This is a genomic window from Burkholderia sp. LK4 (assembly GCF_001043615.1).
Classification (GTDB): domain Bacteria; phylum Pseudomonadota; class Gammaproteobacteria; order Burkholderiales; family Burkholderiaceae; genus Burkholderia; species Burkholderia cepacia.
In genome coordinates this window covers 1-55068 of sequence record NZ_LDUL01000058.1, presented here as the reverse complement: position 1 = coordinate 55068, position 55068 = coordinate 1, and the positions used below count along the sequence as shown (strand labels likewise).

At 65.1% G+C, this 55068-nt stretch carries 60 protein-coding genes and 2 pseudogenes (1 of these 62 only partly in view); 29 read left to right on the top strand and 33 right to left on the bottom strand.

Annotated elements, in window-relative coordinates:
- The 5 genes and pseudogenes from VK92_RS27200 to VK92_RS27185 all read right to left on the bottom strand — a co-directional run.
- Positions 1-686, bottom strand: partial view of a maltotransferase domain-containing protein gene (locus VK92_RS27200; RefSeq protein ID WP_048028964.1) — the 5' portion only. Its footprint begins 2704 nt before the window's first position; 686 of the gene's 3390 nt are visible here — the first part of the coding sequence; the start codon lies at positions 684-686; its stop codon lies beyond the left edge, outside the window.
- 154 nt (positions 687-840) lie between these two features.
- Positions 841-1329: a phage protein NinX family protein gene (locus VK92_RS27195; protein WP_048028962.1), complete on the bottom strand. Its 489-nt coding sequence runs from the start codon at positions 1327-1329 to the stop codon at positions 841-843.
- A 28-nt stretch (positions 1330-1357) separates the two neighbouring features.
- Positions 1358-1546, bottom strand: a pseudogene (locus VK92_RS40715) (endonuclease/exonuclease/phosphatase family protein); the annotation flags it as partial.
- A gap of 37 nt (positions 1547-1583) precedes the next feature.
- Positions 1584-1922: a hypothetical protein gene (locus VK92_RS27190; protein WP_021161539.1), complete on the bottom strand. Its 339-nt coding sequence runs from the start codon at positions 1920-1922 to the stop codon at positions 1584-1586.
- Positions 1919-2614, bottom strand: a complete 696-nt coding sequence (locus tag VK92_RS27185; RefSeq protein WP_048028961.1) for an MgtC/SapB family protein — start codon at positions 2612-2614, stop codon at positions 1919-1921. The genes VK92_RS27190 and VK92_RS27185 overlap by 4 nt, the downstream gene beginning before the upstream one ends.
- A gap of 182 nt (positions 2615-2796) precedes the next feature.
- Between VK92_RS27185 and VK92_RS27180 the strand changes: the two genes are divergently transcribed.
- Entirely contained in the window at positions 2797-3039 is a 243-nt protein-coding gene (locus tag VK92_RS27180) for a DUF6566 family protein (RefSeq protein ID WP_048028959.1), read from the top strand.
- Between the two features lie 106 nt (positions 3040-3145).
- Here VK92_RS27180 and VK92_RS27175 read toward each other — a convergent pair whose 3' ends face one another.
- Positions 3146-3820 carry an HAD family hydrolase gene (locus VK92_RS27175; protein WP_021161534.1) on the bottom strand — a complete coding sequence of 225 codons (675 nt, stop codon included), beginning with the start codon at positions 3818-3820 and terminating at the stop codon, positions 3146-3148.
- A 213-nt stretch (positions 3821-4033) separates the two neighbouring features.
- Here VK92_RS27175 and VK92_RS27170 point away from each other — a divergent pair, with 213 nt between their 5' ends.
- Positions 4034-5230 (top strand): sugar transporter, encoded by a 1197-nt coding sequence (locus VK92_RS27170; protein ID WP_048028957.1) that lies wholly within the window; start codon positions 4034-4036, stop codon positions 5228-5230.
- Between the two features lie 28 nt (positions 5231-5258).
- Here VK92_RS27170 and VK92_RS27165 read toward each other — a convergent pair whose 3' ends face one another.
- Positions 5259-6035 carry an SDR family NAD(P)-dependent oxidoreductase gene (locus VK92_RS27165; protein ID WP_048028956.1) on the bottom strand — a complete coding sequence of 259 codons (777 nt, stop codon included), beginning with the start codon at positions 6033-6035 and terminating at the stop codon, positions 5259-5261.
- Between the two features lie 158 nt (positions 6036-6193).
- On the opposite strand from VK92_RS27165, the gene VK92_RS27160 reads away from it, so the two are divergent.
- From VK92_RS27160 to iaaH, 5 genes are all read left to right on the top strand, one after another.
- Positions 6194-7096, top strand: coding sequence for a LysR family transcriptional regulator (locus VK92_RS27160; protein ID WP_048028954.1), 903 nt, complete (start codon positions 6194-6196; stop codon positions 7094-7096).
- 339 nt (positions 7097-7435) lie between these two features.
- Positions 7436-9595, top strand: coding sequence for an alpha-galactosidase D (locus VK92_RS27155; protein WP_231616483.1), 2160 nt, complete (start codon positions 7436-7438; stop codon positions 9593-9595).
- 138 nt (positions 9596-9733) lie between these two features.
- A complete protein-coding gene (locus tag VK92_RS27150; protein ID WP_048028952.1) occupies positions 9734-10168 on the top strand; it encodes a hypothetical protein in 435 nt (144 codons plus the stop codon).
- The gene (locus VK92_RS27145) at positions 10165-10878 is read left to right on the top strand and encodes a helix-turn-helix transcriptional regulator (protein WP_048028984.1); all 714 of its coding nucleotides are present in this window, start codon (positions 10165-10167) and stop codon (positions 10876-10878) included. The genes VK92_RS27150 and VK92_RS27145 overlap by 4 nt, the downstream gene beginning before the upstream one ends.
- Positions 10879-10980: 102 nt before the next feature.
- Positions 10981-12438, top strand: a complete 1458-nt coding sequence (gene iaaH / locus VK92_RS27140; protein WP_048028950.1) for an indoleacetamide hydrolase — start codon at positions 10981-10983, stop codon at positions 12436-12438.
- A 264-nt stretch (positions 12439-12702) separates the two neighbouring features.
- On the opposite strand, the gene VK92_RS27135 is transcribed toward iaaH, so the two are convergent.
- The 3 genes from VK92_RS27135 to VK92_RS27125 all read right to left on the bottom strand — a co-directional run bounded on the left by VK92_RS27135 (position 12703) and on the right by VK92_RS27125 (position 16662).
- A complete protein-coding gene (locus tag VK92_RS27135) occupies positions 12703-13872 on the bottom strand; it encodes a helix-turn-helix domain-containing protein (RefSeq protein ID WP_230945681.1) in 1170 nt (389 codons plus the stop codon).
- 175 nt (positions 13873-14047) lie between these two features.
- Positions 14048-15175: an NAD(P)-dependent alcohol dehydrogenase gene (locus tag VK92_RS27130; RefSeq protein WP_048028946.1), complete on the bottom strand. Its 1128-nt coding sequence runs from the start codon at positions 15173-15175 to the stop codon at positions 14048-14050.
- Between the two features lie 14 nt (positions 15176-15189).
- Complete coding sequence (locus tag VK92_RS27125; protein WP_048028944.1) at positions 15190-16662, bottom strand: benzaldehyde dehydrogenase; 1473 nt, start codon at positions 16660-16662, stop codon at positions 15190-15192.
- Positions 16663-17636: 974 nt separating this feature from the next.
- Here VK92_RS27125 and VK92_RS27120 point away from each other — a divergent pair.
- The 3 genes from VK92_RS27120 (at position 17637) to VK92_RS40705 (ending at position 20729) form a co-directional block, all read left to right on the top strand.
- Positions 17637-17870, top strand: a complete 234-nt coding sequence (locus tag VK92_RS27120) for a hypothetical protein (RefSeq protein WP_009691834.1) — start codon at positions 17637-17639, stop codon at positions 17868-17870.
- 271 nt (positions 17871-18141) lie between these two features.
- Entirely contained in the window at positions 18142-19794 is a 1653-nt protein-coding gene (locus VK92_RS40710; RefSeq protein WP_082163821.1) for an AAA family ATPase, read from the top strand.
- Between the two features lie 2 nt (positions 19795-19796).
- A complete protein-coding gene (locus VK92_RS40705) occupies positions 19797-20729 on the top strand; it encodes a DUF4435 domain-containing protein (protein ID WP_082163820.1) in 933 nt (310 codons plus the stop codon).
- 225 nt (positions 20730-20954) lie between these two features.
- Here VK92_RS40705 and VK92_RS40700 read toward each other — a convergent pair whose 3' ends face one another.
- Complete coding sequence (locus VK92_RS40700) at positions 20955-21329, bottom strand: immunity 22 family protein (protein ID WP_165589151.1); 375 nt, start codon at positions 21327-21329, stop codon at positions 20955-20957.
- 982 nt (positions 21330-22311) lie between these two features.
- Between VK92_RS40700 and VK92_RS27115 the strand changes: the two genes are divergently transcribed.
- From VK92_RS27115 to VK92_RS27075, 9 genes are all read left to right on the top strand, one after another.
- On the top strand, positions 22312-23448 hold the full coding sequence (locus VK92_RS27115; protein WP_048028943.1) for a muconate/chloromuconate family cycloisomerase: 1137 nt from the start codon (positions 22312-22314) through the stop codon (positions 23446-23448).
- 51 nt (positions 23449-23499) lie between these two features.
- Positions 23500-24444: a catechol 1,2-dioxygenase gene (gene catA, locus VK92_RS27110; protein WP_048028942.1), complete on the top strand. Its 945-nt coding sequence runs from the start codon at positions 23500-23502 to the stop codon at positions 24442-24444.
- Between the two features lie 117 nt (positions 24445-24561).
- A complete protein-coding gene (locus VK92_RS27105) occupies positions 24562-25920 on the top strand; it encodes a Rieske 2Fe-2S domain-containing protein (protein ID WP_048028940.1) in 1359 nt (452 codons plus the stop codon).
- Entirely contained in the window at positions 25917-26405 is a 489-nt protein-coding gene (gene benB / locus VK92_RS27100; RefSeq protein WP_048028938.1) for a benzoate 1,2-dioxygenase small subunit, read from the top strand. Before VK92_RS27105 ends, benB begins: the two co-directional genes overlap by 4 nt.
- A gap of 39 nt (positions 26406-26444) precedes the next feature.
- Entirely contained in the window at positions 26445-27467 is a 1023-nt protein-coding gene (benC, locus tag VK92_RS27095) for a benzoate 1,2-dioxygenase electron transfer component BenC (protein ID WP_021159133.1), read from the top strand.
- The gene (gene benD, locus VK92_RS27090) at positions 27464-28240 is read left to right on the top strand and encodes a benzoate diol dehydrogenase BenD (protein WP_021159134.1); all 777 of its coding nucleotides are present in this window, start codon (positions 27464-27466) and stop codon (positions 28238-28240) included. The genes benC and benD overlap by 4 nt, the downstream gene beginning before the upstream one ends.
- Positions 28241-28350: 110 nt before the next feature.
- Complete coding sequence (locus VK92_RS27085) at positions 28351-28749, top strand: RidA family protein (RefSeq protein ID WP_048028936.1); 399 nt, start codon at positions 28351-28353, stop codon at positions 28747-28749.
- A 236-nt stretch (positions 28750-28985) separates the two neighbouring features.
- Complete coding sequence (locus tag VK92_RS27080; RefSeq protein ID WP_048028934.1) at positions 28986-29798, top strand: creatininase family protein; 813 nt, start codon at positions 28986-28988, stop codon at positions 29796-29798.
- A 61-nt stretch (positions 29799-29859) separates the two neighbouring features.
- The gene (locus VK92_RS27075; RefSeq protein ID WP_048028932.1) at positions 29860-31038 is read left to right on the top strand and encodes a YncE family protein; all 1179 of its coding nucleotides are present in this window, start codon (positions 29860-29862) and stop codon (positions 31036-31038) included.
- 69 nt (positions 31039-31107) lie between these two features.
- Here VK92_RS27075 and VK92_RS27070 read toward each other — a convergent pair whose 3' ends face one another.
- On the bottom strand, positions 31108-31818 hold the full coding sequence (locus VK92_RS27070; protein WP_048028930.1) for a response regulator: 711 nt from the start codon (positions 31816-31818) through the stop codon (positions 31108-31110).
- A 673-nt stretch (positions 31819-32491) separates the two neighbouring features.
- Here VK92_RS27070 and VK92_RS27065 point away from each other — a divergent pair.
- The 3 genes from VK92_RS27065 (at position 32492) to VK92_RS27050 (ending at position 34094) form a co-directional block, all read left to right on the top strand.
- On the top strand, positions 32492-32998 hold the full coding sequence (locus VK92_RS27065; RefSeq protein WP_048028928.1) for a low affinity iron permease family protein: 507 nt from the start codon (positions 32492-32494) through the stop codon (positions 32996-32998).
- Between the two features lie 469 nt (positions 32999-33467).
- A complete protein-coding gene (locus VK92_RS27055) occupies positions 33468-33836 on the top strand; it encodes a hypothetical protein (RefSeq protein WP_048028924.1) in 369 nt (122 codons plus the stop codon).
- A gap of 36 nt (positions 33837-33872) precedes the next feature.
- Positions 33873-34094 carry a hypothetical protein gene (locus tag VK92_RS27050; RefSeq protein ID WP_048028922.1) on the top strand — a complete coding sequence of 74 codons (222 nt, stop codon included), beginning with the start codon at positions 33873-33875 and terminating at the stop codon, positions 34092-34094.
- 23 nt (positions 34095-34117) lie between these two features.
- Here VK92_RS27050 and VK92_RS27045 read toward each other — a convergent pair whose 3' ends face one another.
- Positions 34118-34657, bottom strand: a complete 540-nt coding sequence (locus tag VK92_RS27045; protein ID WP_048028920.1) for a GNAT family N-acetyltransferase — start codon at positions 34655-34657, stop codon at positions 34118-34120.
- A 380-nt stretch (positions 34658-35037) separates the two neighbouring features.
- Here VK92_RS27045 and VK92_RS27040 point away from each other — a divergent pair, with 380 nt between their 5' ends.
- Positions 35038-36039: an AraC family transcriptional regulator gene (locus VK92_RS27040; RefSeq protein ID WP_048028918.1), complete on the top strand. Its 1002-nt coding sequence runs from the start codon at positions 35038-35040 to the stop codon at positions 36037-36039.
- Positions 36040-36314: 275 nt separating this feature from the next.
- On the opposite strand, the gene VK92_RS27035 is transcribed toward VK92_RS27040, so the two are convergent.
- The 3 genes from VK92_RS27035 to VK92_RS27025 all read right to left on the bottom strand — a co-directional run bounded on the left by VK92_RS27035 (position 36315) and on the right by VK92_RS27025 (position 37545).
- The gene (locus tag VK92_RS27035; protein ID WP_048028917.1) at positions 36315-36857 is read right to left on the bottom strand and encodes a carboxymuconolactone decarboxylase family protein; all 543 of its coding nucleotides are present in this window, start codon (positions 36855-36857) and stop codon (positions 36315-36317) included.
- A 139-nt stretch (positions 36858-36996) separates the two neighbouring features.
- Positions 36997-37218 carry a hypothetical protein gene (locus tag VK92_RS27030; RefSeq protein ID WP_021158205.1) on the bottom strand — a complete coding sequence of 74 codons (222 nt, stop codon included), beginning with the start codon at positions 37216-37218 and terminating at the stop codon, positions 36997-36999.
- A gap of 63 nt (positions 37219-37281) precedes the next feature.
- Positions 37282-37545: an HPr family phosphocarrier protein gene (locus VK92_RS27025; RefSeq protein WP_048028592.1), complete on the bottom strand. Its 264-nt coding sequence runs from the start codon at positions 37543-37545 to the stop codon at positions 37282-37284.
- 357 nt (positions 37546-37902) lie between these two features.
- Here VK92_RS27025 and VK92_RS27020 point away from each other — a divergent pair, with 357 nt between their 5' ends.
- Positions 37903-38247, top strand: coding sequence for a zinc ribbon domain-containing protein YjdM (locus VK92_RS27020; RefSeq protein WP_021158207.1), 345 nt, complete (start codon positions 37903-37905; stop codon positions 38245-38247).
- 40 nt (positions 38248-38287) lie between these two features.
- Positions 38288-39124 (top strand): spermidine synthase-like protein, encoded by an 837-nt coding sequence (locus VK92_RS27015; protein WP_021158208.1) that lies wholly within the window; start codon positions 38288-38290, stop codon positions 39122-39124.
- A gap of 56 nt (positions 39125-39180) precedes the next feature.
- Here the strand turns inward: VK92_RS27015 and VK92_RS27010 are convergent, their stop codons facing one another.
- Both VK92_RS27010 and VK92_RS27005 read right to left on the bottom strand, forming a co-directional pair.
- The gene (locus VK92_RS27010; protein WP_021158209.1) at positions 39181-39366 is read right to left on the bottom strand and encodes a ribbon-helix-helix protein, CopG family; all 186 of its coding nucleotides are present in this window, start codon (positions 39364-39366) and stop codon (positions 39181-39183) included.
- A gap of 105 nt (positions 39367-39471) precedes the next feature.
- Positions 39472-40230, bottom strand: coding sequence for a YoaK family protein (locus tag VK92_RS27005; RefSeq protein ID WP_021158210.1), 759 nt, complete (start codon positions 40228-40230; stop codon positions 39472-39474).
- Between the two features lie 251 nt (positions 40231-40481).
- Here VK92_RS27005 and VK92_RS27000 point away from each other — a divergent pair, with 251 nt between their 5' ends.
- Positions 40482-40832 (top strand): hypothetical protein, encoded by a 351-nt coding sequence (locus VK92_RS27000; RefSeq protein ID WP_027792574.1) that lies wholly within the window; start codon positions 40482-40484, stop codon positions 40830-40832.
- Complete coding sequence (locus VK92_RS26995) at positions 40829-41041, top strand: twin transmembrane helix small protein (RefSeq protein WP_006489184.1); 213 nt, start codon at positions 40829-40831, stop codon at positions 41039-41041. The genes VK92_RS27000 and VK92_RS26995 overlap by 4 nt, the downstream gene beginning before the upstream one ends.
- A 179-nt stretch (positions 41042-41220) precedes the next feature.
- Here the strand turns inward: VK92_RS26995 and VK92_RS26990 are convergent, their stop codons facing one another.
- From VK92_RS26990 to VK92_RS26965, 6 genes are all read right to left on the bottom strand, one after another.
- Positions 41221-41538, bottom strand: a complete 318-nt coding sequence (locus VK92_RS26990; protein ID WP_048028590.1) for a hypothetical protein — start codon at positions 41536-41538, stop codon at positions 41221-41223.
- Positions 41539-41612: 74 nt separating this feature from the next.
- On the bottom strand, positions 41613-41849 hold the full coding sequence (locus VK92_RS26985) for a hypothetical protein (protein ID WP_048028589.1): 237 nt from the start codon (positions 41847-41849) through the stop codon (positions 41613-41615).
- 256 nt (positions 41850-42105) lie between these two features.
- A complete protein-coding gene (rpsU, locus tag VK92_RS26980; RefSeq protein ID WP_021158214.1) occupies positions 42106-42318 on the bottom strand; it encodes a 30S ribosomal protein S21 in 213 nt (70 codons plus the stop codon).
- A 33-nt stretch (positions 42319-42351) separates the two neighbouring features.
- Positions 42352-42561, bottom strand: coding sequence for a hypothetical protein (locus tag VK92_RS26975; protein ID WP_042973949.1), 210 nt, complete (start codon positions 42559-42561; stop codon positions 42352-42354).
- A 47-nt stretch (positions 42562-42608) separates the two neighbouring features.
- Positions 42609-42893: a hypothetical protein gene (locus VK92_RS26970; protein ID WP_027792578.1), complete on the bottom strand. Its 285-nt coding sequence runs from the start codon at positions 42891-42893 to the stop codon at positions 42609-42611.
- 894 nt (positions 42894-43787) lie between these two features.
- Positions 43788-44708 (bottom strand): AraC family transcriptional regulator, encoded by a 921-nt coding sequence (locus VK92_RS26965; protein WP_021158217.1) that lies wholly within the window; start codon positions 44706-44708, stop codon positions 43788-43790.
- Between the two features lie 139 nt (positions 44709-44847).
- On the opposite strand from VK92_RS26965, the gene VK92_RS26960 reads away from it, so the two are divergent.
- Positions 44848-45813 carry an SDR family NAD(P)-dependent oxidoreductase gene (locus VK92_RS26960; protein ID WP_048028586.1) on the top strand — a complete coding sequence of 322 codons (966 nt, stop codon included), beginning with the start codon at positions 44848-44850 and terminating at the stop codon, positions 45811-45813.
- A gap of 551 nt (positions 45814-46364) precedes the next feature.
- On the opposite strand, the gene VK92_RS26955 is transcribed toward VK92_RS26960, so the two are convergent.
- The 7 genes and pseudogenes from VK92_RS26955 to VK92_RS26925 all read right to left on the bottom strand — a co-directional run bounded on the left by VK92_RS26955 (position 46365) and on the right by VK92_RS26925 (position 52134).
- Positions 46365-46769: a cupin domain-containing protein gene (locus tag VK92_RS26955; RefSeq protein ID WP_021158219.1), complete on the bottom strand. Its 405-nt coding sequence runs from the start codon at positions 46767-46769 to the stop codon at positions 46365-46367.
- 4 nt (positions 46770-46773) lie between these two features.
- A complete protein-coding gene (locus VK92_RS26950) occupies positions 46774-47253 on the bottom strand; it encodes a carboxymuconolactone decarboxylase family protein (protein WP_021158220.1) in 480 nt (159 codons plus the stop codon).
- A gap of 155 nt (positions 47254-47408) precedes the next feature.
- Positions 47409-47909, bottom strand: coding sequence for an Ohr family peroxiredoxin (locus VK92_RS26945; RefSeq protein WP_048028584.1), 501 nt, complete (start codon positions 47907-47909; stop codon positions 47409-47411).
- A gap of 295 nt (positions 47910-48204) precedes the next feature.
- On the bottom strand, positions 48205-48663 hold the full coding sequence (locus VK92_RS26940) for an MEKHLA domain-containing protein (RefSeq protein ID WP_048028598.1): 459 nt from the start codon (positions 48661-48663) through the stop codon (positions 48205-48207).
- An 86-nt stretch (positions 48664-48749) separates the two neighbouring features.
- Entirely contained in the window at positions 48750-49553 is an 804-nt protein-coding gene (locus tag VK92_RS26935) for a lipid II flippase Amj family protein (protein WP_021158223.1), read from the bottom strand.
- A 222-nt stretch (positions 49554-49775) separates the two neighbouring features.
- Complete coding sequence (locus VK92_RS26930; protein ID WP_053077891.1) at positions 49776-50780, bottom strand: DedA family protein/thiosulfate sulfurtransferase GlpE; 1005 nt, start codon at positions 50778-50780, stop codon at positions 49776-49778.
- A gap of 352 nt (positions 50781-51132) precedes the next feature.
- Positions 51133-52134: pseudogene (locus tag VK92_RS26925) on the bottom strand (bestrophin family protein).
- 225 nt (positions 52135-52359) lie between these two features.
- On the opposite strand from VK92_RS26925, the gene VK92_RS26920 reads away from it, so the two are divergent.
- Positions 52360-53568: an NAD(P)/FAD-dependent oxidoreductase gene (locus VK92_RS26920; RefSeq protein ID WP_048028594.1), complete on the top strand. Its 1209-nt coding sequence runs from the start codon at positions 52360-52362 to the stop codon at positions 53566-53568.
- Between the two features lie 108 nt (positions 53569-53676).
- On the opposite strand, the gene VK92_RS26915 is transcribed toward VK92_RS26920, so the two are convergent.
- Together VK92_RS26915 and VK92_RS26910 are read right to left on the bottom strand one after the other, a co-directional pair.
- A complete protein-coding gene (locus tag VK92_RS26915) occupies positions 53677-54177 on the bottom strand; it encodes an Ohr family peroxiredoxin (RefSeq protein WP_048028582.1) in 501 nt (166 codons plus the stop codon).
- A gap of 292 nt (positions 54178-54469) precedes the next feature.
- Positions 54470-55068 (bottom strand): aminotransferase class I/II-fold pyridoxal phosphate-dependent enzyme (locus VK92_RS26910; protein WP_048028580.1); only part of this gene is annotated, 599 nt, incomplete at its 5' end.

Sequence of the window (55068 nt, the reverse complement as noted above, 5' to 3'; positions counted from 1 at the left end):
AGGTCCCACCAGCGTACCGACGAAAACACCGCGTCGAACCCGGTGCCTTCGAGCTGCGCGAGCGCGTCCCGCGCATGGCCGGGCACGCCCGCGAGCACCGCGACGTCCGGGCGCGCCCGGCGCAGCGCCGCGCGCCAGCCGGGCCACCAGTCGGCCGGCAGATGATGCGGCGCGTCGACCAGGAAGCCGGCGGCACCCGCATCGGCGAATGCGCCGAGGTGCGCGCACCACCAGGCTGCCAGCGCGTCGCGCACCGCGTCGCTCCCGAGGTTCGCGTGGGCGAGGTCCAGCGCGTGCGCGGTGCCGCGCGGATCGATCAGCGCGTCGTCGTGCGTGCGCTCGACGTACCAGTCCTGATGTTCGGCGCGCAGCGGGTTGTCGCGCGCGATGCGGTCGGGCACGACTTCGAGCAGCAGGCGCAGCCCGTGACCCTGGGCGAGCTGGGCGAGCCGCGAGAAGGTTTCGAGTGCGCTCGCACGTGTCGCGAACGATTGGGCCGGACGCCGGAAATCGGCCACGTGACGCGGAAAGCCGGCGACGCTCGCGGCCCAGAAGCCGCCGACCAGCACGTGATCGATGCCCATGCCCGCGATGTGCGCGAATGTCTGCGGCCATGCGTCGAGCGGCCCGACGAGGCGGGCGTCGCAGAAATAGAGGTGCGGGGCGAAGGTCGGCGTGGAGTCCATGGCGTGGCGCGGAGCGGATGGCGGCAGTCGATAACGCCGGTGTGCCGCAACGCGCGTGCCCGCCGGGCGGTGTCCCGCCGGGCAAGGCGTGTGCAGGAAGCCGGCCGGTGCCGGGACTGTCGTTTTTACATGAACGCCGGGTACATGCATGCACTTACATGCGCGGTATCGAGCGGATATCCGTGCTGTCGCCGGTGCCGCGATCGTCGTCCGCGTCGGGCAGCGGCACGCCGGGGTCGTAGCGCACTACGGCGCCGTGTTCGATCCGGTGCGCGAACGGCGGCGGCGGGTCGATCTCGTCGCCGAAGCGCGCACGCACGAACGCGCGCAGTAGCGCCACGCGTGCATCGCGGGCGTGCGCGCCGCAGGTCGACGGGCCGTCGGCGAAGGTGGCGTCGCATTCGACGTCGTCGCCGTGGCGGGTGATCCGCAGATCGTCGACGCAGTCGAGCACCGCGCCGGCATCGGCCCACGATGTCGATGGCGTGAACGGGGCATCCAGGTGCCGGAACGCGTCGCAGGCGGCCGTCACGACGACGGTCGGCGTCACGGCGGTGAAGCGCAGCGTGTCTTCGTCGTCCGCGCACAGCGCGCGGGCGCACCAGTAGTCGAGTGCCTGTCCGTCGAGGGCGTCGGTTCGCATGGGTGAGCTCCGTCCGGTCGAAACCGGCTCACCGCGCAAGCGACGTGCCCGTCGCGGGCGTCGCGCGTATGCGGGCGATCAGTGGATAGATAGTGGTCGAATGCGTGCCGCGACGCACGGCCGCGTCGACCAGCAGCTCGCCCGGATGGATCCGGATCCGGGGCAGCGAGAACACCGGGCACAGGGTCGGGAACGTGCGGGGCGCTGTCGGCCGTCGGCCGCCGCGTCGGCGCGTGTCGCGTGATCCCGAACGATCATCGCGCGTCGACGTCCCGGTCGCCGTCGATATGCTGCAGCAACGCGTCGCAGCGTGCGCGCAGCGCCTGCAGTTCCGGCGAATCCGCGTCGAGCCGCACGCGTTCGCCGCTGGCCGGATCGCCGTGCGCGACCGCGATGTCGTAGATGCCTTGCGCGATCGTCGTCGATGCGTCCGCGATCTTGATCCGCTCGAGCCATCCGCATTCGGCGCGATGGCTCGCGAGCCATGCGCGCTGCGCGCCCACGAGCTGGCGGGTCGGGAGCCATGCGCCTGACCGCATGCGCGCGGCGAGCTGGCACGACACGAGATGGGAGAGCAGGTCGGTGCGGGTCACGCGAAGCTCCTTGACGCGGAATCGGGTTGACAGGTCCGTACGCAGGCGATGCTTTGCAGCGTTTCGCAGATGGCGGCAAATTCCGGTCCGCTGGTGCGCGAGAACGAAACCGAAATGTCGTCGGTGCCGGGATCGTCGTCCGACTGCTGGACGATGAACCGCTTCACGCGCACCTGGCCGGGGCCGAGCGCTTCGTGCAGCGTGCCGAGCGTCAGGCCGCCGCGTTCGGCCACGAGCCGCAGCGTGCGTTGCTGGCGCTGCGCGATGAAGCGGCGCTCGAGCGGTTTCACGCCCGCGAGGATCGCGAGCACGATCGCCGTCGCGCCGATCGACGCCATGTACATGCCGCCGCCCGTGGCAAGGCCGACACCGGCCACGGCCCACAGGCTCGCGGCGGTCGTCAGCCCGCGCACGACTTCGCCGCGCAGCAGGATCGAGCCCGCGCCGAGAAAACCGATGCCCGACACCACCTGCGCGGCGACCCGCGACGGGTCGAGCACGACGCCGTTTTGCCCGCGCACGTCTTCGAAGCCGAACGTCGACACCAGCATCACGAGCGCGGAGCCTACGCACACGAGCATGTGCGTGCGCAGCCCGGCGGCCCAGTTCAGGCGTTCGCGTTCGAGCCCTATCACGCTGCCGAGCAGCGCGGCCAGCAGCAGGCGTCCGAGAAGTTCGAGGTGGCCGATCATGATGGGAAATCCTTGCGGCCCGCGCGAGGCGGCCCGGAGCGGTCGATACGGTCGATACGCAACGGGACGCAAGCCGCGTGCCGGCCGGGCACGGCGCGTGCGCACAAGGTTCGCGGCGCGCGCGGCGGTCATGCGGCGCGCATTTTTTGCATCGGAATCGCAGATAAGGACAGGAGGCCACCATGCAACATCAACAGGACGCACAGGTTCGCGACCCGTATCGCGGCCATGAAATCCTCGTCTGGGCCCGGCGCGACGAACGCGGCGCGTGGCGCGACGAGGTTCAGGTGTATGTCGGCGGCGCGCGCGTCGAGCTGATCGTGCCGGAGCCTGCCGGCCCCGAGTGGCTGACCGAGGTCGAGGCGCTGCGCGCGGGCGTCGAGCGGGGTCGGTACCTGATCGACAAGCGGGTGGACGACGATTGAGCCGCTCGGCGGCCGCGCGGCGTTACGGCGTGGCGTGTCCGGCCGTTCGTGGCCGGCGAAACCGACGGCGATCCCGCGCAGGGGTGCCGTCGGCGAGGCGGGCGGTTCAGGGCCGCGCGGCGATCTCGTCGAGATGCCACAGCAGATCGGCCGGATCGTCGTACACGCGCAGCGCGCCCGCGCGTTCCAGCTCGTCGCTGCCGTAACCGCCCGACAGCAGCCCGACGCCGAGCGAGCGGCAGCGGCTTGCGGCGAGCATGTCCCAGATGCTGTCGCCGACCACGACGGTGTGCTCGATCGGCACGTTCAGCTGCGCGGCGGCCGTCAGGAACAGGTCGGGGTCGGGCTTCGCGTACTTGACCTGGTCGCGCGTGACCACGACGTGCTTCGCCGGATCGACGCCGAGCGCCTCGAGATTGATGGCGGCCGTTTCCATTCGTCCGCTGGTCGCGATCGCCCAGCGGATGCCCGCCGCCGACAGCGCGGCCAGCAATTCGCGCGCGCCGGGCAGCGGCCGGACCTGCGCGCGCAGCCGCTGGTACGCGGCCGCATGCAGGCGGGCAAGGCGCTCGACGCGTTCGGCGTCGAGGTTGCCCGACGTCTCCCGCAGCAGCTGATTCAGGAACAGGCCGCCGCTCATGCCGATCTTGCGATGGATGCGCCACACCGACAGTTCGATGCCTTCGGCATCGAGCGCCTCCTTCCACGCGAGCACGTGCTGATAGACGCTGTCGACGAGCGTGCCGTCGAGATCGAACAGAAATGACGTTTCAATGCGCATGTGAATCTCCTGGCTCGCCGGAGGCGAGCGAACAAGGGGCGAGCGAACGGGGCGCGAAAGCGTGCCGCACATTATCGGCGCAAGGCCGTGTCATGACCATGTCCCGCGGCCACGCCGCGCCGCGCCGTGTCAGGTGCCGCTGGTACAATCGCGGCGATACGCCAGGCCGCGATTTCCGCGCCGCACGCGCCCCAACCCTCGTCGATCCCAGGTATGGCAACACCGGACGCCTTCAGTTCCGAGCACTCATGGTGGGGCGTACTGGCCCTGGCCCTGACCGCCTTCATCTTCAATACCACCGAATTCGTACCGGTTGCGCTGCTCGGCTCGATCGGCGACAGCCTTCACATGCAGCCCACCGACGTCGGGCTGATGCTGACGATTTACGCATGGACCGTCGCCGTCGTGTCGTTGCCGCTGACGCTGCTCACGCGTCACGTCGAGCGGCGCAAGCTGCTGTCCTGCGCGCTGCTGGTGTTCATCGGCAGCCACGTCGTCACCGGCGTTGCGTGGAATTTCACGGTGCTGATGATCGGCCGGCTCGGCATCGCCTGCGCGCACGCGGTGTTCTGGTCGATTTCCGTTCCGCTGGCCGTGCGGATCGCGCCGCCCGACCGGAAAAGCCGCGCGCTCGGCATGCTCGCAATGGGCACGTCGATCGCGATGGTCGCCGGCATTCCGCTCGGACGCGTGATCGGTGAAACATTCGGCTGGCGTGTCACGTTCCTGATCGTCGCGGGCGCGGCGGGTATCGCGTTGCTGCTGCTGCGCGCGACGTTGCCTGCGCTGCCGAGCCAGGGCGCGGGGTCGCTCAGCAGCGTCGGCGTGTTTCTGCGCAAACCGGCGCTGGTCGCGTTGTACGCGATTACGGTGCTGGTCGTGTCCGCGCATTTCACGTCGTACACGTACATCGAGCCGTTCGTTCAAAGCGTCAATCACGCGAGCAGCAGCCGGATTACCTACGTGCTGATCCTGTTCGGTGTCGCCGGGATGCCGGCCGCAATCTGCTTCAACCGCATTTTCCCGCACCGGCCGGACGACTTTCTGCTGGCGTCGATCGTCGCGCTGTCGGGATGCCTGCTGATCCTGTTCCCGTGCGCGCTGAACATCGTGACGCTGTCCGTGCATACGCTGGTATGGGGCGGCGCGATCGTCTGTTTCGGCCTGGCGATGCAGGCGTGGGTGCTGAAACTGGCACCGGAGGGGACCGATCTTGCGGTATCGATCTTCTCCGGGCTGTACAACGTCGGGATCGGCGCGGGCGCGCTTCTCGGCAACCATATCGCCGGCGATTTCGGGCTGCCGTGGATCGGCACCTTCGGCGGCGTGGTCGGTGCGTGCGCGGTCGGGATCGCGTGGCTCGCGCTACGGCTTCACGCGAAGCGGGAGGAGGCAGCCGCGGCGCCGTGAAGCCGCGCCACGGATCGCGCCTGGCATCTCACGCCACCGAATAGCCGCCGTCGGCCACGAGCGCATGCCCCGACACATAGCTGGAATCGTCCGATGCGAGGAACGCGACGATCGTCGCCATCTCCTCGGCCGAGCCCCACCGTCCTGCCGGCGTCGATGCGGCAAATGCCTGTTGCGCGTCGTCCGACGGCCAGATGCCGCGGTGATGGAACGGCGTTTCGATCAGCCCCGGGCACAGTGCATTGACGCGCACGCCGTGCTTGAACCACTCGATCGACGCCGTCTTCGTCATCCCGATCACCGCGTGCTTGCTCGCGATATAGACCGACGCATTCTCGAATCCGATCAGCCCGCCCATCGACGCATTGTTGATGATGCTGCCCGACCCCTGGCGCAGCATGATCTCGGCCGCGTACTTCATCGAGTTGAAGACGCCGCGTACGTTCGGCTCGAACACCTTGTCGAAACGCTCGGCATTCTGCTCGAGCAGCGGCGCGAATACGCCTTCCGTGCCGGCATTGTTGAACGCGATGTCGAGGCGATCGTAGGTCGCTACCGTGAAATCGAAGAGCTTGCGCAGATCGTCTTCGTTCGCGACGTCGGCGGCACATGCGCGGGCGTCGCCGCCGGCCGTCACGATCTCGTCGACCAGTCGATCGAGTTCGGCCTTGCGCCGGGCGCTGACGACGACCTTCGCGCCGCGTCGCGCGAGTTCGATCGCCGACGCACGGCCGATGCCGGAACTGGCGCCCGTCACCACGGCGACGCGGTTTGCGAGTGGGGCGGTTTGCGTGCTTGCGTTCATGATGTGTTGCTCCTGAGGGGTTGATCATCCACGTCAATGCGACGTCTGGTGCTCATTGTGGTCGTTCGGTTGCCGCAATAAAATGGAACAATCTCGCATTCAGAATTCCTGATTTCGGAATTAAACGCGTCGCTCAGGGAACGTCAGAAGGGTTCGCCATGCTCAATCGACTCGATCTCCTCAAGATCTTTGCAGCCGCGGCCGCGGCACCCACGTTCCGCGAGGCGGCGGCGCGTCTCGGCGTGTCGCCGCAGGTCGTGACGCGCGCGGTGCGCGAACTGGAGGAGATGCTCGGCGAAACGCTGTTTCACCGGACGACCCGCAGCATCCGGATCACCGCGTTCGGGCAGTCGTTCGCGCGCGACGCGAAGGCGGCGCTGTCTACCGTCGACGGGCTGTTCGGGCCGGCGGCCGGGCAGGTCGACGAACCCGCCGGTATCGTCAGGGTCACGGCGCCGTCAGGCATGGGGCGTCGTTACGTCCAGCCGATCCTGATCGACCTGATGCAGCGGTATCCGGACCTCGTGCCCGACCTGCGGCTGTCGGATGCGCCGTCGCCGGTGGTCGACGAGCAGATCGACATCGGCGTACGTGTCGGCGCAATCGGCGACAACCGCTTCGTCGCACGCATGGTCGGGCCGTTGCCGATGTGGGTCGTGGGGGCACCGTCGCTGATCATGCGGCTGGGCGAGCCGAAAAGCCGCAAGGAACTCGCGGCGATGCCGGTGACGTGCCTGATCGACCGCGCGAACGGACGGCCGTGGCCATGGGTGTTTCGCGGCGAGCAGCAATTCGTTCCGTCATCGCCGGCCTATCTGACGGACGACACCGAAGTGGAGATCGAGGCCGTGTGCGCGGGGATCGGGTTCGGTCAGTGCTCGGAGTACCTGGTCAGGCCGCACGTCCAGAAGGGGCGCCTGGTGCGCCTGTTGCCGAGCATCGAACCCGAGCCGTGGAAACTGCACGTGTATCGGCCGCGGCGCGGCCCGATGCCGCGGCGTATCCGGGTGGTGTACGACGAACTGGTGGCGAAGCTCGCGCACGCAACGTCGCGCGCGTAGGCGATGCGTCCGCATGGTCCGGCAGCCCGCCCGCTCATGGCGGGGGCAACACGCCTGTCCGGTTTCGCGTCAAACCGGCAACAACGATCCGAATTGTTTCCGTCCAGTCGATCGAGTTTCCAAAGATTGGGTTTTTGCGGTCATTTGCTCAAACCATTGGCGACAAGGCGACGGGCAACCGGAAAACCGCCATCTCCCAATATGTGGCCGCGTGCCGCAAAGATTGAAACGGGGAAACGAACGTCATTAATCTGCGTACGCGCACAAGGCTGATCGACGTGCGTCGTTCACAACAATCGGGAGACGAAGATGCAGCGCACAAATCATTTAGGAATATTGATGATATGCCTTGCGGCGGCAGCGATCGGCCTGTCCGCATGCGGAGGCGACGATGTCGGTTCGTCGCCGGGAACGAGCACGTCGGCGACGGGAACGGGAGCGACCTCGACGACGGGCGGCAGCACGACCACGACGGACACGTCGCCGACCGCACTGCAGCAGATCGCGGTGAATCCGCCGCCGATGGGCTGGTCGTCATGGAACAGCCTCGAAGAAAACGTCAGCTTCGATACGATCAAGGCGCAGGCGGACGGGCTGGCTGCGCTGAATGCGAACCTCGCGACGGGTAACAAGTACCAGTACGTGAATATCGACGAAGGCTGGTGGACCTCGAGAAAGCGCGACGCGAACGGTGATTTCATCCTCAACGTCGACATGAACGGCAATCCCACCAACCAGTGGCCGGGCGGGATGAAGGCGATGGCCGACTACATTCACGGCAAGGGATTGAAGGCCGGCATCTATATCGATTCCGGGCCGCAGGGCTGCGGCAACACGAACGGCACGCATTTCGTCGGCAGCGATTATGCGCACTACGATCACGATTTCCTGCAGTTCGCGCAATGGGGCTATGACTTCGTCAAGGTCGACTGGTGCGGCGGCCGTGCGGCCGGATACGATCCGCAGCAAGCCTATACGGCGATCTCGCAGGCGATCCAGAAAGCCTATGTCGCCACCGGCAAGCGGCTGGTGCTGAACATGTGCGACTGGGGCACGCTCGGCCAAAGCGGCTATCCCGACTACAACCTCGGGCCGTGGGACTGGGGCGCGGGCATCGCGACGTCATGGCGCACGACGGGCGACATCTACGGGCCGGGGAGCGGTGTGCCGAAGTTCGGCTCGGTGCTCGGCAACTTCAACGGCAACTATCACCCCGAAGGCCAGCACACCGGTTATTACAACGATCCGGACATGATGGTGGCCGGCATGGGCATGACGGCTGCGAACGATCTTGCGCACGTGAACCTGTGGGCCATCGCCGGCGCGCCGATGATACTCGGCAACGACCTGTCGAAGTCGCTGTCGAGCGAGACGGTGAGCCTGCTGACCAATCCCGAGCTGATCGCGATCGACCAGGACATGCTGGGCCTGCAGGGCTTGAAGGTCGCCGACGCCAACGGGCAGCAGGTGTGGGCGAAGCTGCTGGCCGGCGCAGGCAAACGCGCGGTTCTGCTGTTCAACAACGGTACGGCGGCAAGCGACATGACGGTCACGTGGCAGCAACTGGGTTTCGCCGCCGGCACCTCGGCCGTCGTCCGCGACGTCTGGGCGCACAAGGATCTCGGTGCGGCCACCGGTTCCTATACGGTCGCGAGTGTGCCGGCCGGCGGCACAGTGATGCTCGTGCTGAGCGGCACGGATCTGCCGTCGACCACCTACCTGCCGGGCACCCTGTCGGGCGGCGCGACCATTGCGGACTGCGCGGTGTGTGCAAGCGGCACGAAGGTGACGGGGCTGGGTGCGGTGACGTTCAATGACGTGAGCTCGCAAACGGCGGGCGGTTATGTGCAGATTGCGTACCTGAACACCGGGACGGAAACCGTCGAGGCACGGCTCGGTGCGAACGGCGGCAACGGCACGACACTCGCGTTTCCGCCCACGGGCAAGGCCGTCGGCACGGTGACGGTCTTCGTCAACCTGCAGTCCGGGCAGAACACGTTGACGTTGTCGAGCCTCGGTGGCACGACGGCGGCCCCCGACGTCACGTCGATCGCAGTGGTGGCCGGCCCCGTGAAGGTTCCGCCGCCGCCGCCGCTGGCCTACGAGGCCGAGGCGGCCGGCAACACGCTCGGCGGTGCGGCACGCGTGTCGTCATGCGGCGCGTGCTCGGGCGGGCAGGACGTCGGCTATGTCGGCAATGGTGACGGGACCAGCAACGGCACGCTGACGATCAACGGCATCTCGGTGGCGGCGGACGGCACCTATAGCGTCGCGATCGCCTACGTGAACGGCGATTCGGCGCCGCGCAGCGCGCAGCTCAGCTTCGACGGCGCGGCCCCCGTGTCCGTGTCGTTCCCGTCGACAGGCGGATGGGGGAACGTGTCGACGCTGACGGTAACGGGCGCGTTCCGGCAGGGCAGCGCCAACACGCTGAAGTTTGCCAATCCGACGGGCTGGGCACCCGATATCGACGGCATCGGCGCGCCGGCCAAGCAATGACGGGCGCGTGGCGCGGCTTCCCGGTCGAGGGCGGTCGCGCCATGCGTCGACGGGCACGTTGCAAGCCGACATATTGCGGCATCATCATGGTGCCGCCGCACCCGCACGCGGTGCCCGACATTCGACTGGAGACCCTGCATGCCGATTACCCGGATTGAAACGCGCGACGCGATGGGCGAACCCGATGTGGTCTATCTCAACCCGGCGCACGTGCTGTGGATGTCGCTGCCGACCGCCGCGCACCGGCGGCCGGGCGGCACGGCCATTCGCGTGGACGACCGCGTGAAGGGCGGCTCGTTGCTGATGGCCGACAATCCGCCGGCTGCGCAACTGTTGCAGGATCTCGGCCCGTTCGTGACGGTGACGCTGGCAAACCCGTCGTCCGACTATCCGGACGGTCTCGTGCATGTCCGCGCGCATGCGATCGTCAAGATCGCGACGGACGACCACGACAAGCCGCTGGCCGCTCGCACGTTCGGCTGGGTCCATGTTCAGGATGGCTCGGCTTTCAAGATCGACGATTACACCGGCGTGGCCGCGTTATGGCAGGCGACGGTCGCGGCCGCATCATGAACCTTTCCGTCTCCGAGATCACGCCGGAGGAACTCCGGCTGTTCGGCGACATCGTCGCCCGCCTGGAAGAACTGGGGCCGGTCGTCGACGTGAGGACGGTCGTGCTGCCCGAGATCACCCGGCTGATGCGCGCGGATTTCGCCGCGTCGTTCGAGTGCGACGCGCAAACCGGGCTCTGGCGCAACGGATACTCGTACAACCTCGACCCGTCGCAGATCGCGCGGTACGAAGCGTGGTTCCAGCATATCGACCCGGTTACGCCGCAACTGTGCGCGCGCCGCGTGGCGACCTGCGTCGACGAGGTGATGAGTCGCCGCGAGCTCGAACGCACCGCGTTCTACGGCGACTTCCTGAGCCGCGAGGGCATGCATCACGGGATCAACGTCTATGCATTCGATGGCGCGACGCACGTCGGCGACCTGCGCATCTGGCGTGCGCAGGGCCGCCCCGACTTCACCGAGCGCGACAAGCTGCTGCTGAACGGCATCGAGCCGTTTTTCCGGCGTGCGCTGCTGAGGCGGCGTCATGCGTGTACCGGGCTGACCGAACGCGAGAGCGACGTCGCGCGGCTCGTCGCCGCCGGCTACACCGACAAGGACGTCGCGCGCACGCTCGGCATCGGACTGGCGACGGTCCGCACGCATCTGCGGCGCGTGATGGCGAAGAAGGGCGTCGCCAACCGCGCGAGCCTGGCCGCCGCGCTGGCGTGACCGGCGGCGCGGCCGTCGGCCGGGGTCATCCATTGTGATGATGGGCGTCAAAATCGGCACGCCCTACCTTGTGGCGATCCCCCGTGACGAGGAACGACGACGATGCCCACCCTGGGAACCCTGACGCTCACCGAAGCCCGGAACGCGATCCTGCGCCGGGAGTTTTCCTGTGTCGAGTACGCATACGCGCTGATCGAGCGGCACGCACGCTGGCGCTACCTGAACGGCTTCACGTGCGTCGACGATGCGCGGCTGCTCGCCGAAGCGGCCCGCTGCGACCGCGACCTCGCGACGTCGGCCACCCCGCACGCGCTGCTGGGCCTGCCGATCGCGATCAAGGACAACATCGACACCGCCTGCCTGCCGACCGGCAACGGCACGCTGGCGCTGCACAACCGTGTGCCGCCGCAGCACGCGCCGGTGGTGGCGCGGCTGCTCGCGCACGGGGCGCTGATCGCGGGCAAGGCCAACCTGCACGAGCTGGCATTCGGCGTGTCGGGCAACAACCGCGTCACCGGCGCGGTACGCAACCCGTACGATTTCAACCGGATTCCGGGCGGCAGCAGCAGCGGCTCGGGCGCGCTGGTCGGCGCGGGCGTGGTGCCCGCCGCGCTCGGCACGGACACCGGCGGCTCGGTCCGGATTCCGGCCGCGTTGTGCGGTGCCGTCGGCCTGCGGCCGACCGTGGGGCGCTACCCGTCGGGCGGCGTGGCGCCGATTTCTCGCACGCGCGACACCGTGGGCCCGATCGCGCGGTCGGTCGAGGACATCGCGCTGCTCGACGCGATTCTCGCCGGCGCCGCCGCGCCGCTGTCGCCCCCTGTGCGCAGCGTGACGCGCCCCGTGCGTCTCGCGATTCCGCGCACGACGTTCTGGCGCGGCCTCGCGCCGGACGTCGACGCGATCGCGAATGCCGCGGTGGCGAAGCTGGAGCAGGCGGGATTCGAATGTGTCGACCTCGACCTGAACGACTATCCGGGGTTCTTCGATGACGAGCCGGCCGTCATCGCGATGTACGAATTCCGTTCGTCGATGCACGCGTACCTGGTCGAGAACGGCTACGAGCTGACGGTCGACGACATCGTCGCGAACGTGGGGAGCCCGGACGTCGCGAAGATCGCCCGCCATGTCACCGGCCCCGACGGGATCGGCGAAGCGGCCTACCTCACCGCGCTCGACCGGCGGACGCGTTCGCGTGCCGCGTATCGGCAGTGCCTCGCCGACAGCGGTGCCGACGCGCTGGTCTTTCCGACGACGATCGCCACCGCGTGCCCGATCCCGGCGGGCGACACGATGATGCTCAACGGCGAAACCGCTTCGGTGTTCTCGACCTACATCCGCAATACCGAGCCGGGCAGCAACGCCGGCGTGCCGGGCATGACCGTCCCGGCCGGCCTGACGGCGGACGGGCTGCCGGTCGGCCTCGCACTCGACGGCGCGGCCGGCACCGATCGCGAACTCATCGCGGTCGCGCTGGAGGTCGAGCGGGTGCTCGGGCGACTGCCGGCGCCGGACGACGGGTTCGGGGTTGGGGGCAGGTTGGGCGGTTATCCGGGCTGACGCCGCGCCGCCACGTCGCCACGTCGCCATGTTGCTGCGCTGCGGACGTGGACGCGGACGCGGACGTGGCGGCGGCCGAATCGTCGAAGCCGGCGGCGCTCGCCGCGAAGCTGGCCGGCATGCACGACCGGCGGTTTCCCGTGACGCCGAACGGCCGTGGATCGGCACCTTGGGCGGCGGGTCGGCGCGGTCGGGATCGTGTGGCTCACGTTGCGGCAGCACGAGAGGCGGGCGGGAGCGCGGGCGCCATCGCCGCACTCAGTATCAATGCGCGCCGGCGTTCGTGATTCCCGCTGCATCGAGCTGCCTGAGCTTCGCGTACAGCGTGGTGCGCGAGATGCCCAGTTGCCGCGCAGCGGCCGACACATTGCCGTCGTGCTCGTCGACCGCCCGGCGGATCGCGTCGAGCGACTGCTCGTGCAGGCTGGCCTGCGGGCTGGCGGCCGGCGCCGTGCCGCACGCGTCGGCGGCGTCTGCCAGCACATCGGATTGCCGCCGCGTCGCCGCCCGATCGAGCGGTGCGCGCACGGCCCGCACCCAGATGTGGCTGCCGTCGTCGCGCGCGATCCGCTGCGGCGTACGCGCCGGTGTCAGCAAACGACGCTGCTGCGCGGGCGTCGCGCCGGGAAAGAGTTGCCGGAGATCGTGCGGTTCGATCGGCCCGGCCGGCGCGAGCTCGAGCATCTGCCGCGCGAGCCGGCTCGCCGCGCGCACGCGGCCCGCCTCGTCGAGCGCCACGACGCCCGCGAGCGGCGTGCCGAGCCAGCGCGGATCGTACTGCACCTGCAGCAGATGGCAGTCGCGCAGCATCGCATACAGCCGCTGCTCGGCGGACAGCGCCGCATGCCGGAACTGTTCGCGCAACTGCACGACATTGCGCCGGCCGACGCCGGTGATGTCCAGCGCGCCGATTACTTCCCCGTCGAAGCCGACCAGCGGCACCGCGAGACAGAACACGCGCGAGAATTCGTCTAGATAGTGCTGGGCGCCCGCGACGACCGCCTCGGTGCCGTCGTGAATCACGCAGCTCGGCGCGGTCGTGCCGATGTTCGGTTCGACGATCCGGCGCCCGGCGACGATCGGCGTCAGCAGCGTGTCGTCGCAATGCGGGCTGCGCCGCGCGTGGACGATCGTGCCGCGCGGATTGACGCAGAAGATCGTCCACTCGCTGCCGCCGAACGCGGCCCACAGCTGCTCGATTTCCGGCGCGACGCAGCGGGTCAGCCGACGGTCCGCGCGCGATTCGTCGAGTTCGCGCTGCATTTCGTAGCGGGCGGTTTGCCACGGCCGGAGCCCGGCGTCGCGCGAACGCAGCCACGAGCGCGCGACGCCGGCCGGCAACGCCGTTTCCGGCAGCGGTTCGCCCGCCGCGAAGCGGGCGCGGAGCCGGTCGAGGTCGACCGGCCGTGCAGGGGATTCGGGGGCTGCATTCACGCTGCGCTCCAGTTGGGTCGAAGGTTCGGGCCGGACGTGCCGGCCCGCGTGTCGCGCGAATGCGTAATATAGCCCGGCGCCCGCGGCGCGGTATTTTCGCGGCGGCTACGCTGCCGCACGAGGCCCATGCGGCCCCCGGTCGAGATTTACCCCGCGACCGGGGGCGTGTCGCCGCTCAATGCGGCAAACGCAGGATCGGCTTGAGCGTGATGCCGCGGCTGCTGTCCTCCGCGGCCTGGTTGATCTGTTCGAGCGGATAGAACTTCACCAGCCGGTCGAACGGAAACCGCCCCTGGAGATGCAGCTGGACGAGCTGAGGAATGAACGTCTGCGGCACGCTGTCGCCTTCGACGATGCCGCGGATCGAACGGCCGCCGAGCAGCAGGTTGTTGACGTCGAATTCCGCCTTCGTCCCGAGCTTCGGCGCGCCGACCACGCCCATCGTGCCGCGCGAGCCGAGCGCTTCGATCCCTTGCGACAGCACGGCGGGCAGCCCGGTCGATTCGAGCGCGTAGTCGACGCCGCCGCCGGTGATCTGGCGAATCGCGTCGACGACATCGACTTCCTTGCTGTTGATCGTGTGCGTCGCGCCGAGCTCCAGCGCCAGCGCGAGCCGCGACGGCACGATGTCGACGGCGATGATGGTCGTCGCGCCGGCGACGCGCGCGGCCATCACGGCGCTCATGCCGACCGCGCCCGCGCCGAAGCTTGCGAAACTGCTGCCGGCACGTACGGCGAGTGAATTGATCACCGCGCCGGCGCCGGTCTGGATCCCGCAACCGAGCGGCCCGAGCAGTTCGAGCGGCGCTTCCGGCGGCACCTTGATCGCGTTGTTCTCGCGCGCGAGCGCATAGCTGGCGAACGACGACTGCGCGAAGAAATGATCGTGCAGCGGTTGCCCGTGTTCGTCGCGGATCGCGGTCTGTCCGTCGGCGTCGGCGCCGCCGAAATTCAGCCCGAAGAACTGCCGGCAATACGCGCCGTGACCGCCGACACAGGACGGGCAGTGGCCGCACGCGCCGTAGGTGAGCACCACGTGATCGCCCACGGCGAGCGTCTTCACGTTCGGGCCGACCGCCTCGACCACGCCGGCGCCCTCGTGACCGAGCACGGCCGGCAGCGGTACCGGGTAGTACTGGTCGCGCACGATCAGGTCGGTGTGGCACAGGCCCGTCGCGACGACGCGCACCCGCACCTCGTCGCCGCGCGGGGCACGCAGGCGGGCGGATTCGATCGAGAAGGGTGCGCCGGCCGCGCGCGCGACGGCCGCGGTGACGACGCGGGTATCGTTTTCCGTGTACATGTTCGGTCTCCTTGTCAAATCGGATACAGCGGCGCTTCACCCTTGATCGTCAGCCACTGCCACTGCGTGAACTCCTCCCAGTTTGCCGCGCCGCCGATGCTCGAGCCGTTGCCCGATGCGCCGACGCCGCCGAACGGGTTGATCACTTCGTCGTTGACCGTCTGGTCGTTGATGTGGAGCAGCCCGGTGTTCAGGCGCTCGCCGATCCGGAGTGCCCGGCCGACGTCGGCGGACAGGATCGCCGTCGACAGCCCGTATTCGGTGCGGTTCGCGAGCGCGATGGCGTCCTCGTCCGTATCGAACGGCACGACGACCGCGACCGGCCCGAAAATCTCCTCGTCGAACGCCGGGTTGCCCGGCGCGACGCCGCTCAGCACGGTCGGCTCGAAGAACAGGTCGCGATGGCCGCCGCCCGTCTCGACACGCGCGCCCGCGCGACGGGCCGCGTCCACCAGGCTCGCCGCATGGTCGAGCTGTGCGGCATTGATCAGCGGCCCGAGGCCGACGTCCGCGCTCGCGGGATCGCCGACGCGCAGGCTTCGCGCCTTCTCGACGAGCTTCGCGACGAAGCGGTCGTGAATGCTGCGCTGCACGAGCACGCGGCCGGTCGCCATGCAGATCTGGCCTTGATGCAGATACGCCCCCCACGCGGTATTGGCAACGGCGCGCTCGAGGTCGGCGTCGTCGAGCACGATCAGCGAATTCTTGCCGCCGAGTTCGAGCGAGACCTTCTTCAGGTGGCGGCCGGCCGCTTCGCCGACCTTGCGCCCCGCCGCGGTCGAACCGGTGAACTGGATCATCGCGACGTGCGGATCGGCAACCAGTGCGGCGCCGGCCGCGCCGTCGCCGGGCAGCACGTGCAGCACGCCTTCCGGCAGGCCGGCGAGCTCGAACACGCGGGCGACCGCGACGCCGCCGCACACGGCGGTACGCGGATCGGGCTTCAGCACGACCGCGTTGCCGAGCGCGAGCGCGGGCGCGACCGCGCGCATCGCGAGGTACAGCGGGAAGTTGAACGGCGAGATCACGCCAACGACGCCGCGCGGGCGGCGGCGCGCGAGCGACAGCCGGCCGGCCGCCGACGGCAGCACTTCGCCGGCCGCGCGCGACGGCAGCCCGGCTGCTTCGTGCAGCGCCTTGATCGTGACCGACGTCTCGAACGACGCCTTCGCGCGCGTCGAGCCGCTTTCGCGCACGAGCCAGTCGACGATCGCATCGAAGTGCGTTTCCGCGACGGTGGCCGCGCGGCGCAGGACGGCCGCGCGCTCGTCGTACGGCAGCGCGAACCATGCGGGCTGTGCGCGATGCGCGGCGGCCGACGCTTCGGCCACCGCTGCGCCGTCCGCGAGGCCGAGGCGGCCGAGCGTGTTGCCGGTCGCGGGTTCGATCACGTCGGCCGCGTGCGGGCTGGCGTGCCAGCGTCCGTTGAAAGTCTTGCCGTGCCAGATGTCGGCGTCGAACAGTGCCGTGTTGCTGCTGCTATCCATGTACGCTCCTGAGGAAATTCCGACCCGCCGGATCGGGCCTTGCATCGTCCCGACCGGCATGCGCGCGAGGGTAGGCGGGCGCGGCGAAGCGGGGCTATCCGGGTTTCTTCCCACCCGCGGAGGGCGCGTGGAATGGAGGGCGTCTGCGAATTTGTGTGCGGAAACTGAACAGTCGTCGTGCGGATTGGTGCCGCACGCCGTCTGGGGACTCGGCAGGTTATGGCAGGTGTAGTGCGACGTGCGCTGCGTCTGAATGCTCGGCGCGCAAACCTGTGGGAAGACACCTGAGCTCACGCTTCGTCGGAGCGGTAGTTGGTGACCCGCAAGGGGGTCGTGTTTGCGCAAAACGGACATTCGAAGCATTCGCCACGAACGTTGCACCGCATAGCGGTGCCTATCCCGGTGCTAGCGCGTTAAAGCTTCCATGGTTTGGACAATATGGCCAAACTTGTCATTGCCCTCAAAGGCCGCACAGGTCCGTGCGTATACCTGTTCCTTCCCGTCATTCTTGGAAAAAAATACTTCCGCGCAATCGCAGCGTAAGGTTGCCACCTTTGCATGAGTCCGGGTATCGCTTAACGTCGCGACCCAGCAACTATCGGCACATCCACAGCTACCGTAGGCAAGTACTTGATGGCGCCGGTGCCAAGGCAACGGCTCGGTCCTCACGCCTTGCGCTCCAACCTTTGACAAGAATAAGAGCGCGAGCAAACACACGGCCGTGCGCGTTCTATTGCGGTTCATGTCTATAACCATCGAGATTTGATTTTACTAATAGTGACCTGCCGCGGGATTTTGTAGCCACGCCCGATGAGTATCTTGGCCTCGGCGCGACTGCGGAATCCTTCCCGATTAAATCGCTTCTCCCGCAGCGTGCCGTTGGAACCTTCAGCGGAGTCGTTCTGCCAAGGGCGGCAAGAACGGACACAGCGTGTACGATCTGATCTTCAAGAAAACCATCCAAGGAGAGAGGAATGAGTCCGGAACAGGCCCGAGCCGAAGAAACCCAGGCGATGGAGCGCATGGTGGCCGCCACGCTGCGCGTGCAGAGTACGTTCGCCTCGATGCAGAAGCAATTTCCGCCGCAAGGCAGCGGCGAGCCTTCGCCGTTCGCGCTGCAAACCTTTGATGCCGCCCTGCAGGAACTTGAAGACGCACAGGCCGCGTTCGATGCGCTGCTGAACGATCTGATCGACGGTAACCGCTAAAGGCTACGCCCTTGTCTGCACCGATTGTCGACGATCTAAAAAAGCTGTGTCGAACGGCCGCTTGAATCCATCGCCGACGGCGGCCGACCGCCGGTCTGTGACGCATGACCGGCGCAGATCGACCCAAAAGGGACAACCAAGTTAGCGGGAAGGAGTCGTTTGAGTCGATCCGTGCTCAACCACCGCCCTCTCATGTTTTCAATGATCCTGCCGATATCGGCAGAGGACAGCCACTCATCGTTGCCTTTCCGGACCGCAAGGGCCTCGAAAGATGTTGTCCAGAGATCAACCGCCGGAGAGAGCGAAACTCGCTGAAGAAGCCTCCAGAAACCCTAGGGTGATGTATGCTCAAGGCACCGCACAAGGAATTATAGAAATGGAAAACCGCAGTCAGGGTGAATCGGTGCAGTCGGCCATGCAACCTTCAATCGTTGAGTATTTTTCCATCGATGGACTCTACGGATATCGTTCAGTTGGCTTGTCGTCAAAGTACGCTGCGACTGTCTTGATTGCGCGGAACGGCTCGGGAAAGACGACATTGATCGCTGCTTTAGACGCGTTTCTTCGCGGGCAATTCAGTCGATTCATTGGTCTCACGTTCGAAAAAATCACATGTCGCTTAAGGGGCCAGTTGTTCGAATTCGAGGTCTACCGTAGTGATATAGAGCAGCTTTCTGATTTTGCTCTCAGAGGCGAGTTCGCAGTGCGTGCCAAAGCGTGGGATGTGCAACCGATGGCGCTCCTAGCGCTAGTAGAGGGCCCGATTAGAACCCTGGGTTATTCCGAACTTGTCGATGACCCGACGTTCTCCGCCATTTATGCGAAGATGGGTTATGACTACGCAGTTGCGAAGAGTCAGTGCGAGCGCTTATCCAAAGACTTGTCCGAACAGAACCTCAGAATTAATCAGATCCGCAATCAGCTGGCGTCGACCTTAAAGGACTTCGAGATCGTTTATTTGCCAACTTACCGGCGGATCGAATTATCTCTGCCCGGTCCGGACGTGCGTCGCGGCGAAAGAAAGAAGAGTGTTTTGTCGCGCCTCGGCGTCACTCGCACGGGATTGTATTCAGCAGACATACAATTCGGGCTTGGGGATATATCCGATCGCCTAGCGGCAATTTATTCGGAAATGCTGTATACATCTAATCAGGGCTATGGCAAGGTCAGCGCAAACATTATCAATGACTTGATATCTGGAAAATATCGAGACAGTGCGAATAGCGCCACAACGGAATTCCCATCTCGCGAATCGCTCGACATATTTTTTTCGAGAATCAAAGATGCGTCAAGAGAGTATCGTCGCGGACCCTATAGCTTTTTTGCACCCCCAAATCTGGATCCCATTTATAATGGGGACATACCAGAAGATTCGGCTCCATTTTTAACCTATTTCCTAAATCAACTTAACTCGGTAATCCTGGAAACCCGAGGTTACGAGGAGCGCGTTCAGGCTTTTATAAGTAATTGCAATAAATATTTATCAGGAAATGACGAGTCAACCGATGAGTATACTTCACCACTCGAAAATACCTTCGATAGCAAGAAACTTGATTTCGATCGACGGGCCCTTGAAGTAACGGTGAAGAGCCTAGCGACGGGCGACGACGTACCACTGGAATCACTGTCGTCCGGAGAGAAGCAAATGATGTCGCTATTTGCGAGACTATATCTTTACCCTGGTCCAAAGATTGTACTTATTGACGAACCAGAGTTGTCACTTTCGCTCGACTGGCAGCGTCAAATATTGCCTGATGTGTTAAGGGCGCCGACCTGCAAACAGGTGATCGCAATTACCCACTCCCCCTTTATTTTCAACAATGAATTGGAGCCATTTGCTGGTTCCCTACGCTTTAGAATCACGCCCACACGCAAACACGACACGAATGACGGGGATTTGAATCTCGATGATGACGAGGTTTAAAAATGGATGGCAATATTTCAGAGAATGTCTTTAGGGATGGTTATTTCAAAAAAATCAAAGATTCAGTGAACTTGGCGGTGGTAGAAAAGAGTCAGTTTGCAGCATTTTCATCGGCCATTCCTGATGATGTAAAAATATTTAGTTACGAAGGACGCGACGACAAGATAGCTTACGATCATTGGGTTAGGCGAATTGATGGAGAATTGAAATACGAGCCGTACGTTGCGGAAACAAAATATGCAAATTTACAGCTTTTTGATTCACTGCAACGCGACTTGACCGGGTTGGGGGATCGCGTTTACTTCTTCGTCGATCGAGATTTTGATGACATCCAAGGCAGAGCCCCGCATAACAAATTGTTTATGACCGACAAATATTCGATCGAGAGCTATTTAGTGTGCGATAAACTGCTGGATGAGCTTCTTAAAATCGAATTTCATTGCAATGGGTATTTGCAAGTTCGAACGAATATTGTTGAATTATTCAAAACTGCTTACGAAAACTTTTTAATCTCCACAAAAGAACTGAATTTTCGCATCTTCCTTGCGGCCCGAGAAAAAATAAAGAGAATTGAAGATTTGCCCACGGGAATAAATGTGATTGCTGATGTCAGCCTGAAAGGGGCAACCGCAATCGACAGGCCAATTCACGAGGTTGTCAAGCTAGAGCGGGAGCCGACCGACGAGGAAGCCGCTCGTTGGCGTGGCGAGTTTGAAGCCCTTGAGCCAACTGAGCGCTATAGAGGAAAGTTTGCGCTTTCTTTTTTTGTGAAGTGGTTGACGTTGTTGCGCCAAGACCGCCTAGCGAATCCGTCCGTCTATTTCGGAGATGTACCGCTTCCTAACTATGGAGTTAAAGGTAATTTCTCTTTCGACAGCCTCGTACCACGTGCAGTATGTCCGAGCGGGTTATCTGCGTTTTTAGGTTGCGATTAATGGATACCGGCGCCGATTGCACGTGATCCAATGTCGACTGGATGAGGAACAGCGTTCGCTGATAATCGTGGCGTGGTGCTCGCTACAGTCTCGGAGAACGCGAAAAATGACGTAGCGAGATGACGGTTGCAGACGATGTAGTCGATTACTCCGAACGTTCGCTCCTGGCCGAAAGCGTTCCCCCAGCATTAGGCGTCACATCAGGCGAAACCAAGTTCGAGAAGCTCAAATTGGATACTCGAACATTCCGATGTAGACCAGTTCGAATCCTTCGCCTTGCACTGACCTTGGCGATTTTATCTGTTCGCAATTTATGAAAATCAGCGCGTTCGCATCTCCCAAAGTTGCGGCGCGCGCCGCTTCACATAACGCTTCCGACCATTTGTCCGAGTACGAGCGAGGTGCAAAGAACTCTTCCAGTGAAGTACCCGGCTGTCGCAGCCCTGTTTCCATGAAATCATGGTCACAGAAGAACTCACCCTGGGAGCCGTAGAACTCGGAAACTGGTCGACTTTCATCCTCACCGTAGTGTTCGGCGAGAAAGCTTGAAAATCGGGAGGCGTCAGTTATCCGGCCAAGATAGAAATGAGAAGCTTCCATTCTATGCATCGTTGGTTAACTCCCCTTGAGCGCAAAGAAAATTGTATTCCTTCACCTACTGAGCGGCTGCCTCTGGCCGACTGTCGACGTAGACATGACGTTGCAGCCAGCGCGGAGCAGGGCTTCCGCGCGTCCCTCCCAAAAACTCGGCCCACTGCAGATCTACCGACTATCCAGCTTGCCTTGTCCTCATGAATCGTACGTGTTGCACAAACGCGCGATGCCGTAGCCTCTGCGGAAAGCGGCGGTTCTGGGAAATTTCTTGCAGTATGGCGGCTATCTCGTTGTCAACGGCCAGGCCTTGCTCCAACCAACCGATCGCGAGGTCACACCAATATGGAGTTGGCCATCGTAGTCCAGCGACAGCGACGTCGCGCGCGGAATCGATGTTCGAAGCGAAAGCCGTCAAGGGGTGTTCAAGTGGCTTGACTATTGAGGGCGATTTCATCTCGGATCTTGTTCAACTTGGTAGGGGACGTCGCGTGCAAGGTGAGTCTGATCGATTGTCGTCCGTGTAGGCGCCCACGTCGACCGACCGCTTCTGGCCGACAGCGCCCGTCAGCCTCTGATGAACAACGGACATCGACAACGAACGTCGATACCCGCCAACCCGATTCCTTCCAGTTGTTCGCGGAAATCGACGCCGAAGCTGAAAGCCGGACGGCCAGCCGCACCATTTTCCGCGTCAGGAAAACCCTGATCGACTCGGCAGGCCGTCGGTTTCAGGCCGTTTTCCCGCCGCCACGAGCCGCCGCATTGCGCCCCCGTCCAAGCGGTACCCCGCACCCGCACGACCGCGCCCCATCAAGCTTCTCAGCCCGCGTACCTAGCCAAAACAGGTATGGCGCACCGCAGTATTCAGCGTGATGAGCGTGAATTCAATACCTGTCAGGTATCAAAAATCCCGCCTAAAAGTATTGGACGCTCCATCTGGCCGGGACGTATAAATCGCCTCAAGAACTTCACCCCCACCGCGTGCCCCATGTCCTCCGTCACCATCGAACGTATCGAAACCCGCCTCGTCGACCTGCCGACGATCCGCCCGCACAAGCTGTCGGTGGCCACGATGCACGGCCAGACGCTGATGCTCGTGAAGGTGTTCTGCAGCGACGGTGTGACGGGCCTCGGCGAAGGCACGACGATCGCCGGCATGGCCTACGGCCCGGAAAGTCCCGAAGCGATGAAGCTCGCGATCGACGCGTACCTCGCGCCGGCGATCGTCGGCAAGGATGCGACGCGCATCCAGACGCTGGTGGCGTTCCTCGGCAAGCTGGCGAAGGTCAATCACTTCGCGAAAAGCGCGCTCGAAACCGCGCTGCTCGACGCGCACGGCAAGCGGCTCGGCGTGCCGGTGAGCGAGCTGCTCGGCGGCCGCCGGCGCGATCGCCTGCCGGTCGCGTGGACGCTCGCGTCGGGCGACACGGCCACCGACATCGCCGAAGCCGAGCGCATGCTCGAGCAGCGCCGCCACAACGTGTTCAAGCTGAAGATCGGCGCGAAGGCGCCCGAGACGGATATCCGGCACGTGGCCGAGATCAAGAAGGCCGTCGGCGATCGCGCATCGGTGCGCGTCGACGTGAACATGGCGTGGAGCGAAACGCAGGCCGCGCGCGCGATTCCGGCGCTGGCCGATGCCGGCTGCGAACTGGTCGAGCAGCCGGTGGCCTCGGCCGCGGCGCTGGCGCGCCTGATGCGCCGCTTCCCGGTCGCGCTGATGGCCGACGAAATCCTGCAGGGCCCCGACAGCGCGTTCGAGATCGCGAAGCATCACGGCGCGGACGTGTTCGCGATCAAGATCGAGCAGAGCGGCGGCCTGTTCGCCGCGCAGCGCGTGGCCGCGATCGCGGACGCGGCCGGCATCGAGCTGTACGGCGGCACGATGCTCGAAGGCGCGTTCAGCACGGTGGCGTCCGCGCACCTGTTCGCGAGTTTCGCGAACCTGCAGTGGGGCACCGAACTGTTCGGGCCGCTGCTGATCACCGAAGAGATCCTGACGCAGCCGCTCGATTACAGCGACTTCGAACTGACCGTGCCGGACGGCCCCGGTCTCGGCATCGAACTCGACGAGGACAAGGTCAGGCGTTTCACCCGCGACGGACTCACCCGCGTCGCGCGGTAACCCGAGTCACGCACCGCCGTCATTCCCCCAAATACACGTGGAGACATCATCATGAGCGTCAAAGTTTTCGAAACCCGGGAAGTGCAGGATCTGCTGAAGGCCGCGTCGAACGCGGGCGCGGACAGCCCGAAGGGCGGCAACGCGCGCACGCAGCAGGTCGTGCTGCGGCTGCTCGGCGACCTGTTCAAGGCGATCGACGATCTCGACATCACGCCCGACGAAGTGTGGGCCGGCGTGAACTACCTGAACAAGCTCGGCCAGGACGGCGAAGCGGCGCTGCTCGCGGCCGGCCTCGGCCTCGAGAAGTTTCTCGACATCCGGATGGACGCCGAGGACGAAGCGCTCGGCCTCGACGGCGGCACGCCGCGCACGATCGAAGGGCCGCTGTACGTCGCCGGCGCACCGGTGCGCGACGGCGTCGCGAAGATCGACCTCGATGCGGACGATGGCGCGGGCCCGCTCGTGATCCACGGCACGGTCACCGGTGTCGACGGCAAGCCGGTGGCCGGCGCGGTGGTCGAGTGCTGGCATGCGAACTCGCACGGCTTCTACTCGCACTTCGACCCGACCGGCAAGCAGAGCGACTTCAACCTGCGCGGCGCGGTGAAGACGGGCGCCGACGGTAAGTACGAATTCCGCACGCTGATGCCGGTCGGCTACGGCTGCCCGCCGCAGGGCGCGACGCAGCAGCTGCTGGACAGCCTCGGCCGCCACGGCAACCGCCCGGCGCACGTGCACTTCTTCGTGACCAGCGACGGCCACCGCAAGCTGACGACCCAGTTCAACATCGACGGCGACCCGCTGATCTGGGATGACTTCGCGTATGCGACCCGCGAGGAACTGATCCCGCCCGTCACCGGCAAGACCGGCGGCGCCGCGCTCGGCCTGAAGGCCGACGCGTACCAGGACATCGAGTTCAACTTCGTCCTGACGCCGCGCGTCGAGGGCAAGGACAACCAGATCGTCGAACGCCTGCGCGCTTCCGCCACGGCATAACCGCCCGACGGCTCGGCGGCGCGCAGGCGCCGCCGCCGGCCGGGTTCCCGCGAGATTCAACCGATTACCGATGCGAGCGTGCTTGCAGGACGCGGCACGCGCATGGGAGGAGCCATCATGTCCGCCACGATCGACCAAGCCAACGACCTGGATCACCTGCTCGCCACCGCCGTGCAGGACGACAAGGAGGCCGGCGTATTCCGCTGCCGCCGCGACATCTTCACGAACGCCGAGCTGTACGAGCTCGAGATGAAGCACATCTTCGAAAGCAACTGGGTGTACCTGGCGCACGAAAGCCAGATTCCCGACAACAACGATTACTACACGACGTGGATCGGCCGCCAGCCGATCGTGATCACGCGCGACAAGACCGGCGAGCTGCACGCGGTCATCAACGCCTGCGCGCACAAGGGCGCGATGCTGTGCCGCCGCAAGCACGGCAACAAGGGCAGCTTCACGTGCCCGTTCCACGGCTGGACGTTCTCGAACACCGGCAAGCTGCTGAAGGTGAAGGACGAGAAGACGACGGAATACCCGGTGCAGTTCAACACGCACGGTTCGCACGACCTGAAGAAGGTGGCGCGCTTCGCGAACTATCGCGGCTTCCTGTTCGGCAGCCTCAGCGCCGACGTGCTGCCGCTCGAGGACTACCTCGGCGAGGCGCGCGTGATCATCGACCAGATCGTCGACCAGGCGCCGAACGGGCTCGAGGTGCTGCGCGGCAACTCGTCCTACATCTACGAAGGCAACTGGAAGATGCAGATGGAGAACGGCTGCGACGGCTACCACGTCAGCACCGTGCACTGGAACTACGCGGCGACGATGGGCCGCCGCAAGGAAGACGGCACCAAGGCCGTCGACGCGAACAGCTGGAGCAAGTCGGTTGCGGGCGTGTATGGCTTCGACAACGGCCACATCCTGCTGTGGACGAAGACGATGAACCCGGAAGTGCGGCCCGTGTACCAGCATCGCGATGAAATCAAGGCGCGCGTCGGCGACGTGCAGGCCGACTTCATCGTCAACCAGACGCGCAACCTGTGCGTGTACCCGAACGTGTTCCTGATGGACCAGTTCAGCACGCAGATCCGCGTGGTGCGGCCGCTCGGCGTCGACAAGACCGAGGTCAGCATCTTCTGCTTCGCGCCGAAGGGCGAGAGCGAAGCCGACCGCACGACCCGCATCCGCCAGTACGAGGATTTCTTCAACGTGACGGGCATGGGCACCGCCGACGATCTCGAGGAGTTTCGCGCGTGCCAGGCCGGTTATGCGGGCATCACGGCGATGTGGAACGACCTGTCGCGCGGCGCGCCGCTGTGGGTCGACGGCCCGGACGAGAACGCGAGGAAGATGGGGCTGAACCCGCGCATTTCCGGCGAGCGCAGCGAGGACGAAGGGCTGTTCGTGTGCCAGCACGAACATTGGGTGAATGTGATGCGCGATGCGCTGAAGAAGGAACGCGGGGAGGTGGCAGCATGAGCTTCGATTACCGGACTGTCTGCGCCGCGCTGTATCGCGAAGCGCGCCTGCTCGACGATCGCCAGTGGGACGAGTGGCTGACCTGCTACACGGAGGACGTCACGTACTGGATGCCCGCGTGGGACGACGACGATCGGCCTACCGACGATCCGCAAAGCCAGATCTCGCTGATGTATTACGCGGACCGCGGCGGCCTCGAGGATCGCGTGTTCCGGATCAAGACCGAGCGCAGCGGCGCATCGACGCCCGAGCCGCGCACCAGCCACAACGTGACGAACGTCGAGGTGCTGGCCGAACGCGAGAACGAAGTGGACGTGCGCTACAACTTTCACACGCTGAACCACCGCTACCGCGTGACCGATCACTTCTTCGGCACGATGTTCGTCACGTTGCGCAAGGCGGGCGATGAACTGCTGATCTCGTACAAGCAGATCGTGCTGAAGAACGACTACATCCGGCAGGTGCTCGACGTCTATCACGTCTGACGCTGTTGTTTTGTCATGAAAGGAAGTGGAGGTGACGCCATGTCCAGCTACAAGATTGCACTGAACTTCGAGGACGGGGTAACCCGCTTCATCGATTGCAAGGCCGGCGAGAAGGTTCTCGACGCGGCCTTCCGCGCGAAGATCAACCTGCCGATGGATTGCTCCGACGGCGTGTGCGGCACCTGCAAGTGCCGCGCCGAGAGCGGTCGCTACGATCTCGGCGACGACTACATCGACGACGCGCTCACCGAAGACGAAAAGGACGGCGGCCTCGTGCTGACCTGCCAGATGGTGCCGCAAAGCGATTGCGTGATCGCGGTGCCGACGTCGTCGGTCGCGTGCAAGACGGGCCAGAGCGGGTTCGCGGCCACGGTGACGAAGGTCGAGCAGCACAACGATGCGGCCGTCGTGCTCGAACTCGACGTCGGCACGGCCGCGCCCGTGTTCCTGCCGGGCCAGTACGTGAACATCGACGTGCCGGCGAGCGGCCAGCACCGTTCGTATTCGTTCTCGTCGGCGCCGGCCGATGCGAAGGTGAGTTTCCTGATCAAGAAGATCCCCGGCGGCGTGATGAGCACGTGGCTCGAATCGGCGCGGCCCGGCGACACGCTCGAACTGCACGGGCCGCTCGGCAGCTTCTACCTGCGCGACGTGCAGCGGCCGCTGCTGTTCCTGGCCGGCGGCACGGGGCTCGCGCCGTTCCTGTCGATGCTCGAAGTGCTCGCGCGCAGCGGCTCGCAGCAGAAGGTGCACCTGATCTACGGTGTGACGCGCGACCTCGACCTCGTGCTCGTCGATGCGATCGAAGCGTATGCGGCGAAGCTGCCGAACTTCAGCTTCGCGACGGTCGTGGCCGACGCGGCGTCGAGCCATCCGCGCAAGGGCTGGGTCACCCAGCACATCCCGGCCGATGCGCTGAACGACGGCGACGTCGACGTGTATCTGTGCGGGCCGCCGCCGATGGTCGACGCGGTGCGCAAGTATTTCGACGACGAAGGCGTGAAGCCGAACAGCTTCCACTATGAGAAGTTCACCCCCAACGTCACGGCAAAGGCGGCATGATCATGCAGCGATTCTCAGGCAAGGTCATCGTCGTCACGGGGGCCGCGCAGGGCATCGGCCGCGGCGTCGCGCTGCGCGCGGCGGCCGAAGGCGGCAGGGTGCTGTTCGTCGATCGCGCGGATTTCGTCGCCGAGGTCGCGGCCGAAGCGACGGGCGGCGAGACGGCCGGGTTCGTCGCGGATCTCGAAACCTACGACGGCGCGCATGCGGCGATCGCGCACGCGGTGCAGACGTTCGGCGGTATCGACATCCTGATCAACGGCGTGGGCGGCGCGATCCGCATGCGGCCGTTCGCCGAATTCGAGCCCGCGCAGATCGACGCGGAAATCCGCCGTTCGCTGATGCCGACGCTCTATACGTGTCATGCGGTGCTGCCGCACCTGCTCGCGCGCGGCGGCGGCACGATCGTCAACATCTCGTCGAACGCGACGCGCGGGATTCGCCGCGTGCCGTACTCGGCGGCGAAAGGCGGCGTCAATGCACTGACGTCGGCGCTCGCGATGGAATATGCGGAACACAACATCCGGGTCGTGGCCACCGCGCCGGGCGGCACCAGCGCACCGCCGCGCCGCGTGCCGCGCAATGCGGCCGGCGACAGCGAACGGGAACAGGCATGGATGGGCGAAGCCGTGCGCCAGGTCACGGAATCGACGTATCTCAAACGCTACGGCAGCCTCGACGAGCAGGTCGCGCCGATCCTGTTCCTCGCCTCCGACGAGGCGAGCTACATCACCGGCACGGTGCTGCCGGTCGCGGGCGGCGATACGGGTTGAGTCGTGCGTCGTCGCGCCGCCTGGCATGTGTCCAGGATGTTCGTCGACAACCCATCCATCTATCCACCCACCAACCGGCCGGCGCGAAGACGCCGGCCACGGAGACTCCCATGCGTGATCGCAAAGCCATCGTTCCGGCGGGAATGGAAGCGGTGTACGAGAAGATCGGCTATGCGCCCGGCCTGAAGGTCGGCGATACGCTGTACGTATCCGGCCAGATCGGCCGCGATGCGGCGATGCAACTCGTCGAGGATCGTGAAGCACAGATCGTGCAGGCGTTCGAGAATCTGAAGCAGGTACTGAACGCGGCGGGTGCATCGTTCAGCGACGTGGTCGACCTGACGACCTTCCATACCGACATGCGCGACCTGCCGTTGTTCATGCAGGTGCGCGACCGCTACCTCGATGCCCACCCGAAGCCGGCATGGACGGCGGTCGGCGCGCACATGCTGGGCGGCGCGCCCGGCTATATCGTCGAGATCAAGGCGGTGGCCGTGTTGCCGGCGTGACGCGTGCGGGCGGGATGCCGGCACAAGGCGACGTAGTGCACGCATCGATTCGACCCGACTCGCCGCTTGCCGGCACGGAACGAGAGACTTCGCGATCCACCGGTCAATCCTGACGAAATGCTTTCTCGCGACGTCGGGCGTGCGTCGTTGCGCCGCGGTCGGCGACAAGTCGCGCGAGTTCGTTTATGGTGCGAGGGAACGCAGCGTCATCTCTTTCCTTCCGTCGAGAATCCGCGATGAAATGCCTGCCACGCGCCGTCTTCGCCGCTGTCGCTTTCACCGTCGCGCAAGCCGCGCTCGCCCAGGCGCCCGCCACGGTGCGGCTCGAAGACATGACCTGGACCGAGCTGCGCGACAGCATCCGGGCCGGCAAGACCACCATCCTGATCCCGGTCGGCGCAACCGAGCAAAGCGGGCCGTACGTCGCGCTGGGCAAGCACAATGCGCGGGTCGCGGTACTGTCCGAGCGGATCGCGCAAGGCCTCGGCAACGCGATCGTCGCCCCCGTCATCGCCTATGTGCCCGAGGGCGGTTATGCGCCGCCGACGTCGCACATGCGCTTTCCCGGCACGATCACCGTCCCCGACGACGTCTTCGAAAAGACCCTCGAGTCCGCCGCCAACAGCTTCCGGGTCCACGGCTTCACGAACATCGTGTTCCTCGGCGACCACGGCGGCTACCAGAACGACATCCGGCAGTCGGTCGCGCGGCTGAACAAGTCGTGGGCCGGCACGGGCGCGCGCGCGTTCGTGCCGGCCGAGTATTACGGCACCAGCTCCGACGGTTACGACCAACTCCTGCGCGAGCACGGTGTGCCGGCCGCGGACATCGGCACGCACGCGGGGCTGGCCGATACGTCGCTGCTGCTGGCGGTCGCGCCGGGCATGGTCAGGGTCGACAAGCTGCGCAACGCCGCGAAGCCGGGCGCCGTCGACGGCGTCTACGGCGGCGATCCGCGTCATGCGAGCGTCGAACTCGGCCGGCTGGGCACCGACGCGATCGTGTCGCGCACCGTCGACGCGATCAGAAAGGAAACCGCCGGCCGCTGACGCCGCCGCGCCATTGCGCCGCCTTTGCCGTCGTTCCATGCCATCGAACCGGGACATCGTCATGCAACCGCGCCTTCGCCTTCATATCCGCTTCCCCCGTCCCGCGATCGTCGTCGCGGCTGCGCTGGCCGGCTTTTGCGCCCAGGGTGCGATCGCGGCGTCCGCCGTCGCGGCCGTACCTGGCATGCCGCCCGTCATCAACCCGGACAACCTGTACGGCGAGGCCCAGGCCGGACGCATGAGCGCGGCGGTGGCGGGCGCGCTGCCGCGCATCTATGTGCCGAACCTGAGATCGAACGACGTCTACGTGATCGACCCGGCCACGTACAAGGTCGTCGACCGGTTTGCCGTCGGCCGCAGCCCGCAGCACGTCGTGCCGGCGTGGGACCTGCGGACGCTGTGGGTCGCCAACAATGCGGAAGGGCGCACCGACGGCAGCCTGACGCCGATCGATCCGAAGACGGGCAAGCCCGGCCCGGCAGTGCGCGTCGACGACCCGTACAACATGTATTTCACGCCTGACGGCAAGGAGGCGATCGTCGTGGCCGAGGCGCATGCGCGGCTCGACTTCCACGACCCGGGCACGATGGCGCTGAAATCGAGCCTCGAGGTGCCGCAATGCAAGGGCATCAACCATGCGGACTTTTCGATCGACGGCCGGTATGCGCTCTTCACGTGCGAGTTCGGCGGCAAGCTCGCGAAGATCGACCTGGTGAATCGCAAGGTGCTCGGCTACCTCGAACTCGACCGGAAAGGGATGCCGCAGGACATCCGAGTGTCACCGGACGGCAAGCTGTTCTATGTCGCCGACATGATGGCGGACGGCATATACGTCGTCGAGGGCGACCGCTTCGCGAAGACCGGTTTCATCCCGACCGGCGTCGGTACGCACGGGCTGTATCCGAGCCGCGACGGCACGAAGCTCTATATCGCGAATCGCGGCTCCAATCTCGTCCACGGGCCGTGCCATGGCAAGGGCAGCGTATCGGTGCTCGACTTCGCGACGCGCAAGGTGGTCGCGAACTGGCCGATCCCCGGCGGCGGCAGCCCCGACATGGGCAACGTCAGCGCGGACGGCAAGACGCTGTGGCTGTCGGGCCGCTTCGATGACGTCGTCTACGCGATCGACACCACGAGCGGCACGGTTCGATCGATTCCCGTCGGCATGGAGCCGCACGGCCTGACGGTGTGGCCGCAGCCGGGGCGCTATTCGCTGGGCCATACCGGCAACATGCGGTAGGGCGGCGGACGGTCAGGGCGCGCGGTCGTGCGCTCGCGTGCCACGACAGCGCGCACGCGCCGCGGCACGTCACTCCCACGCGTGCTTGCTGAACTGATAACCCTTGCAGCGGATCGTCTTGATGCGCTTCGGTTCCGTCAGGTCGTCGCGCAGCTTGCGGCGCAGCTTGGAGATGCGGCCGTCGATCGAGCGGTCGAAGCCGTCGAACTCGATTCCGCGTAACAGCTGCGTCAGGTCTTCCCGGCTGACCACTTCGCCGGCGCGGCAGACGAGGGCCCACAGCAGGTCGAATTCGGTCGAGGTCAGGCGCGGCGCGCTGCCGTCGGGAAGGCGAATCTTGCGATCCGCGCGGTCGATCGAAAACTTGCCGAACTCGAATCGCTGCGGCGATGCCGGCGCGCCGTCGACCGGGCGCAAGCGCATCCGTCGCAGGTGGGCCTTGATCCGCGCGAGCAGGATGCGCGGCTCGATCGGCTTGCGGAGAAAATCGTCCGCGCCGAATTCCAGGCCGAGCAACTCGTCGAACTGCTCGTTGCGGGCCGTCATCATGATGACGATGCCGTCGTACTGCATGCGTGCGTCGCGGCAGATCTCGAAGCCGTCCTTGCCCGGCAGGTTGATGTCGAGCAGCACCAGGTCGGGGCGGCGCGCGACGATCGTGGACACGGCGTCGGTGCCGTCGAACAGCGTGTCCACCTCGTACTGATGCATGCGCAGATAGTCTGCGATCAGCGAGGACAATGGGACGTCGTCTTCGACGAGCAGGATTCGGATGGGCATCGCTAAACGAGGGGGCGAAACGGGAAAGTGGCGAGCGCTCAGGCCCGTCCGAACATGGGGAAGCCGAAGAGACGCGCATGATACTGAGAAACATTCCGGCAGAATGTGGCGAAATCTGCATCGTTCGGTGAGTCTCGCCGCGGGCGGGGCGTCGCCGTGTTGCAGGAACGCGAACGCACGTAGGGGCGGTGTCCTGTTTAGTCGAACGACGCGATGTACGCGGAAACACGTTCGGAGCGGTATCCGGCGTGCAAAAGGCTGAAATACCGGGCGGGGTGTCGTTCGTGCGGAAACGTTTGCGAAAGCGCCGCACATGCGGGCGTCGCTCACGCTTGCCAGAGCAAAACCGGTAAAGATTGCTCTACATATCATTACAAAATATTACCTGCCGGGTGGCGTGCGGCCCGCCGTATCGGCGCGGAAGATTGCCTTCGCGCTACCGTCGGATCGCCTTGCGCAACCGCCTCACCTCCTGCTCGGACACCGGCGCCGCGCGATTGCCCCACGCGCCGCGTACATGCCCGACCACCGCTGGCGATGCGCGGGCGCGACCGTCGGGCACGCACGTTGCTCGGGTTTGGGCGGCGCCCGTCTGCGGGTGCGGAACCGCATGCCGCTGCGCACGGCGGGCCCGCGCGTGCGCCGATATCGACATTCGTATCCGGGAGGCGCCATGCGTGAATCGAACGATCCATCCCGCGCCAGGACGGGCCCGGGCGGCCGGGCCGCGACCGATCCCCGGGCCGTCACGGTCAGGCACCCCGTCACGCGCGCGTTCGAACGCTTCGCGTCGCACGTGACCGTGTGGGCCGGCTCGCCGGTCGCGTTCGGCAGCGCGGTTGCCATCACGGCGCTGTGGCTCGTCACCGGCCCGCTCTTCCACTATTCAGATGCATGGCAGCTCGTCATCAATACCGGGACGACGATCGTCACGTTCCTGATGGTGTTCCTGCTGCAGCGAAACCAGAACCGCGACAGTGTCGCGATGCACCTGAAGCTCGACGAACTCGTGGCCGTCACGCACGCGGCGAGCGACCGGCTGATCGGGATCGAGGACGCGTCGGAGGAGGAGTTGCGCGCGATGGCGCAGACCTACCTCGACATGGCGAAGCGGGTGGCCGCCGGGGACGGTAATCCGGATGGCGACCGCGAGCCGGCGGAACCTTCGCCGGAATCCTGACGGACGTGTCGCTGCACGGCTGCACACGATCGGCTCGCGGCCGGCGGACGATTTTTCAACCGCTTGTCATTTCTGTCCATGCGGCACGGCGTGCAGCGCATTCGCGCGATGAGCGCATCGTGGCGTGCCGTCCGCTGCCGTCCGCTGCCGGGCGGAACGCGCGAAGCGGGCGGCATCCAGCACGCGCGTGCGGCCGAAGCGTTTCGACGCGATGTCCGGCAACGGCGCTGCCGACGGTGTGCAGTCAGGCATGCTTCCGGCAAAAACGTTTGCGGAATTCCACCGTCTCGAACGCCGCCTGTACGAGTCGATCCCCCCGCCAGGCAAGGTTACTCGACATTTCATTACAAAATATTACCGATGTCGCCGCGTATCGTTCCCTACAATTTCGCTTCCTGATGCGCGCGCATGATGCGCCGCGATTTCGTCCGTCATGCGGACGGTGACAGGCAACTGACGGGAAGGCGACATGATGCCGTGGCAAGTCGTGCAGAGTCTCGAAGCGCTCACGAACGCAATCGAAGCCGCTGTGGCGCGGGCCGACTGGGCCGAGGCCGTCCGGGCCGCCGAAACGCGTTCGCGGTTCGTGCTTGCGCTGGCGCCCGATCAGCCGGACGAGGTCGTGTCGGCGCTCGGGAGAATGCAGGAGACCGATGTCCGGATCTCCATCGTCGCACGCGAAACGTTGCAGGCGCTCGTCGCCGAGGGCTGGGCGGCGTTGCACGAAACGCGGGCGGCGACGCATGCGTTGCAGGCCGGGCAGCGCGCGCTCGACGCGGACGCTGCGGCATCGCGATGCGCGCCCCGCGCCGACACGCGATTCCCGCTCCGTCATTGAGCGCGACGCAGATATCCGCTTTCTTGGGTGGCAGGGATGAGATTCAGAAAACGTACCGCCTACGTCGATGCCACACGATGGTTCGTCGATGGCGACCATGACCGGGTGGCGCGGCGTCACGGCATGTGGGCAGTCGCGACGCCGGAAGGCTGGCGTCCGGTGAAGCCGGGCGACTGGATTCTGCTCGACGAAAGCGGGAACTGCTGGCCGATGGACAACGGTCTCTTCCTGCGCTTTTACGAACCGGCCGTGGACTGACGTGACCGACGGACCACGCTCGCCTATCGGCGCTTGCGCGAAAACAGCAACGAATCGGCGTCGTTGAAGCGGATACGCTGCGGCTCGCCATAACCCGCTTTCTCCGCGACGCGAATCGACGCAACGTTGGTCGGCTTGATCACGCATACGCTGCGCTCGAACCGCTGCTGTCCGTCGAGCCACGCAAGCGCGGCCGCGAGCGCCTCGGTCGCGTAGCCCTTGCCGTGCGCCCACGTCGCGAGGGCCCAGCCGGCTTCCGGCACGCCGCGAATCGACGGCTCGATGAGCCGGTGGAAATCGGCGAAGCCGAGGTCGCCGACATAGCGGCCCGACGCCTTCTCGCGAATCGCCCAGTAGCCATAACCCAGCAGCGGCCACAGCCCGCGATACGCGAGCATGCGCATCCACGAGTCGCGCGGCGCGGACGGCTCGCCGTTGAAGATGTGCTCGACGACCTTGGGCTCGGCCCACATCGTGGCGAGCGCATCGAAGTCGCCGAGCGGATGGCCTTCGAGGATGAGGCGCGGCGTGTCGAGAACGGGCGGGGAAGAGACTGGCGGCATCGTGGTTTCCGGAAAGAAGGGGGCGCATGGGACGGCCGGGCCGTCGGCACGTCGATGCCGCGCTGGTCGGGGCCCGTTCACGCGCTCGCCGGCAGGTCGGGCGGCGGTGTTGGTCGGTGAGCGGCGGCGTGTGATCGGCGGTACGCGAGCGCGGCACGCTGCGAGCGGGCAGGTCCATTTCGGCAAGACAGGGCGCGGGAATGATAGCAAAACCCTTGTCGCGGCGGGCGTCGCATCCGGCGGCCTCCGCCGGCTGCGAGTGACGCCGGTGCATCGACGGCGTCGAACCGGAAACGTGCGCGATTGCAGCGGCTGACCGCGCGATAATCGGACTTTCATGCGGCGCACGCCGCACTTCCGATGTGCGTTCTCCCCTCGACATGACACTCGAATCCGACTGGCTGAGCCGCTTCATGGCGCTCGTCACGGTCACCGGAAAGCTCGAAATCCGCTGCGCGTTCGGCGCGCCGTGGGCGGTCACGTATGAACGATCGCCTGCGTGCGAGATTCCGTATCACGTGGTGCTGCGCGGCCGCGCGATCCTCGAGAATCCCGACGACGGCTCCGTGCGCGAACTCGGCGGCGGCGATCTCGTGCTGTTGCCGCACGGTTCCCCGCATGTGCTCCACGACGGCAGCGGGTTGCCGCCGGTGCCGGCGGTCAAGCGGCCTGGCGGTCACGTCTTCATCGGCGAGAACGCGGGCACCGGCGAGCGGCTGGACATGCTGTGCGGGCGTTTCGTGGTCGCGCCGCCGCACGACCGGCTGATCCGGCGCCACCTGCCGGCCGATCTCGTCGTGCGCGCTGTGGCGGACAGCCGCACGGCGGACGCGCTGGCCGCCACCGCGCGGCTGACCGCCCTCGTGGAGCTGATGCGCGCGGAATCGCTCGAGCAGCAACTCGGCGGTCTCGCGATCCTCGACGCGCTGTCGGCGGCGCTGTTCGCGCTCGCGCTGCGCGCGATCAGCGAATCGGGGCAGGCGCCGACCGGCCTGCTGGCGCTGGCCGGCCAGCCGCGCCTCGCGCCCGCGATCGTCGCGATGCTCGACGATCCGGCAAGGCCGTGGACGCTGCCCGAACTGGCCGCGCTGTGCAGCATGTCGCGCGCGACCTTCATGCGTCATTTCCAGTCGACACTCGGGCACTCGGCCGCCGATCTGCTGACGGATATCCGGATGAGCCTCGCCGCGAATGCGCTGCGCCGGCCGTCGGCCAGCACGGAGGCCGTGTCGGCCGACGTCGGTTATCAGTCGGTGGCTGCGTTTCGCCGCGTGTTCACGCGCTGGGCGGGGATGACGCCAGGTGAATGGCGGCGCCAGTCGTTCGGTGGTCCGCGCGATGCGGCGGCATCGGACGACGGCGTGGCCGGCGATGCGGAGTAAATGCGAAGGAGGCGGCGCCTGCTGCGGTTCGATGCAATCGCAGGCGGATCAGCCAGATGTCGGCGCACGGTTCGATGCCGGGCCCATTGCTACGGTTGTCCGGCCCGACGAACCACTCGACGAACAGCGCGGCACCTTGGATTTTCCGATCCCCCAGGCAGCACCGTGGCCGTCCTCCGGGCGGCACGCCCGCCGCGGCAATGGAGCCGGCGACGGGCGCGATCGAAACGGCAGCGGTACCGCATGCCGTCCCGATGCTCTTGCAGCCGCGCGACTTACTTCACAGGCGGGAAATCGACGACCGTGTCGTTGATGCGGTTGAACGTGTTGGTGAAGATCGTCAGCGCGATCGCGAGCGAGATTTCCGCGAGTTGCGTGTCCGTGTAGCCGGCGTCGCGGATCGCCGCGAATTCGTCGTCGGTGATCGTGCCGCTCGTCCGTTGCAGGTTCAGCACGAAACGGATCAGTGCGTCGCGCTTCGCGTCGCCGGTGTTCGGCTCGCGCGAACGGATCGCGCGCAGTGCGTCGGCCGACAGGCCGCTCATCTTGCCGAGCAGGTTGTGCGCGGCGACGCAGTAGTCACACCCGGTATCGGCGCTGACGAGCAGCTTGATCGTTTCGAGATCCTGCCGGGTCAGCGTGCCGCCGGCGAGCACGCCTTCGGCGTCGAGCACGGCCGCGAGCGCGTTCGGCGCGAGATGGCCGACGGCGGCGAACAGGTTGGGGACAGTGCCGCCGGCGACCTTGCGGACTTGTGCGTACACGTCGGCGGTTGCGCCGGTGGCGGTTTCGATGGCGGGGATGGCGATGCGGCTCATGACTGGCTCCTTGATCGGAAAGTTGACGCCCGTTCGTTCGGGGTGACTCCACTTTAGAAGCGCAGGGCGATCCTCATAAGGCGCAAAATCGCCATTGTGATGCTCAAAAGGATCAAGTCGATCCGCCGCCGCCGGCGGTCTACTTCCGGCTTTTCAGGAAGGTCCGCCCTTCGGCCGTGATCGACGCGCCGGAGCGGCCGTGTGCGGAATGGCTGACGAAGCCCGCGCTGACGAGTTCCCGCGCGATCGACCAGCCGAGCGCGGGCGCATCGCGCCCGTAGCGGACGTCGGCGAGGCGCTCGAGCGCCCAGATGGCGGAGGCCGACAGGTTCGGGGTGTTGGACGTGAAGTTGTCGCTCATCGCTTCCTCGTGAAAAGGGGATTCGGGGTGGGCGGGATGCCGTGACGCCGGGTGGTGCGCGAATCAGCGCGCTTGCAGCACGGGCAGCAGCGCCTGCAGCGCCGCCTCCTCGTCGGGGCCGATGGCCAGCACTTGCGCGGACGTGCCGGCGTGCACCTGCAGCGCTGCGACGGCGGCGCTGTCCTTTGCGTTGCTGCTGATCCCGTTCGCGATCAGCAGGATGTCGCTGTCGAAGCCGCGCGCCGCGTCGACGGCTGCTTTTCGTGCGGCGCCGCCGCGGTTGCGGTTCCACGCGGGGCCGATTTCAACGTACACGACGGTTGCCACGATGTCGGAAAGCCTCTGAACGGAGAATCGGTGTGCGGTGCCGGGCCGGCGCTGCGCCTGGCGCGCGTGAAACACGCTTTCCCGCGGAACCCGGAGAAGCCGGCGGCGAGGCCGGGGTGTGTGCATCCTGCGTGGATGTGCCGGCATTCTCGGGGAAACGGGTTGCAAATCCGGCGAACGGCACGAAAGCGGTGATTATAATACAGCGGTCAAGATATGTGAATTGCATTATAATGCCGTGTGCGCCGACGGCGGTCCGCCGATCCGTCGGCGCGTGCCGTCAGGCCGGCCGGGCGACGCTGCCAGCGCGCCCGGCATTTTTATCGACGACCCAACTCATCCCGAATGGAAGCTGCAATGAACGCCGCCCCCGCCTGCCCGCAATGCGCGATGGAAAACACTTACCCGGACGGCACGCTGACCGTATGCGCGGACTGCGGCCATGAATGGTCGGCCGGTGCCGGCGCCGAAACCGGTGACGAGCCGGCCGGCGACGTCGTCAAGGACGCGAACGGCAACGTGCTGTCGGATGGCGATTCGGTCGTGCTGATCAAGGACTTGCGCGTGAAGGGCTCGTCGATCACGCTGAAGATGGGTACCAAGGTCAAGAGCATCCGGCTCGTCGGCGGCGATCACGAGGTCGACTGCAAGACCGACATGGGCGGCTTCATGCTGAAGGCCTGCTACCTGAAGAAGGTCTGAGTGCACCCGCGCCAATCGACTGCTTGATCGACTTCCCCCCATGGCCGAGGAACGATTTTCCTACGATGCGTTCGTCAGGTTCCTGGCGACGCCGCTGAACGATGGCCGGCCTTTCGTGCTGGAGACGCAGCACGCGCTTTCGCTCCATTTCGACCATTTCGGCACACAGAGCTTCATGTCGCTCCGGGATCCGGGCCGGCTCGAGCTCGGCTATACACGCGTGATGATGGGCTTTCTGCTGCTGCAGCCGGAGCCCGCGCACATCTGCATGCTCGGGCTCGGCGGCGGTTCGCTGGCGAAGTACTGCTACCGGCACCTGCCCGGTGCGGCGATCGACGCGGTCGAGATCAACCCGGACGTGATCGCGCTGCGGGACGTATTCAGGATTCCTGCCGATGACGGCCGGTTCAAGGTGGTGTGCGCCGACGCCGCGGATCACCTGGAAAGGGCGGAGGTCCGGACGGACGTGATCCTGCACGACGCGTTCGTCGCGGACGGCATGCGTGGCCGGTGCACGGGTGCCGCATTCCTCGCTGCGTGCCGGGCGCGCCTGAGTGATACCGGCGTACTGGCGATCAACTTCATGGACGACGATCCGGCGTTGCCGCAACATCTCGAGCAACTGCGAGCGGTGTTCGGTGCGTCGTATACGCTGGTGCCGTGCGGCGACGACAACAACTACATCGCGTTTGCGTGGAAGGGCGGCCAGCGGCTGCCGTCACTCCGCATCCTGCTCGAACGCGCACTTGCGTGCGCACAGGCCGGCGAGCTCAAGCTGGGAGCCACGGCGAGACGCATGAAGGCCGGGGAGTGCATCGAGCCGCAGCGGCTGGTGCAGCGTACGCAGCCTCCGGGGCGGTGGGAGATCGGCGCGTAGGCGTTGAGCGGCTTTTAAGCGCCGCCGCGTGCGTGGCCGGTGCGGTCGCGCTTCGCTTACTTCACGCGCTTGCCGAGCGCGCTCTTGGTCTTGTACGTCACGCCGTGACGGTCGAGATACTCGCGGATCAGTTGCCGCACGACTTGCGAAGGCGTGAGATCCTGCTCTGCGCAGAGCATCTCGAATGCTTCCTTCTTCGCGGGATCGATCAGGACGGTCAGGCGGGCGGTTTTTGTTTCCATTGCGGGCGAGGGTGGTCGGTATGTTAATCAAATTATAATCGATGAGCCTTCGGCGCTACTACCGGGCACGCGGGGAAGCGTGGGGAAACGCGGCCGGGTGCGCACTCAGCGCTTGCTGCGGACCAGCGCGAGCAGGTCGTCGATCACCGGTACGATCGCCAGCGTGACGAGCACCGCGGCGAGCGGCACGGTCGATACGTAGCCGACATGCTTGAAGCCGATTGCGCCGGCCAGGCCGCCGATGAAGAACGACGAAAGCATCGTTGCGTGAATCCGCAGCTTCGAGCGGTTGGCGATCACCGCATGCGCGTCGACGTCGATCGCCGACCGGTTCCAGTAGAACAGCTTCCCGAGTTCGATGCCGAGGTCGGTCACGATGCCGGTCATGTGTGTGGTGCGGATCTCCGCGCCCGACAGCTTCGTGATCGTCGCGTTCTGAAGCCCCATGATGAAGCACAGCAGCGTCACGGTCACCGGCACGAAGAAGGTTTCCCACAGCGCGAGATGGCTGCCGAGCAGCCCGAACAGAAGCAGCAGCGCGGCCTCGACCAGCAGCGGCAGCATGAACTGGCTGTGCAGGCCGCGACGGCGGCCCCAGTTGACGAGGATCGCCGAGCAGCTGGCACCGATCAGGAACGACCCCAGCGAGCTGATGCCGGCCAGCGCGAGCCGCACGTCGCCGAGCGCCGTCTGGTCGGCGATCGCCGATACGATGCCGCTCATGTGCGACGTGTATTGCTTGACCGCGAGGAAGCCGCCGGCATTGGCCGCGCCGGCGACGAACGCCAGCGAAAACCCGAGCTGACGGTTTGCGGTCGCGCTGCGGTGTTTTCCCGTCAGGTTTCGAAAGTACTGCGCTGGCATGGTGGCTTCGCTCAATCGCCGCGGATCGCGGGCACGGACATGAAAACCGGCGCCGGGTGGCAGGGCGGGAACGCCGCATGCGTACGGGTGCCGGGTCTCTTGAATCATGTGATGGACATGATAATGTCATTATCATACTCTGTCAGCCGTATGGGGCTGACAGTACAATGTCGTGCTGCGCGGGCCGGCCGCGTCGTCGCTGCCGCATTGCCGTGCCGCCCGCATTCGCGATCACTTCTGCCCACCGCTTCATGACCCCGATCAAGTTCATCCTTCGCTACACTGCGATCCCGTTCACGGCCATCGTGGCCGTGGTGATCTGGACAGTCATACCATCGTCGAAAGAGATCGATGCGAGACAATATGCGGCGCTGTCGCGTGCGTACGCGAGTTTCCCGCTGCCGTTCCGGCGCGAGATCTCGGAAACGATGGACCACGGCCGGATCAACGACCGGCGCTACCAGGCGCTCGTGCGCGATTCGCTGGGCAACGGCGTCGCGCTGGACTGGCCGGCGTCGGGCGTCGGCGCGCTCGCCGACGAGCGGCAAAAACTGGCCGAACTGATTCAGGCCGATTCAGATCTTCAAGGGCATCACCAATGAAAACTCTGCTGGTTTCCGTGGCATTCGCGATGATCATCGCGAGCCTGATCTTCGCGCTGTATTTCATGAATCACGATCGCGGCAAGTCCAAGCGGATGGCATGGTCGCTCGCGGCACGCGTCGGGCTGTCGGTCACGCTGTTCCTGTCGCTGCTGATCGCTTACAAGCTGGGCTGGATCGAGCCGACGGGGTTGCCGATCGGCCGCTGAACGACGGGTGCCCCGTTGCAGGCGGGGCGTTCGCGGAAATTCGCGTTTTTTCGAGGCGAGTGACGATGCGATTGCGTACGCGACGTCATGGGCGGAGGGATGGCCAGGCCGTTCAATCCGGCTGAAGGCAAAGGGGCGGCGGCGCAACTGCGGCTCGAGCTTCGGGCATCGTGGATGCGTTACCGCCTGGGGTGCTTCATTTCCTCGGCTTCCATCGCGGCGAGTCGTTCTTCACTTGCGGATACGGACTCCATGGCTTCGTCGATCGAGGCCAATGCATGTTCGCAGGCCAGTTTCACTTCTTCGACGGTAGCCTCTGGCGTCTCGTCGTCGCTTGGCGGAGGGGAAAGCATGTCTCCGAGCATCATCGCCAACTCAGGGGTGTCCCACGCTTCGCCCTTTCGCGCCTTCTTCTTTATATAGTGCCGGATTTCCGCGTCCTGCTCGGGCGAGAGTGGAAGGTGTCGAAACGTGTTGCCTGGGTTGGCGTCGATCATGATGGTGCTCCCGGGATTGCTCCCTGCAATGCGCGTGCACCCGGAAAAAGAGGGGGCGAAGAAGGCGTCGGCTCTTACTTTCGGGAGCGTGCATCGTGAATGCGTTCGAGGCGGGCCAGGAGTTCGTCCACCTGGAGCGAGAGAACCTTGTTGCGCACGGATTGCGTGCGAAGCTTGTTGAGCTTGACTCTCCAGTACGCTGGATCGTTGACGGTCGATCTGTTGATGAACGCGTGTTGCGCTTGCTCAAGCAGCCCGATCGATCGTCTGATATGGGCCAACTCGTGTGCCGCGTCGCAGTACCCGCTCATGTTTTTCGCCTTCTGATTATGATTTTCACCCTGACTTGCTGCACGGCGAGCGCACGTGCGCTCACTCCAAAGGCGATGCTGGAGTCAATGTCGGGCAGCACCACGGCTGCACGGCGTGACGGGCGTACTGATCATCCTTCTTGCGGCTGCGAGGCGGCCGGCTTGCCGCCTGCGTCGTCCGGCCACCGCAATTCATGCCGGAGGGCGAGAGGGCGACGCAAGCGGCCCTCTGGCCGGCACGGCGTGCACGATGTTCCTAGAACATTTTGCGGGGCGGCATCAGGCGTTTCGTCCGCAAGCGCTGCCTGGCAACGGCACTGGCCTTTTTCCGCTTGCGCTCCGTCGTGGGCTTTTCGTAGCTGGTACGACTGCGCAACTCCCGAATCAACCCGGTCTTCTCGATACTGCGCCGGAATCGTCGCAGCGCGACATCGATCGGCTCGTTGATCTTCAGTGTGATGGTTGTCATGTAACTCCTGGTTGAAAACGGTCGACAGGAAATCTAGCCGAGTCGTGTCATGACGGTGCTTGCGATCTCGTCGGATTCGAATTCCGAATACCCGGCTCCGATTGAAAACGCACGCACGGCCGCGAACATCTGCAGCTCCTGTTGATGACATAGCGCGGAATGGGTCATTCCAGCGGGCAGGACAGCGTCGCTCCGCGTGACCTTGCACCCTCTGATCAGGTCAAGAAGTTCGTCGACGATCATTTCGTCCTCCAAATTGCTGGAAAGTTGCTTTGCCATCGTGTGTCGCGTCAGACGGCGCTCGAAAAGAAGCCCTGCTTTTCGCGATTTTCGTCGATGACACTCTCGGCATAGCGCAATGACGCACGACGTGCGTCACCGGCGGTATCGAACGGACTGTCGTCGAGAAGCCTGAACGTCTGGCTCTGCGTCAGCGTATCGGTGGTGCCGCGAAGACAAATCTTGACCGCTGCGTCGAAGCCGGCATCGTAGTTATGCGGGTTGCCATCCAACGCAGGCACGTGTGGGTAAATCAGTGGATAGATCTCGAATCCACGGTAAATATGCATGCTCATCATGAACTCCTGGCGATCGATTGCGGCGACTCGCAAGGACGAGCGTATTCAGCCAGCATCGCCTGATGCTTGGCGCGGCGGGTCGGTGTGAAAGGGACAAACGTTGCGAGCGAGGCAGTACGCGACGCAACACGGTGGCGGGTGGAGGGCGAGCGGGCAAACAGCAAACGGGCGCTCGAATGAAACCATCATACGCGCATCGTCGAGCGGGTGTCCATCTTATTTCGACCGCGACAAGGCAACTGCCTCGACAACCAGTCGACGCCGACCATTCATGCCTCGTACGGAAAACGAAACTTTTCCCCATTTAGCGGCATGGGGCAGGGGGATATGCACCTGATGTTGCTTGCCGAAATTGTGACAGCCGTCGAATCGACAGGGGGCCCGCGTCTGGACGTCAATGCGAAGGCAGTGTCAGCCGCCAGCCGACGCACGCCGTTCCGTGATGCGAGCGGTAAGCCGGCGCGATCATTCGATTGGCGTTCGACGAAACGGGACTCGGCACATAGCGCGCATGCCACTGCAGGCGGGCGTAGACAAAGACGGGGTTGCCACCGTTTGCGAAGCAATGATGTCAATTCGCCAGTCGTCGTCGGTCGACAGGTGCGGAACCCTGGTGAATTCACGCGATTGCCCGCCACGCACTGAAGTTGCCACCGGGGGAGGCTATGCAAAGGCGTCTGCCAACTTTCGACAGGGTCGTCACGACGGGGACGCTCGTGGTCGCGCGTTGTGTCGATTGCGAGTTTTATCTGATAACAATGCTATTGTGATAATTAGACTTATCCCGATGATGTTGATCGGAGTGAATCCCATCGGCGGATGGCAGCATCACTGGCGTGACTGAAACGGGTTCTGGGGCGCCAGCAGAGGCCGTAGTGGCGGGCGATGACGCTAGCCGCCCGCCCCGCCCGTGATGTCATGTCGATAGGCACGGGGAGAGCAACCCGCGATGCGCTTGAACGCATGTCCGAACGCGCTATCCGAGTCGTAGCCGAGCATTTGCGCAATTGCCGATATCGATGCGTTCGAGCGTCGCAGTTCCCGCATCGCGAGCTGCACGCGCCAGCGCAGTACGTACTCGAGCGGCCCGAATCCCAGCCGCCGCTTGAAGTGCAGCGCGAACGTCGACCGCGATACGTGGCAGCAGGTCGCGAGTTCGTCGACTGTCCAGCGTCGCGCGGGCTCCGCATGAATGGCGACAAGCGCCGTGCTCACCCGGGAATCCGCGAACCCGGCGAGCCATCCGACATCGCTGTTCGCGCCGTCGTCCACGTAGCGGCGCAGGATCTCGACCAGCATCATGTGGCCGAGATGCCGAACCATCAGCGACGCCCCCGGCGATGGTTTGCCGAACTCATGTGCGAGCCGCTGCAGCGCCCAGCGCAACACCGCCGCTTGTTCGGAGTCGCCGCTCACGACCACCACGGGCGGCAGGCTGCCAAGCAGCAGCGGCATGCCTTCCTCGTACGAGAAGCGGCCGCCGATCAGAAAGCAGTTCGCCGGTTCGCCATAGTGCGCGATGCCGTGTTCGACGTTCCGGTACACGTCGGCGGCGGGGACCGGCGTCACAGATGGATCGCTCGCCAGCGAAAATGCCCGCGGCGATGCGAGCAGGAAGCAGTCTCCCGTGCGCAGCCGGATCGGCGCCCCGGCGCCGTCGACGGTCAGCCAGCAGCTTCCCTCGACAACCGCATTGAACTTGATTCCCTCGGGCGGGGGAATGGCAACCGCCCACTGGCCGCCCGCTCTCAGGCCGGTGAAATACGAGTCGCGCGTTTCCAGCAGCGACAGCACTTCCGACAGGGGATCCACGTTCACGCTCCGGACGATCTCGACGAAAAATCGGATTCTATTGCATTCACAGTCCGGGGGCGCCGCCGGAAAATGGCCTCGTGCAGTGACGCGACCGACAGGCGGGCGCGTGCTTCACGCATCGTTCCAGGAGCCTTCGATGACGAGCAGGCAACACCCCCTTCATTCCGGATTCGGCGCAGCGTCGACGGCAAGCGACGTACTGGCCGATCTCGACCTTCGTGGCAAGACCGCCATCGTCACGGGCGGCCATTCGGGCCTCGGCCTGGAAACGACGCGCGCACTGGCGCAAGCCGGTGCGACCGTTGTTGTCGGCGCACGGCACGTCGATGCCGCACGCGAAGCAACGCGCGGCATCGACGGTGTGGAGATTGCGGCACTCGACCTCGCCGATCTCGCGAGCGTGGCCACGTTCGCGGCGCGGTTCGTCGATGCGCGGCGCGACGTGGACATCGTCATCAACAGCGCGGGCATCATGGCGTGCCCGGAGACGCGCGTCGGCGATGGCCGGGAAGCGCAGATGGCCGTCAATCATCTTGGCCATTACGCACTCGTCAACGGGCTGTGGCCCGTGCTTGCGCACGGCGGCGGCGCCCGCGTGGTCGCAGTGTCGTCGCTCGGGCACCGGCTGTCGCCGATTCGCTGGGATGACGTCCAGTTCGCATACGGCTACGACAAATGGCTCGCGTACGGGCAGTCGAAGACCGCCAACGCGCTGTTTGCGGTGCAGCTCGACGCGCTGGGCGCCCCGTTCGGTGTCCGCGCCTATTCGCTGCATCCGGGCAAGATCGCGACGCCGCTGCAGCGTCATCTGACACGTGAAGAGATGATGGCGCAGGGCTGGGTGGACGAGCACGGTGTGCCGGTCGACCCGACTTTCAAGACGCCGGCCCAGGGTGCCGCAACCCAGGTATGGGCGGCAACGTCGCCGCGCCTTGCGGCGATCGGCGGTATCTATTGCGAGGATTGCGACGTCGCGGTCGTCACGCAGGGAAACGAGGAGTTCGGCGTGCGGCCGCATGCGATCGATCCGGATGAGGCGGCGCGTCTGTGGGCGTGGTCCGCGAAGCTGACCGGAATCGATGCCTTTGCGGCGAGCCGTTGACGGCCGGGCGCGTACGAAGGAGGGCACAGGCACCGGCGGAGACAGGGCATGCGGCCGGCGCGAGATCCGCGCGCGGCCATTTAGTCAGGCGTCGCGCGAAGCGCGCGGCTCATCTCCGCGATCGGTATCGCGGAAAGCGAGTCGGGGTTCGAGACAAGTGCATCGAAGGTTGATGCGAGTTGGCCGATCGCGAAGCTTGAGAGGGCGATTGATTCCAGTCAAGAGGGGGCAGTTCGCGGCGGCCGATCACTGTGCATAAGTCAGAGGGCGGTAAGCAAGATCAGGCCGATGGTCGCATCCGCCGTGTCAACCGGGTCAGGTTCCGACGCCACCACGGTGCGCCGGCGCCCGATCGGGCGATCGCCCGTCGCGTATCCGTTCAAGTCGCTCGATCGCCTCAACGTGGCCTCAAACACGAATCGATCCGCTGCTGTCTGCCGATCCGAGGTGGATCGAGTCGTCGCCGTACACGAAACACATGGGTTCGACGCATTGTCGCGATCGAAACCGGCGAAGCGGCCCGCCGTTACCGGGCCGCGACGACGATTGCCCTACTTCACGGGGGTGAGGACCGGTGCGCCTTTGTTCTTGATCAGGAACACGACGAATTTTGCCGGCTTCGTGCTGCTGGCATTTCGCCCGACCGTGTGGACGTCCTCCGGGCCTTCGTGGAACGTGTCGCCGGCATGGAGCGTGACCTCCTTGCCGCCGTTCAGGCCCATCACGATGCTGCCGTCGAGCACGTAGACGAAGGCGTGCGCGTCGTGACGATGAACGGGGTCGACGCTGCCGGGCGGATAGTCCACGACGATCATCTGGACTTCCTTGCCCGGATACTCGGGCAACGGCTCCGTGGTCAGCGGCGTGACCTTCGCGTGCGGTGCGGCGACGGCGGGCTGAACGGCCATCAGCAGCGACGATACCAGCGGCGCGAGTACGAGCATGATGCGTTTCATGTCGTCACTCCAGGTTGGCCTTGTCGAGCCCGAACATCTTGTCGAACGATCCCGGCACGATGCGGAATGCGACATTCAGCCGGTTCCAGCTATTGATGGCGCCCACGAGGACGGTGAGATCCGACAATTCCTGCTCGGAATAGTGTTCCCGAACGCGCGCGTAGAGGTCGTCCGGCACGCCATGCGCGGGGAGGCGGGTCAGTACCTCGGTCCATTCCAGCGCGGCGCGCTCGCGGGGTGAAAACAGCGTCGATTCGAGCCAGATCGCGACGTGGTGCAGGCGCAATTCACGCTCGCCATGAATCTTTGCCATCTTGATGTGCATGTCGACGCAGAATGCGCAGCCGTTGAGCTGCGATGCCCGGATCTCGACGAGCTCGCGCACCGGCGCCTCGATCGTCGTCTTCTGAAACAGGCCGTCCAGCTCGATGAGCTTCCTGGTCAGTTCCGGCGATTGCTGAAAGTAGTTGATACGTTGCGTCATGATCTGTTCTCCTGATCGGTTGATGCGGTGCCGCCGGCGCGTCGGATGGCGATTCGCCGCAGCACCTGCCCGGCAACCATCGTAATCGTGCGCCCCGGGGGCCAGTAGTACCGGCAAGGTGCGCACGCTGTTGCCGCTTCCGCACCAGTCGCTCATCATGCCGACACGGCGATGAAGCCACATATGCCTTGTCGTGCCATCTTCGTATAAGGACAGAGACGTTCCGTGTCGCGCACGAGGCCTTCCGCGACGGGCAACTCGACACCCGGCATGCGGACGGTGACGTTGGCAACCAGCGCATATCCGCCATCTACCGGATCGCGGCCGAACGAGACTTCGACGGTGACGGTCGTTTCCCGGATATCGACCCGCGCGCGTTGCGCCAGCAGGCTCAGCGCGCCGTGAAAGCATGCGGCGTAACCGGCGGCAAATAGCTGCTCGGGATTGGTGCCGCCGCCCGGACCGCCAAGTTCGACAGGTACGCGCAGATCGAGGGCGAGACTGCCGTCGTCGGATTTCGCGACGCCCGATGCACGGCCGTGCCTGGATGTACCGCCAGAGACCGTGACCGTGGTCGTGTAGAGCGGGGCGAATTCCTTCCCGCGGTATTTGTCGAGCAGTGTCAGCGGCGGAGGTTGCAACCTCTCGTTCTCCATATGCCTCCCGGTTGCTGGTATGGCCAACGCGAACGTCTCTCGTACCTTGCGTATCGAGGCGCTGCGTTGTTCTTCGAAGCGAATCAGCGCAACGGCGCAGCGCTTGCCTGCCAGTCAATCCCCACGAGCGCCATCCCGTCGATGGATCACACGTACTTGCATGCTAGGCAAAGACGAGCCGACGCACCAGACCGACTCGGGATGCATGGTGTTGCCCGTTCCGCACCAATGCAGTCGATGGAAGGGGGGAGCGTGCGGGGCGGCCAGACCCTGGTTCAGAAACCGGGCCGCTCGATCAGATGTCCCGCGTGCGCGGGATGACGACCGCCTGACCGTGCAGTGTGCCGTCGGCGTCGAGTAGTTGCCACAGCGTGGCTTCCTCGATCATGAAGCGCTGGCCTGACTTGGTGACCCGCACGCCCTTGTAGCCCGCTTCGTAGCCGAGCCGCTGTACGCGTGCGAGGAATTGCTGCCGCTCCTCGCGATTCGGGGCCTCGGCTGAAAGTCGGGACGGCAGTCGGGTGATTTCATCCCAGCTGTACCCGAACCGGCGCTGCGCGGCCTTGTTGCCGTAAATAAAGACGGGGTCGGGATCGGTGTTGTGCGCGAGTACCGCGAACGGCGCATGCTCATAGAGCCATTCGGTAGCTTCGTCCACGTGCATGGCCTGAGGCACCAGGGGGCGGCCAAGCAGCCGGGCGTAGCTGTCGGCAAGGAGCTGATAGAACGCTGGATTGCTGTGGAGTGGAATCATCTGGAACATCTCGACGGAGATCGTGGGCCCGTCTGCGCGACTGTGTGGGTGCTTACGATACAGCATCCGCAGACTACTATTCCTGGTTAAATGATTTCCGCAACACGGACGATGACCCACGCCGCCGGAACGAGCGCCGCCTGAGCGCACAGCGTGCCGAGAACCCGCGCACCGGCGAGCGTCGTGATGGCCCGCCGAAAGCTGTTTTCCGATATCCGGCCCTCGATGACATCGTCGGTCATGACGGAAACCTGCGGGTCGATGACGACGGCCAGCACCACGGTCGCGAAGCCGTTGATGACGGACGACAGGTTCGCGCATGTCACCCTCAGGTCGGGTTTCAGGTAACCCGCATACAGCGACGCGAACACACCGACCGTCCAGATCGCCATGGCCGCCACGTTCAGCACGATGACTTTCCAGGACACGCCGGTGCTCGCGGTCAGCTGCGTGACGTTGTGGCGGGAAGGCAATCGTGCACCCACGCGAAGATAGTTGACGCCGGCGCGACTGCAGGCGTCCACCAGCAGCCGCGGAATCGAACGGTTCACCTGGAAATGTTCGACGGCGCGGCTGAAATAACGCTGGAAAGTCGGGATCAGGAAGGCGCCGGCAATGCTCGCCACGGTAGCGCTCAGCAGGAAGAGCCGGAAATCGGTGAGCAACCCGCTGCCCATCCGATGCGCAATATCCATTTCGACCCGCTTCGCGATGAACGGACCCTGAAAGGAATTGGCCGTCCGGGAAACCAGCGCGATGATCCCGAACAAGGAGAACGACAAGGCGATCCGGCGCGTTCGAACGCCGGCAATCCGCACCGCATAGGCCAGTGTCGCGATCACATGGATGACGAATGTAAGCCCGCAAATGATCCAAAGCTGACTGTCCATGCTGTGACGGCGCGTGTGGCGGAGGCATGAGTGTACCCGAGCAAAGTACCGGCCCGGTTGTCGCGAGGTGCGCAGTCGCGGGAGCGCAAGGCCCGGTTCGCCGACGATCGGGGCGGGGGATGCGCGAAGCCGGCGCAGCAAGAGTCGTGACGCCGATTTCGGCCGCCCGCCGCACGAGCCGGGCGATACGCGCTGCTTCGGCGCATGAGGGCGCCATGGCAGTCATTGCGTGAAAAACTGCTGCCCGGCGACGCCGATTGCCGTGTCGTTCATCGCGATCATCGGTTCCACGTCGAAGCCGGCGACACGCCATGCATCGATGCCGCCGGTGAGCGGCAAGGCGAGCTTGACGCCGGACAGCCGCAACTGCCTGGCCACCGATGCGGCAGACGCTTCGTGCGGACACGCGCAATAGATGACCAGCGTCCGGTTCGTTCCATAGCGCTCCATGATCTGGCGGGGCTGGTGTTCATCGGCGATCAGCGCGCCCGGAATGACAAACGGATCGCGCGTTCTCCCCTCGGCGGAACGGATATCGATCACGGCCGGCCGCGGCTTGTTCGCGAGCAGCGCATGCAATTCGGCCGCGCTGATCCGCGCGTTCCCGAGCGCATTTGCCATCATCTGCCTGCGGCAGTAGCCATACAGAAAGTACAGCACCGGGGCGATGCCGATCACGACGAGCGCTTGCCAGCCGAGACGGGCAACAGTCGCGAAGATCGCATCGATCTGCGACGCGAACAGTGTGCCGACGGCGAGGCCGATCGACGCCCACAGTGCTATGCCGGCGCAATCGTGCAGGACGAAGGCACGCACCCGGACGGCCATCGCACCGCAGAGCGGAACGGCAACGAGCGAAAGGCCGGGTACGAACCGTGCCACGACGAGCACGCGAACGCCCCAGCGTCCGAAAAAGCGCTCGGTCGTCGTGACGCACGCTTCGCGCGACGGCGACAGGCCGCAGACGGTGTGAAGCGTGCGCTTGCCGTACCGTTTGCCTCCCTGGAACCAGACCAGATCGCCGAGCAGGCCGCCGATCACGGCGGCACCCAGTATCGTCAGGAAATGCAGCAGCGTCGACGACCCGACATGCGCGACGAGCGCGGTGCCAGCACCTACCGTGATCAACGTCGGTATGGCAGGCAACGGGAGGCCGAGCGAAGACCCGAGCACGTTCAGGAATACGACCCATGTGCCGTACCGCGCGATCATTTCATGCGACATCATGATGCTCTCCTTGAGGCGTTTGCCGGCGCGACCAATGACGCGTGAAGACGCGACGCGGCGCAGATTTTCCGCGTGGTTTCGCGCGTTGCGCTTGCGGTGTCGTCCCTGTGCTCAGAAACGCATCGGGCAGCGTGTATGGCCACCGTCAGCGCCAAGCGTAGGCGATGTGGTCGCGCGGCAGTAGCGCCGCGAAGGACCTCACCATGTTGTCTCGGCGACAACAATCGACGAAAGGAGGATTGCCTGGAGCAGGAAACAGGCAGGGAACGCCGTGCGGCCCGAACGACGGCATCGACGGCGGCACGTGCAGCGTGTAGTCGCGTCGAGCGGCGTCGGAAAGGCGCTGGACGCCCTAAAGCGCAATGATCGTGCGGCTCGACGCTTCGCTTTCTTGTTCTCCGAGCATCGCCTTCAGGTCGCGCTCGATCGTGCTGCACAGCGTTGAAATGGGCACATCGTTCGCACCGCCTTCAAACGGGTTCTCGGTGCTTTCGCCCACCTGTTCGAGCGACGTATACATCCACGAAACGGCGACGCTGCACGGTACGACCAGCCATACCATGTTGCCGTGCATGAAGCCGCTCACGCTGTCGTTCAATCGATTGAATTCGTTCAGAAGGCCGAACGGAAGGGAAAGGCAAAAGAACCGCACGAACAGCGAGCTGACGGTCGCATACTGGCGCGGATAGGGGAAGTTTTTGAATCGCTCCGATCTCGACTGGAGATCGACGAAGTCCCCGATCGTCTTTTGAAGCTCCATGTAAAAGCTCGAATTCAGCTGGCCGGCCAGGTATAGCGTCTTGAGCGACGTACCTTGAAGACTCAGCACATACGTCGTGATGGAAGAAGATGCCAGCGCCTGCGCCGTTTCCGCGGGCGACAGGTATTGGGGCAGCAGTTCCCCGATGTCCTTTTCCCATTCGGGAACACGATAGAAGCGGCGGTACTCCGCGTTGTAGCGTCTGGTCGTGCTTTCCCAGATCCTCGGGCGACGCAGGTCGTATCGCAGCGCGGTCAGCCAGGCGAGGTGGCGGTATACCAGCTTTCGGGCAACCTCTTCGTCCGCGACGAAGTCGCGCGCAATTTGTCCTCAGCGGCGGCTCTTGCTCAGGATGTCGGTCCAGATTTCCAGCGCATCCGCTGCACGGTTGTACGTCTGGACGTTCTTGAAGCCGACGATGAACGACGTGGCGGTGCCGAGGAGCACCACGATCGTCAGGGGGATCGACAGCCACGTGATCGAAAAGAACTTGTACAGCACGACCGGAACGGAACCGAAAATGAGCAGCTCGTAGATCTTCCAGCGCGTCCAGATCAGGAATTCCGATAGCTTGTACGATCTTCCGAGATGCATTTCATTTGCCTCATCGACGATTCAGGTGGGTGACGAAGGGGGGCAGCAACGCACGAACTTCGCCGCACATCATGCCTGCGATCGATTCCGGTGACATGCGATCGATTGGTGCCGCGCAGGCAACATCGTGAGCACGGTTGCGGATCTACTGCGCGCGTCTGCATCGCCCTACGATGATTTCGCGCGGCGGATGGCCGCTGTCGACATCAAACGAGGGCAATGATCATGTCGCAGAAAATCCTGATAGTGGGGGCCGGTTTTGCCGGCGTGTGGGGCGCACTGGGCGCGGCTCGCGTGCTGGACGCCGCCGGCGTCACGAGTAGTGACGTTGAAATCACGCTGGTTTCCCCGAAGCCGGAATTGCAGATCCGGCCGCGGTTGTACGAAAGCGGGCCGCAGCACATGGCCGCGCCTCTGCTGCCGCTGCTCGATGCCGTCGGCGTGAAATTTCTCGAGGGCAGTGTCGAGGAGATCGACGTTCGCGAGAAGACGGTCGGTGTTGCTTGCGCCGACGGCGAGAAGCGCCAGATCGCGTACGACCGGCTGTTGCTGACCAGCGGCAGCAAGCTGAGCAGGCCGCCGGTGCCCGGGCTCGCGGAACACGCGTTCTCCGTCGATTGCATCGAGGACGCGGTCGCACTCGACGCGCACTTCGCGACGCTCGCGAAACTGCCGGAATCGCCGGCACGCAATACGGTCGCGGTGGTCGGCTGCGGCTTCACGGGCATCGAGGTCGCCACCGAGTTGCCCAAGCGATTGCGCGAGTGGTTTGGCCCGGATGCGAAGAGCCGTGTCGTCGTGATCGGCGCGCAGGACGACATCGGCCCCGATCTCGGGCCCAATCCTCGCCCGCACGTTGCTGAAGCCTTCGATTCGCTGGGCGTCGAAGCCGTGCTCGGTTCGCGTGTCGTGTCGATCGCGGCCGACGGGGTTCGCACCGCATCGGGCACGCATATCGAAGCGATGACCGTGATCTGGGCAGGCGGAATGCGCGCCAGCCCGCTGGCGGCGCAAGTCTCGTCGCATCTCGACGCGCTCGGACGTGTCGCGGTCACAGCCGATCTTCGGGTCGCCGACGCACCGCACGTATTCGTGGCGGGAGACGTGGCGCGGGCACGGTGCGACGACGACGGGCACGATGCATTGATGTCGTGCCAGCACGCGATCGTGATGGGGCAATTCGGCGGACACAACGTGGCCGCGGATCTGATCGGTTTGCCGACGCTCACGTACCGCCAGCCGTTCTATGCGACATGCGTCGACCTTGGCGAGTGGGGCGCTGTTTACTCGGAAGGCTGGGATCGGCAGATCAAGCTGACGCACGCGGAAGGAAAGGCGCGCAAGCAGATGATCAACACACAGTGGATCTACCCGCCGGCGCCGAATCGCACCGACGCGCTGGCAGCGGGTAATCCGCTGGCATCGTTCGGCTGATCGGTCGGCGCCCCGCGCGTGTCGCGAGATGCGCGGCGGGGCGTGCAGTCACGCGGCGGTTGAAGGACGTCGGCGACAAGACGCCGCCGCGGCACGCAAGGCGCCGATTCAGTCGACGACGGTCATGATGTTGACGGTGCCTTGCCGCGCCATCTTTGCATACGGGCACAGGCGCTCGGCGGTGCGGACCATTTCCTCCGCGACGCTGCGATCGACGCCCGGCATCCGCACCCGAACGTCGACGAGCAATGCAAAGCCACCGTCCATCGGATCGCGGCCGAACGACACCTGCACTTCCACGGCCGTATCGGGGGCCTCCATTTCGGCGCGTTTCCCGAGCAGATTGAGCGCGCCGTGGAAGCACGCGGCGAACCCTGCCGCGAACAACTGCTCCGGATTGGTCCCGTTGCCGGGCCCGCCGAACTCGGCGGGCAGGCGCAGATCGACCGCAAGATTGCCGTCGTCGGAGCGGGCCACGCCGGATGCGCGCCCGTGTCCCGTCTCGCCGCCGGAAACGGTGACGGTCGTCGTGTAAAGGGGTTGAAAGTCACGGCCCCGATACCTGTCGAGGAGAGACAGCGAGGGGGCCTGCAGCTTCTTGTCATCCATGATGCCTGCTCGAGTTCAGCGACGCGCTTCGACGGTCGAAACGTCTTGCGAAGGGGGCTGCACGCCCCACGCGAATTGCGTCTGCCGCGAAGGGTGGGTGTCGAGCGATCGTTTGACGAATACGGCAATCGCCCGGTGCAGCCTGATTCCTGGTTCGTCCACGAAAGAACGACGTGTCCATGCTAGAGGCGTGCACATGGCGGCGGTATAGCCGTTCAGGGCGATTGTCTGTTTCCCGTCGGACACCAATCCGGAACCCGGCGCGACGGGCGCAGCCGGGAATTTCCGTGCGTCAGCGGTCCAGGCACGCGCGCAGCGTGTGCGCGTGACGGTGCGCTTCGGCCGCATCGACGACGTTCGCGAACCCGATGACGAGCCCGCGCGGCGTCTGCTGCGTGTGGTTGTTCGTATACCAGATCGAGAGCGGCAGGATCGCAAGGCCCGCTTCGCGGGCGCGCGCGGCGACGGCGACGTCGTTGACCGGCCCGTCGGGCCCGTCCGGGAACCGCACCGCGAACTGGATTCCGCCGGGCGGCAGTTCGACGATCAGCCGCTCGCCGAATGCCTGCCGCAAGGCGTTCACGATCAGCGTGCGCCGTTCGCCGTACAGCGTACGCATCCGCTTCAGGTGCCGGGCAAAGTGCCCCTGTTCGATGAAATCCGCCAGGGCGGCCTGCAGCAGTGTCGGCGAGCCGGCATTCATGCTGCATGCGACGCGGTCGACACGCTCTATCGCGCGCTCGGGCACGACCGCGTAGGCGAGCCGCAAACCGGGATACATCGCCTTGCTGAAGGTACTGCAATAGATCACGTGATCCCGGCGGTCGAGACTCTTCAGCGCCTGCAGCGGGCGGCCGAGATAGCGAAACTCGCTGTCGTAGTCGTCCTCGA

Bases quoted from the DNA above. Each gene is read 5' to 3' on its own strand.
- VK92_RS27195 (WP_048028962.1), bottom strand. From the start codon at position 1,329: ATGCGAACCGACGCCCTCGACGGACAGGCACTCGACTACTGGTGCGCC.
- VK92_RS27185 (WP_048028961.1), bottom strand. From the start codon at position 2,614: ATGATCGGCCACCTCGAACTTCTCGGACGCCTGCTGCTGGCCGCGCTG.
- VK92_RS27180 (WP_048028959.1), top strand. From the start codon at position 2,797: ATGCAACATCAACAGGACGCACAGGTTCGCGACCCGTATCGCGGCCAT.
- VK92_RS27175 (WP_021161534.1), bottom strand. From the start codon at position 3,820: ATGCGCATTGAAACGTCATTTCTGTTCGATCTCGACGGCACGCTCGTC.
- VK92_RS27170 (WP_048028957.1), top strand. From the start codon at position 4,034: ATGGCAACACCGGACGCCTTCAGTTCCGAGCACTCATGGTGGGGCGTA.
- VK92_RS27165 (WP_048028956.1), bottom strand. From the start codon at position 6,035: ATGAACGCAAGCACGCAAACCGCCCCACTCGCAAACCGCGTCGCCGTG.
- VK92_RS27160 (WP_048028954.1), top strand. From the start codon at position 6,194: ATGCTCAATCGACTCGATCTCCTCAAGATCTTTGCAGCCGCGGCCGCG.
- VK92_RS27155 (WP_231616483.1), top strand. From the start codon at position 7,436: ATGATATGCCTTGCGGCGGCAGCGATCGGCCTGTCCGCATGCGGAGGC.
- VK92_RS27150 (WP_048028952.1), top strand. From the start codon at position 9,734: ATGCCGATTACCCGGATTGAAACGCGCGACGCGATGGGCGAACCCGAT.
- VK92_RS27145 (WP_048028984.1), top strand. From the start codon at position 10,165: ATGAACCTTTCCGTCTCCGAGATCACGCCGGAGGAACTCCGGCTGTTC.
- iaaH (WP_048028950.1), top strand. From the start codon at position 10,981: ATGCCCACCCTGGGAACCCTGACGCTCACCGAAGCCCGGAACGCGATC.
- VK92_RS27130 (WP_048028946.1), bottom strand. From the start codon at position 15,175: ATGTACACGGAAAACGATACCCGCGTCGTCACCGCGGCCGTCGCGCGC.
- VK92_RS27125 (WP_048028944.1), bottom strand. From the start codon at position 16,662: ATGGATAGCAGCAGCAACACGGCACTGTTCGACGCCGACATCTGGCAC.
- VK92_RS27120 (WP_009691834.1), top strand. From the start codon at position 17,637: ATGAGTCCGGAACAGGCCCGAGCCGAAGAAACCCAGGCGATGGAGCGC.
- VK92_RS40710 (WP_082163821.1), top strand. From the start codon at position 18,142: ATGTTGTCCAGAGATCAACCGCCGGAGAGAGCGAAACTCGCTGAAGAA.
- VK92_RS40705 (WP_082163820.1), top strand. From the start codon at position 19,797: ATGGATGGCAATATTTCAGAGAATGTCTTTAGGGATGGTTATTTCAAA.
- VK92_RS40700 (WP_165589151.1), bottom strand. From the start codon at position 21,329: ATGGAAGCTTCTCATTTCTATCTTGGCCGGATAACTGACGCCTCCCGA.
- VK92_RS27115 (WP_048028943.1), top strand. From the start codon at position 22,312: ATGTCCTCCGTCACCATCGAACGTATCGAAACCCGCCTCGTCGACCTG.
- catA (WP_048028942.1), top strand. From the start codon at position 23,500: ATGAGCGTCAAAGTTTTCGAAACCCGGGAAGTGCAGGATCTGCTGAAG.
- VK92_RS27105 (WP_048028940.1), top strand. From the start codon at position 24,562: ATGTCCGCCACGATCGACCAAGCCAACGACCTGGATCACCTGCTCGCC.
- benB (WP_048028938.1), top strand. From the start codon at position 25,917: ATGAGCTTCGATTACCGGACTGTCTGCGCCGCGCTGTATCGCGAAGCG.
- benC (WP_021159133.1), top strand. From the start codon at position 26,445: ATGTCCAGCTACAAGATTGCACTGAACTTCGAGGACGGGGTAACCCGC.
- benD (WP_021159134.1), top strand. From the start codon at position 27,464: ATGATCATGCAGCGATTCTCAGGCAAGGTCATCGTCGTCACGGGGGCC.
- VK92_RS27085 (WP_048028936.1), top strand. From the start codon at position 28,351: ATGCGTGATCGCAAAGCCATCGTTCCGGCGGGAATGGAAGCGGTGTAC.
- VK92_RS27080 (WP_048028934.1), top strand. From the start codon at position 28,986: ATGAAATGCCTGCCACGCGCCGTCTTCGCCGCTGTCGCTTTCACCGTC.
- VK92_RS27075 (WP_048028932.1), top strand. From the start codon at position 29,860: ATGCAACCGCGCCTTCGCCTTCATATCCGCTTCCCCCGTCCCGCGATC.
- VK92_RS27070 (WP_048028930.1), bottom strand. From the start codon at position 31,818: ATGCCCATCCGAATCCTGCTCGTCGAAGACGACGTCCCATTGTCCTCG.
- VK92_RS27065 (WP_048028928.1), top strand. From the start codon at position 32,492: ATGCGTGAATCGAACGATCCATCCCGCGCCAGGACGGGCCCGGGCGGC.
- VK92_RS27055 (WP_048028924.1), top strand. From the start codon at position 33,468: ATGATGCCGTGGCAAGTCGTGCAGAGTCTCGAAGCGCTCACGAACGCA.
- VK92_RS27050 (WP_048028922.1), top strand. From the start codon at position 33,873: ATGAGATTCAGAAAACGTACCGCCTACGTCGATGCCACACGATGGTTC.
- VK92_RS27045 (WP_048028920.1), bottom strand. From the start codon at position 34,657: ATGCCGCCAGTCTCTTCCCCGCCCGTTCTCGACACGCCGCGCCTCATC.
- VK92_RS27040 (WP_048028918.1), top strand. From the start codon at position 35,038: ATGACACTCGAATCCGACTGGCTGAGCCGCTTCATGGCGCTCGTCACG.
- VK92_RS27035 (WP_048028917.1), bottom strand. From the start codon at position 36,857: ATGAGCCGCATCGCCATCCCCGCCATCGAAACCGCCACCGGCGCAACC.
- VK92_RS27030 (WP_021158205.1), bottom strand. From the start codon at position 37,218: ATGAGCGACAACTTCACGTCCAACACCCCGAACCTGTCGGCCTCCGCC.
- VK92_RS27020 (WP_021158207.1), top strand. From the start codon at position 37,903: ATGAACGCCGCCCCCGCCTGCCCGCAATGCGCGATGGAAAACACTTAC.
- VK92_RS27015 (WP_021158208.1), top strand. From the start codon at position 38,288: ATGGCCGAGGAACGATTTTCCTACGATGCGTTCGTCAGGTTCCTGGCG.
- VK92_RS27010 (WP_021158209.1), bottom strand. From the start codon at position 39,366: ATGGAAACAAAAACCGCCCGCCTGACCGTCCTGATCGATCCCGCGAAG.
- VK92_RS27005 (WP_021158210.1), bottom strand. From the start codon at position 40,230: ATGCCAGCGCAGTACTTTCGAAACCTGACGGGAAAACACCGCAGCGCG.
- VK92_RS27000 (WP_027792574.1), top strand. From the start codon at position 40,482: ATGACCCCGATCAAGTTCATCCTTCGCTACACTGCGATCCCGTTCACG.
- VK92_RS26995 (WP_006489184.1), top strand. From the start codon at position 40,829: ATGAAAACTCTGCTGGTTTCCGTGGCATTCGCGATGATCATCGCGAGC.
- VK92_RS26990 (WP_048028590.1), bottom strand. From the start codon at position 41,538: ATGATCGACGCCAACCCAGGCAACACGTTTCGACACCTTCCACTCTCG.
- VK92_RS26985 (WP_048028589.1), bottom strand. From the start codon at position 41,849: ATGAGCGGGTACTGCGACGCGGCACACGAGTTGGCCCATATCAGACGA.
- rpsU (WP_021158214.1), bottom strand. From the start codon at position 42,318: ATGACAACCATCACACTGAAGATCAACGAGCCGATCGATGTCGCGCTG.
- VK92_RS26975 (WP_042973949.1), bottom strand. From the start codon at position 42,561: ATGATCGTCGACGAACTTCTTGACCTGATCAGAGGGTGCAAGGTCACG.
- VK92_RS26970 (WP_027792578.1), bottom strand. From the start codon at position 42,893: ATGAGCATGCATATTTACCGTGGATTCGAGATCTATCCACTGATTTAC.
- VK92_RS26960 (WP_048028586.1), top strand. From the start codon at position 44,848: ATGACGAGCAGGCAACACCCCCTTCATTCCGGATTCGGCGCAGCGTCG.
- VK92_RS26955 (WP_021158219.1), bottom strand. From the start codon at position 46,769: ATGAAACGCATCATGCTCGTACTCGCGCCGCTGGTATCGTCGCTGCTG.
- VK92_RS26950 (WP_021158220.1), bottom strand. From the start codon at position 47,253: ATGACGCAACGTATCAACTACTTTCAGCAATCGCCGGAACTGACCAGG.
- VK92_RS26945 (WP_048028584.1), bottom strand. From the start codon at position 47,909: ATGGAGAACGAGAGGTTGCAACCTCCGCCGCTGACACTGCTCGACAAA.
- VK92_RS26940 (WP_048028598.1), bottom strand. From the start codon at position 48,663: ATGATTCCACTCCACAGCAATCCAGCGTTCTATCAGCTCCTTGCCGAC.
- VK92_RS26935 (WP_021158223.1), bottom strand. From the start codon at position 49,553: ATGGACAGTCAGCTTTGGATCATTTGCGGGCTTACATTCGTCATCCAT.
- VK92_RS26930 (WP_053077891.1), bottom strand. From the start codon at position 50,780: ATGATGTCGCATGAAATGATCGCGCGGTACGGCACATGGGTCGTATTC.
- VK92_RS26920 (WP_048028594.1), top strand. From the start codon at position 52,360: ATGTCGCAGAAAATCCTGATAGTGGGGGCCGGTTTTGCCGGCGTGTGG.
- VK92_RS26915 (WP_048028582.1), bottom strand. From the start codon at position 54,177: ATGGATGACAAGAAGCTGCAGGCCCCCTCGCTGTCTCTCCTCGACAGG.